This is a genomic window from Saccharopolyspora indica (assembly GCF_027853965.1).
GTDB lineage: Bacteria > Actinomycetota > Actinomycetes > Mycobacteriales > Pseudonocardiaceae > Saccharopolyspora > Saccharopolyspora indica.
The window spans coordinates 394,246-450,509 of record NZ_JAQGLB010000004.1; the positions used below are offsets into that span (position 1 = coordinate 394,246).

A 56,264-nucleotide genomic window follows, 5' to 3' on the forward strand; every position below is an offset into this window, starting at 1 on the left:
CGCACCGCGTTCTCGCAGGCCACCTTGATCCCGCCGTAGGACTCGGGGGTGCTGGTGTCGGCGGAGTCGGTGATCGGCGCCAGCAGCGGCGCGCCGGTGCTCTGGCCGGTCGCCGCGTTGTCCGCGTAGACGTTGATCGTGGACACGAACGTCCAGTGCCCGGCGTCCACGGCTGCCAGCGCCTCGCGCACCCACCGGTAGTTGCGCGCGACGTCGACGACCGCGTCGAACCGCTGCCCGGCCAGCGCGCCGAGCCCCTCCTCGCGGTCCACGACCACCAGTTCCGCGCCCTCGGGCACGTCGCCGCTCGTGCCGCGCGCCGCGCAGACGACGTCGTGCCCGCGCTCCAGCGCCGCCGCCGCGACCGCGTGCCCGACGAAGACCGTTCCACCCAGCACCAAGATCCGCATGCCCGGCACACTTCCGGAAAAACCGGGGCGGGGCGACGGATCTCGCTACCGGTGAACGTCGTGAGCGCTTCGGGGCGCCAGAACACCCCGAAACGCTCACGGCTCACGCTCAGCCGGTGACGGTGATGGTCATCGCCGGCCCGGCCCCGCCGCCGATGCGGGTGTGCACCGAGTACTCGCCGGGCGGCACGTCGGCGATGGTCGCCACCGCCTCGGCGACGCCGTCGCGGTCGGTGACCACCTCGGCCAGGCCCTCGTCGGCTCCCACCGGGTGCTCGCCGTTGCGCACGAAGGCGGCGGAGGAGATCCAGCTGACGCCCTCCAGCCCGTGGTCGAGCCGCATGACCAGCGTGTTCCCCGCCCGGACCTGGGACTTGTCGGCGGTGAACCGCGGCTGCTCGGCGACCCGGACCGCTTCGGTGCTCGGCGCCGCGGTGGCCGGGACGGTCGTGGTCAGGGCGAATCCGGCGAGCAGCGCCGCCCCCAGCAACGTCTTCACAGTGCGCATCGGAATGCGTTCCCCTCAGTGGCTTTCGATCAACACCGGGCACCTCCCCTCGGTGCCCTCCCTGATAGACGGCTTCGGAGGCCAAAGGTTTAAACAACGTGTGAAATTTGTGACGGAAGACACATCTCGGGTGGCATGTGGTGAGCCACACCGCACCCACCGCCCCTGCCCGGCGTGGCGAACTCCCAGCTCAGTTACGCTGCGCCAGTACTGCTGGCCATCCGCCGGGGTCCTGGCGGATCTGCACTGAAACCGGGAGCAGCACCCGTGGCCCGAGTCGTTGTCGACGTCATGCCGAAGCAGGAAATCCTCGACCCGCAGGGGCAGGCGGTGGCCAATGCGCTGCCGCGGCTCGGGTTCGAAGGGATCGCCGAAGTCCGCCAGGGGAAGCGTTTCGAGCTGGAGGTCGCCGACGACGTCGACGACGACACGCTCGCCAAGATCGCCGAAACGCTGCTGGCCAACCCGGTCATCGAGGACTGGACCGTCCGCCGGGTGGACGCATGAGCAGCTCTGCGCCAACTCCGGTTCTGCTCAACCGCACCTCAGGGGAACGTGACGCAAGCCAGCCACGGGAAACCGCGAAACGCGAGATCAAGCTGGTCGCAACCACCACTGTGAATCGCGGAGAGGCGGTACTGGCATGAAGATCGGCGTCATCACCTTCCCCGGCACCCTCGACGACGTCGACGCCGCCCGCGCGGTGCGCCGCGCCGGTGCCGAGTCCGTCGCCCTCTGGCACGCCGACCACGACCTCAAGGGCGTGGACGCGGTGGTCGTCCCCGGCGGCTTCTCCTACGGCGACTACCTGCGCTGCGGCGCGATCGCCAAGTTCGCCCCGGTGATGACCGAGGTGGTCGAAGCCGCCCGCAAGGGCATGCCGGTGCTCGGCGTGTGCAACGGCTTCCAGATCCTGTGCGAGTCCGGGCTGCTGCCCGGCGTGCTGACCCGCAACGCGGGCCTGCACTACGTCTGCCGCGACCAGTGGCTGAAGGTGGAGAACAACAGCAGCGCCTGGACCACCCGCTACGAGGCCGGTGCCGAGCTGCTGATCCCGATCAAGCACGGCGAGGGCAACTACATGGCCGACGAGGCCGTCCTCGACGAGCTGGAGGGCGAAGGCCGGGTGCTGTTCCGCTACGCGGGCGAGAACCCGAACGGTTCCCAGCGCGGCATCGCGGGCATCACCGACGCGCGCGGCCGGGTGGCGGGCATGATGCCGCACCCCGAGCACGCGATCGACCCGCTGACCGGCCCCACCGACGACGGCCTCGGCATGTTCCTGTCCGTTCTGGATGCACTGGTGGCAGCGTGACCAACATCGACACCGTCGAGCAGGCGAAAACCACTCCCGAGACCGACCAGCCGTACCGCGAGCTGGGGCTGAAGGACGACGAGTACGCCCGGATCCGCGAGATCCTGGGCCGCAGGCCCACCGACGCCGAGCTGGCCATGTACTCGGTGATGTGGAGCGAGCACTGCTCCTACAAGTCGTCGAAGGTGCACCTGAAGTACTTCGGCGAGACCACCACCGACGAGATGCGCGAGAAGATGCTCGCGGGCATCGGCGAGAACGCCGGCGTGGTGGACATCGGCGACGGCTGGGCGGTGACGTTCAAGCTGGAGAGCCACAACCACCCGTCCTACGTCGAGCCGCACCAGGGCGCGGCGACCGGTGTCGGCGGCATCGTCCGCGACATCATGGCGATGGGCGCCCGGCCGGTCGCGGTGGCCGACCCGCTGCGCTTCGGCCCGGCCGACGCGGAGGACACCAAGCGGGTGCTGCCCGGCGTGGTGTCCGGCGTCGGCAGCTACGGCAACTGCCTGGGCCTGCCGAACATCGGCGGCGAGGTCGTCTTCGACGAGTGCTACAGCGGCAACCCGCTGGTCAACGCCATGTGCGTGGGCGTGATGAAGGTCGAGGACCTGCACCTGGCGCACGCCAGCGGCACCGGCAACAAGATCATCCTGTTCGGTGCGCGCACCGGGCTGGACGGCATCGGCGGCGTGTCGGTGCTGGCCTCGGAGACCTTCGACAGCGACGAGTCCGGCGCGGGCCGCAAGAAGCTGCCGAGCGTCCAGGTCGGCGACCCGTTCGCCGAGAAGGTGCTCATCGAGTGCTGCCTGGACCTCTACCACGCCGGCCTGGTCGTGGGCATCCAGGACCTGGGCGGTGCGGGCCTGTCCTGCGCCACCTCGGAACTGGCCTCGGCCGGTGACGGCGGCATGCGCGTCGACCTGGACCAGGTCCCGCTGCGCGCCACCGGCATGACGCCCGCCGAGATCCTCTCCAGCGAGTCGCAGGAGCGGATGTGCGCCGTGGTGGAACCGTCCAACGTGGACGCGTTCCTGGAGGTCTGCCGGAAGTGGGACGTCACCGCCACCGTGATCGGTGAGGTCACCGACGGCGAGAACCTGGAGATCTTCTGGCACGGCGAGCTCGTGGTGGACGTGCCGCCGCGCACCGTCGCGCACGAGGGCCCGGTCTACGAGCGCCCGGTCGAGCGGCCCGCCGAGCAGGACCTGATCGCCGCGGACAGCGCGAGCACGCTGGCCCGTCCGTCCACGAAGGACGAACTGCGCGAGACGATCCTGCGGATGGCGGCCTCGCCGAACCTGTGCTCCCGCGCGTGGGTCACCGACCAGTACGACCGCTACGTCCGCGGCAACACCGTGCTGGCGCAGCCGTCGGACGGCGGTGTGCTGCGCATCGACGAGGAGACCGGTCGCGGCATCGCGATCTCCACCGACTGCAACTCCCGCTACACCCGGCTCGACCCGTACGCGGGAGCGCAGCTGGCGCTGGCGGAGGCCTACCGCAACGTGGCGACCACCGGTGCCACGCCGGTGGCGGTCACCAACTGCCTGAACTTCGGCTCGCCGGAGGACCCGGGCGTGATGTGGCAGTTCCAGCAGGCGGTGCGCGGCCTGGCCGACGCCTGCCAGGAGCTGGGCATCCCGGTGACCGGCGGCAACGTCAGCTTCTACAACCAGACCGGCTCGAAGGCGATCCTGCCGACGCCGGTGGTGGGCGTGCTGGGCACGATCGACGACGTGACCCGCCGCATCCCCATCGGCATCGGCGGCGAGGACGGCGAGACGCTGCTGCTGCTCGGCGAGACGCGCGAGGAGTTCGGCGGCTCGGAGTGGGCGCGCGTGGTGCACGACCACCTCGGCGGCGTGCCGCCGAAGGTCGACCTGGCGCGCGAGAAGCTGCTGGCGGAGATCCTGGTCGCGGGCTCCCGCGACGGCATGATCTCGGCGGCGCACGACCTCTCCGAGGGCGGCCTGGCGCAGGCGCTGGTGGAGACGGCGCTGGTCGGCGAGTGCGGTGCCCGCGTGGTCCTGCCCGAGGGCGCGGACCCGTTCGTCTGGCTGTTCTCCGAGTCGGCGGGCCGCGTGCTGGTGGCGGTCCCGCGCAGCGAGGAGACCCGCTTCACCGACATGTGCACGGCCCGCGGTCTCCCGTGGTCCAAGGTCGGTGTCGCCGACGCGGGCGAGAAGTCCCTGGACATCCAGGACGTCGCGAACATCCCGCTCCCGGAACTCCGAGAAGCCTGGGAAGGCACCCTCCCTGCCCTGTTCGGCTGATCTTTTCCAGGTGAAGGGCACCTTTCTCCAACTATGTTGGCGAAAGGTGCCCTTCACTCTTACCTGATCCGATGATCCACCCGACCAGGAGCACCGGCGGAACGCTCCGCAGGCGCCCGTCGCGCGCGGGATCTCCGCGGTGAAGGGCACCTTTAGGCAGGTTAGTTGCTAAAAGGTGCCCTTCACCGCGGTTCTCACAGGCGGGTGGGGTCGAAGGCTTCTGTGCGGGGGGTTCCGTCGTAGCCGCCGGGTGGGGCGGGGAGGTTGAAGAGGGTGCCCAGGGTCGGGGCCACGTCGATGGTGCGGGCTTCGGCCGCGGAGGTGCCGGTGCGGATCGCCGGGTGGCCGCCGGTGATGAAGAACGGGATCGGTTCGGTGGCCGGGTGGCCGTGGTTGCCCGGGATCGGGTTGGAGATGACCTCCGGGTCGGCGAAGCGCCAGCCCGGTTCGCAGTAGACGACCAGGTCGCCCGCTTCGGGGCCGAGGCGGAGTTCGGCCGGGGCGTGGGCGGAGAGGACGCCTTCGGTGGCCAGGGCCAGTTCCCGGAGCCGGGTCACCGCCGCTTCGCGTTCTGCTTCCGGGCCGGTGAAGTAGAGGAGTTCCGCGCCGCCGTTCTGGGCGACCTGCACGCGGCCGGTCAGCAGCGGGTCGTCGTCCACCGCTCTGCTCAGCGAGATCACCCGGTGCGCCCAGGACCAGTCCATCGAGTGGTCGGCGCAGATCAGCAGCACGCTGGAGGACCAGCGGTCGGTGCGGACGAGGTGGTCGACGAACCGGCCGACCTGCGCGTCGGCGGAGGCCAGCGCCGCGGCGCGGGCGGCTCGCAGGGTGGTGCCGGTCAGGTCGGCGTGGCCGAGCCGGTCCACGTCGCCGAAGTTGGCGAACACCAGGTCCGGATCGGAACTGTCCACCATGGACACCAGGGCGGTGGCGGTGAAGACGTCCGGGGCGTGCCCGCTGATCGGGACGATCGGCCGCGGCTCCCACCGAACGCTGGCCCTGGTGCCGAAGATCCCGTGCAGGTACTCCTTGCTCAGCACGCTGCCGGTGACCTTCCCGCGAGCGTGCAACCGGTCCAGCAGCGTGTCGAACCGCAGGTCCGATGCGCGGTCGAGGGTGCGGATCTCGCCCTGCGCCGCGTCGTATACCGAGTTCGCGGGCACGCCGGAGCGGTCCGGCCGCACGCCGCTCATCATCATCACGTGGTTCGGGATCGTCTCCATCACCGGCAGCGACCGGGCCTGCGGGAAGGACGTCCCGGCCTCGCGCAGCTCGTGCAGGCGCGGGGTCAGCCGCGGGGTGATCTCGTCGGGCGAGCAGCCGTCGACGACCAGCGCGTAGACGCGCAGCGGCTTGTCGCCCCCGGCCGCCCACGCGGTGGGGGCCGCCGCGGACAGCAGCACGCCGGTGCCTGCGACCTGGAGGAAACTGCGTCGGTCGAGCGAAGTCATCGCACGGGCTCCTGGTGGATCTGCTGGGCTCCGGTGGTCACTGCGCAGCTCACCCAAGAAACGTGACAGATTTTCGCCTTTTCCGCACCCCGTCCGGCACAACGTTGCGGATTCGTTCGGCGGACGGTGCCCGGACCGGAACGCGGAGTTCACCGCTGCGTCAACGTCTCGCGGAACGCCGGTTCAGCCGAGCCCGATGTGCATGTAGCGGAACTGCGGCCACAGATCGCGCCACAGCAGGTGGGGATCCTCGGCGAGCCAGATCGGAGTGCCCCGGTTGATCGCGCCGGGACCGTCCACGGTGGACACCTGCTCGACGTGGCCGAAGTGGCGGCGCAGCGTCTCCTCGTCGAACCCGACGAAGAGCGCGGTGCGCGTTCCTTCCGGCGGTGAGCCGAAGTACCAGTACCCGCGACTCCCGCTGTACACCTCCGGGATGCCCTCCTCCGGCCCGAGGTGCTGGATCGCGCTCGCCGACCAGTAGCTGCTGGCGACCACCGCGACCTGCTCCTCGGCGGGCAGGTCGTGCAGCGCGTCGGCGACGTCCCGGGTGAACTCGGGCCAACCGCTGCTGGCGATGTTGGGCAAGGTGCCGGGCAGCTCGGCCGACAGCGGCCGAGGGGTCAGCGCGGAGAGCGCGACCACGGCGGAAACCGCGCAGGCGGCCGAAGTCGCCCACCGGATCGCCCTGCGGTTCAGGTGCGGTCGCAGACCGACCGCGGAAGCCGCCCACACCACGGGGTAGAGCCCGGTCAGGTAGTAGCTGCGCGCGCCGACGACGATGAAGAGCACTGCCAGGCCCAGGAACGTCGCTGCCACGAACCGGAAGGGCCTCAGCCGCGGTGCGCGCAGCAGCCACCAGAGCCCGCAGCCGAGCAGCACCGCGCCGACCGGCCCCGCCCCGTACAGCGCCCCCGGCAGCAGGGTCGTCCCGGTCGCGGCGGACTCCCCGGCGACCACGTCCACCATGCCCAGCTGCGGCCACCCGTTGGCCGCCTGCCAGATCAGCGTGGGCACCGTCGCGGCCAGCGCGATGGCGGCCCCGCCCCAGAACCGCGGTCGCCGCAGCATCGAGCGCGGCCCGAGGACGAGCACCGCGACGATCGCGACCAGCCAGAACCCGGCGATCAGGAACTTCACCTGGATCAGCAGCGCCGTCGTGGCCCCGGCCCACAGCAGCAGCCGGTCGTCGCGCAACCGCACCCAGCGCACCAGCAGCCAGGTCAGCACCGCCCACAGGATCGGGTCGACGGCCGAGGTCGCCAGCAGCCGGCCCTCCGCGACCAGCTGCGGGCAGATCGCGAAGACCGCTGCGCTGAGCACCTGCGCGCGCTGATCGCCGCCGAACTCGCGCGCGATCAGCGCGGCGACCACGACACCCGCGGCGGTGAGCAGGATCGCGGGTAGGCGGAGGCCGAGCGGCGAGCCGGGGAACAGCGCGTCCATGGCCAGCGCCAGCAGCGGCAGCACCGGCTGCTGGTCGGCGTATCCCCAGGACAGGTGATCCCCGGCGGCCAGGAAGTACAGCTCGTCGCCGAAGTAGCCGTACCGCGAACCGGCGATCGCGAGCACCGCGGCGAGCACGCCGGAGATCAGCAGGACCGGCCTCGTCGCCAGCGGTGCGGGGGAGTGCGCGAGCGGCGGCCGGAGCCCGGTCGTCTGGAGTTGTCCGTGCATGATCGTCTATACGTCCGGCGGCCGTGGACGGTTTCCCCCGCGCGCGGGCTCGGTACCTTCAGGCCGTTCCGCTGCGCTGAAGGACACTTTCCGGCGAAGTTCCGGAGCCCGGCCCTCACCGGGTAGTGGCCTCCCAGTCCACCGGCAGGGTGACGTCGTGATCGGGGCTGGTGGTGATGCCGTCGTTGCGCACTTCGCCGTGGAAGGCCGTGCCGGACATGTCGACGTCGTGCTCGAAGCGGGCCCCGCGGAAGTCGGTCTCGCCGTGGAACTCGGCGCCGGCCATCGACAACGCGTTGCCGAAGCGGCTCTTGTCGAACTTGGTCGTGCCCGCGAACCGGGTGCGCCGGAAGGTCGCCCGGCCGCTGAACTCCGTGCCGGGGAACCAGGCCAGCTGGTGGAAGACCGCGTCGTCGCAGCGGAACCGCCCGTACAGCCTGCCGGGCCCGATGGTCGCGGCGGTGAACCACACCTTCCCGTGGAACTCGCAGCGGCTGAAGTTGTTGTCGCTGAACAGGCGTCCGTAGCGCAGCGTCAGCGTGCCGATCTTGCGGTCGGTGAGGTCGAAGTACTCCAGGGTCGCGCCGGTCAGGTCCAGGTCGTAGGCCGGGGCGTCGGCGTCGTCGACGCGGGGCACCAGCTCCTCGATCAGCCGCTGCGCCGTCAGCCGCACCTGGAGCATCCGCTCGGACTCGTCCTTCTCCTCCGCCGTGTCCAGATCGGCGCCGTAGCGGTCGTGCGCGAAAGGCCGCCGCAGGTAGGAGCAGAGCACGTCGAGCACGGTCTGGGTGTAGTCGGGGCGGTTGCGGGCGAGCCCGGCGAGCGCGTGCAGCGCGCCGACGCGGACCTGATCGGTCTCGTGCCCGAGCAGCTCGATCGCGCGGGCGAACCGCTCGTCGGCGATCCGGTCCCGGTCCAGCTCCACGCGCCGGTCTTCCAGCTCGTACCGATCGCGCTCGACCTGCTGCCGCTGCTCCTCGGTGCGCCGCCGCCGGTCGTTGAGCCACAGCGCGTAGAGCGCGACTACCGAGCCCGCGGCGAGCCCGCCGGTCCGGAGTGCGTCGGCGCCCGTGGTGCGCGGGTCGAAGGCCAGCAGCGCGATGCTCACGCCGAGCAGCACCACGACGGCGATGGCGATCGTCGCGACCAACCAGATCCTGCGCTCACCCATGCGCGTGATTCTCGCCGATCCGCTCGACCGAGATGCGCGCCCGATTCGATCTCGGGAGCGGGGTCAGGGTCCAGCCGTCCGGGAGGTCGTTGGCCGCAGCCGCGCCGACCTCGGTGCCGGATACCGAAAACGCTGGTAGAGGTGCCCTCGCCCGGAGGTCGAGCCCGTGGTCGAAGCTCGCCCCGTCGAGGTCGCAGAGGGCGGCGAAGAAGGCCTGCCCGAACGAGACCCGCTCGGCGAACCGGGAGTCTCGCAGGCTCACCTCGGCGTGGAACTCCGCGCCCGAGAAGAGGGCCGGTGCCCTGAGCACCACTCGCCGCGAGGCGAGGAGGCCGTGGAACACGGCGCCGGTGGCGTCGAAGGGGTCCAGGAAGGTGGAGTCCCGCAGGTCGACCTTGCCGTGGAAGACCGTGCCCGTGAAGTTCGTCCGGTGCCGGAACAGGCAGCCGTGCGCGTCGAGGCGGCCGACCACCCGGCCGGACAGGCTGAAGCGGTCCAGTCGCGCGTTCGCGACGTCCAGGTCGTACCGCGGCGGGTCCGGTTCGCCGTTCTGCGGCAGCAGCGACACCAGGAGTTTGATGGCGGTCTGCCGAACCGTCCGCTCGTGCTGCTCTTCGTGCGTGGGAGCCCGGTCCGGCTCGTCAGTCCACTTCGGATGGTCGAAGGGGCGGCGCAGGTACGAGCAGAGCACGTCGAGAACGGTCTGCGTGTAGTCCGGGTTGTTGCGCGCGAGCCCGGCGAGCGAGTGCAGCGCGCCTACGCGCACCTGGTCGGCCTCGTTGCCGAGCAGCTCCACCGCCCGCGCGAAGCGCTCGTCGGAGGCCCGGACGTGGTCCTGCGCGGTTCGCCGGTCCTCAAGTGCCTGTCGCTGCTGTTCGAGGGCGTAGCGCTCCCGGTCGAGCTCCTGGCGCTTGGTCTCCAGCTCCTGCCGCTTCTCCTCGGTGCGCCGCCTGCGGTCGTTGAGCCACAGCGCGTACAGCGCGACGACCGAGCCCGCGGCCAGTCCGCCGGTGCGCAGTGCGTCGGCGCCGGTGGTGCGCGGATCGAAGACCAGCAGGGCGATGCTGACGCCGACGAGCACCACCACCGCGATGCCGATCGTCGCGACCAAGCCGATCTTGCGCTCACCCATGCGCGTGATTCTGCCCGGCGCCGCCGCGGTTCTGGGCGCGCACGGGAGAACCCGCGGCGCCGTCGGGAGCGGCACCGCGGGTTCGCGGAGGTCAGCCGTTGGCCAAGGCCTGCAAGCGGTCGTAAGCGCCGTTGAAGGTGTTCTTGTCGATCGGCGAGGAGGTGTACTGCCAGATCGTCCAGACGCCCCAGTTGTACGGGAGCTGGCCGACCGTGCTCGCGTAGCGGGCGACCCACAGCGGGTTCGTCGAGCTGAAGTCACCGCTGACGCACTGGCTCCACCAGCTGGTGGAGGTGTAGATGACGGGCCAGCGCCCGGTGCGCGAGTGGTAGGTGTCGCTGAAGTCCTTGATCCAGGCCGTCATCTGGCTCTTGGTCTTGCCGTAGCAGGTCGAGCCGTAGGGGTTGTACTCCATGTCCAGCGCGCCCGGCAGGGTCTTGCCGTCCTTCGACCAGCCACCGCCGTTGTCCACGAAGTAGTTGGCCTGGGCCGCGCCGCTGGAGCGGTCCGGCAGGGCGAAGTGGTAGGCGCCGCGGATCATGCCCACGTTGTAGGAACCGTTGTACTGCTGGGCGAAGTACGGGTTCTTGTAGCCGGTGCTCTCGGTCGCCTTGACGTAGGCGAACCGCATGCCCTGGTTGTACCAGGACTTCCAGTCCACATTGCCCTGGTGGCTGCTGACGTCCATGCCCGCCACCGTGGCCAGCGGGTCGATGGCAGGCGCGGCCTGCTCCTCGCCGCCCTCGTGCTTGCGGATCTGCGAGCCCATCGGCGTGTCGGTGACCGGTTCGGTGCTGGTCTGGCCCATCGCGGAATCCCTTCCGGGAAGCGGGGTGCTGGCCAGCGCGGGCGCGCACAGGAAGACGGCACCTGCGCAGATCACCGATGTTAAGGAGAAGAGCCGTAATCGGCGACCACGTCCACTCGGTCGGTTCATCGGGGCCTCCATGGTGTTGGTTGCGCCGCGTCGTCGGGGGACTGCGCGGCTTGCCCCGGAAGTGTCGCGAATCGTTTTCGTAAGAAGTAGATCCTGTGTTAGTTTTTAACCGGATTGGCTCAATCCGGACAGCTGAGGGTGAACTGCCGGTCACCGACGGGTAGTTCAACGCCGAGCGCAACCTCTCGGCCGGGCTGAGCGTCAACACCAGCAGATCGATCATGACAAGCCGTACTCGAGCGATCACGTGGTTGCGGACGGTAATCGATCGTCGTGTGAACCACACGGATGGCCTGCTCGGATGAGGTTACGGCTTACCCCGGGTGCCGCACATGATGTTCGACCGCCGGACCGATCCGGTCGTATGCTCCGAACGAGAACGGGCGAGGCGAGTACGAGTGGAGGGCGCCCCAGGCATGACTGGCTGGACCGCGCCGGTGCCAAGCGCTCACGAGGTGACCGCCGAGGTGAACCGAGCCGACCGACGCCGCTTCGCGGCGGCCTGGGCGCACGTGCTCATGGGGACCAGTTACGTGCCCATGACCAGCGCCGAGATCGAAGGCCGCCTGTACGGCTACACGGACCGAATGGTCGATGCGCTGCTCAGCGACCCGTTCGACGCGGCGGCCGCGCGCGAGGTGGGCGTCGACCTGGTCGCCGTGCACTTCACCAGCGCCGAGTCGCTGGCCCGCACGGTGAACCTGATCGGCGACGAGATGCTCGACGCGCTAGGGCTGGACAGCAGCCCCAGCTGGCGCAACCGGGTCGCGGCGCTGCAAGGCGCCCTGTGCTCCGGGTTCGTGCAGGCCGCCCGCAAGCGCACGCTCGACGAGCAGGAAGCCATCCGGCAGGCCGTGCTCGACGCCCGCGACGCCGTCGAACAAGCGCTGCGCACCAGCGAGGCCCGGTTCCGCGCGATCTTCGCCGAGGCCGCCATCGGCATCGGGATCGGCGACATGGGCGGCCGCATCCTGGAGGTCAACGACTCGCTGATCCGGATCATGGGCCGCTCCGGCGAGGAGCTCCGCGCCATGCTGGTGTCGGACATGATGCACCCGGCCGACCCGGACAGCGTCTGGCGGATGTACCAGGAGCTGGTCCGCGGCGAGCGCGACCAGTTCCGGGTGGAGAAGCAGTTCATCCGCCCGGACGGCAACACGGTGTGGACCGAGATGATCGTGTCGCTGGTCCGCGGTGAGGACGGCCTGCCGCTCTACCAGGTGGCGCTGATCGAGGACGTCACCGACCGGCGGATGCTGCAGGAACGGCTGCGGCACCAGGCGATGCACGACCCGCTGACCCGGCTGCCCAACCGCGCGCTGTTCCTGGAGCGGCTCACCGACGTCCTGCGGCAGGACGAAACCGGCGCCCGGGTGGCGCTGTGCTACATGGACCTGGACGGCTTCAAGGTCATCAACGACAGCCTCGGCCACCACGTCGGCGACGACCTGCTGGTCGCCGTCGCCGACCGGCTCGCCGCCGTGGTGCACGGCGATGACCGGCTCGTCGCGCGGATGGGCGGCGACGAGTTCGTGATCCTGCTGCAGAACTCGCGGAGCATCGGCCAGGCCGTGGAAGTCGCCGACACGGTGCTGGACGCGCTGGAGGAGCCGTTCCGCGTCGGCGGCCACGAGCTGTCGGTGGGCGCGAGCATCGGCATCGTGGAGCGGCCGGTGCCCGGGCAGACCGCCGCCGAGCTGATGCGCGACGCCGACGTGACGCTGTACTGGGCGAAAGCCGAGGGCAAGGGCCAGTGGGCGCTGTTCGACCCGGAGCGCAACGCCACCGAGGTCGCGCAGTTCCACCTGTCGGCGACGATGCCCGCCGCGCTGGAGCGCGAGGAGTTCTACGTCGACTACCAGCCGCTGATCGGCCTGCGCGATCACAACGTGGTCGGCGTCGAGGCCCTGGTCCGCTGGCAGCACCCGGAGCTCGGCAGGCTCGGCCCGGACAAGTTCATCGGGCTGGCCGAGGAGACCGGGCTGATCGTGTCGCTGGGCCGGTGGGTGCTGCGGCAGGCCTGCCTGCAGGCCCGGCGCTGGCAGGACCGGTTCGGCTCGGCGGCGCCGTTCGTCAGCGTCAACCTGGCCGTCCGGCAGTCGCGCGATCCGGCCCTGGTCGACGACGTGGCGGCGATCCTGGCCGAGACCGGGCTGGAACCGTCCCGGCTGCAGCTGGAGCTCACCGAGAGCGCGATCATGGGCACCGCCGACGAACCGCTGGACGCGCTGCGCGCGCTGTCCCAGATGGGCGTGCGGATCGCCATCGACGACTTCGGCACCGGCTACTCGAACCTGGCCTACCTGCGCCACCTCCCGGTGCACGAGCTGAAGATCGCGGGCTCGTTCATGGAGGGCCTCCGCGACGCGGAGCGCGCGGACCCGGTGGACGCCCGCATCGTGGCGACCCTGGTCGACCTGGCGCACGCCCTCGGCCTGACGGTCACGGCGGAGGGCGTGGAGACGCTGGCCCAATCCCGCCGGATGGCCGACATCGGCTGCGAAACCGGCCAGGGCTACCTCTTCGCCAAACCCGGCTCCCCGGCCGACATCACCCGGTTCATCGCCGACAGCCTGGACTGACCTCGCCACCAATGGTTGGTGGTGGGGGCCAATGGTTGGTGGTGGGGGAGGTTTGGTTGTGGGTGGGCCGTGAGTGCTTTGGGGGGCTATGGCACCACAAAGCACTCACGGCAGTTGACCAGCGGAAACCGGTGCGTCAGGCGGGCTTTCCGTCCCGCCTGCTCCGCTGGGCCCTGGTGCGGCCGCCGTAGAGGACCGCCGCCGAGTTCACCAGGGCGAGGTGGCTGAAGGCCTGCGGGAAGTTGCCCGCGAAGGAACCGGTCGCGGCGTCGTACTCCTCCGCGTACAGCCCGACGTCGTTGGCCAGCGCCACCAGCTCGCCGAACAGCTTCTCCGCCTCACCGCGGCGGCCGATGCAGGCCAGCGCGTCGACCAGCCAGAACGAGCACGCCAGGAACGCGCCCTCGCGGCCGGACAGGCCGTCGACCTGGTTGCGGGCCTCGTCCGGCGTGTAGCGGTCGACCAGCACCCCGTCGTGCTGGAGCTCGCGCTGCACGGCCTCCACCGTGCGCACCACGCGCTCGTCGCCGCCGGGCAGGAAACCCACCGACGGCATCAGCAGCGTCGACGCGTCGAGCGCGCTCCCGCCGTAGTACTGGGTGAACGCGCCGCGCTCCGGATTCCACGCCTGCTCGAGGACTTCCGCGTGCACCGCGTCGCGGATCTCCCGCCAGCGGCGCACCGGCCCGGGCAGGCCGTCCTCCTCCGCGGCGCGCACCGCCCGGTCGAAGGCCACCCACACCATCACCCGGGAATGCGTGAAGAACCGGTCGGGGCCGCGCACCTCCCACATGCCGCGATCCGGCCGCCGCCAGATCTTCTCCAGGTGGCGCAGCATCCCGCGCTGCAGCGCCCAGGTCTCCTCGCGCTCCGGCAGCCCGCGCTCCCTGGCCAGGTGCAGGACGTCCATGACCTCGCCGTAGACGTCGAGCTGGAGCTGCCGGAAGGCGGCGTTGCCGAAGCGCACCGGCAGGCAGCGGCGGTATCCCGGCAGCCAGTCGGCCTCCCACTCCAGCAGGTGCCGCTCGCCGCCGATGCCGTACATGATCTGCAGGTCGGCCGGGTCGCCGGCGACCGCGCGCACCAGCCAGGCGCGCCAGGCCGCGGCCTCCGAGGAGCAGCCGAAGTCGTCCAGCGCCAGCAGCACCAGGGTGGCGTCGCGCAGCCAGCAGAAGCGGTAGTCCCAGTTCCGGTCGCCCGGCACGGCTTCCGGCAGCGAGCTGGTCGGCGCCGCGATGATCCCGCCGGTCGGCGCGTAGGTCAGCGCCTTGAGCGTGGCCAGCGAGCGGTACACGGCGGGCGCGTGCGGTCCGGAGTAGCAGATCTTCGTGGTCCACTCCCGCCAGAACTCCTCGGCGTCGCGGACCTCCTGCTCCGGGTCGACCGGCGCGGGCAGCTCGTCGGCGTCCGGCGACCACTGCATCACCCAGGACAGGCTCTCCCCGGCGCGAACCGTGCGGACCAGCTCGTGCGCTCGCTCGCCCTCGCAGCGCTGCGGCAGGACGTCGCCGCGCAGCACCGCGGTGTGCGGACCGGCGATGGCCAGGATGAACTCGTCGAGCACCGGATCGCTCTCGCGCACCCGGCGCACCCACGGCACCGCATCGCCGTAGGCGAACCGCACCACCCAGCGCACCTTGACGTCGACCTCGCCGGAGATGCCCTGCGCGATCCGCACCAGGCACGGCTGGGCGTGGTGGTCCCGCTCGTGCGGCGGCATGCAGTCGATCAGCCGCAGCACCCCGTCGTCGGTGTGGAAGTCGGTCTCCAGCACCAGCGAGTTCGCCCGGTACCGGCGGCGCACCTCGCGGACCGGGGAGCTCGGCGCGATCTGCCAGTGGCCGTCCCGATCGCTGCCGAGCAGCCGGCAGAAGCAGGACGGCGCGTCGAACCGGGGCAGGCAGAGCCAGTCGATCGAGCCGTCCTTGCCGACGAGGGCGGCGGTGCGCAGATCGGACAGCAGGGCGTAGTCCTCGATCGCCCCTGGCTGGCCGTGCCGATCCCGGTTCATCCAACCGAGACTAGGCACAACCCCGGGTGATCACAGTTCACGACCGTTCGGCGGTGGCCTGCTCCAGGACGCTGTGCGGGATGATCGCCTGGACCGCTTCGTGCAGGTTGAGGCCGAGCGCGAGGCCGTTGAGCAGCTCCGGCAGCGCGCTGCCCGGCACGCGGCGGAAACCCGGCCAGTCGTCCGGCACCCGGCCGGCCGAGGTGCACGCCGGGAGCAGCTGGCTGCCGTCGGACATCTCCGCGGTGTAGAGCATCTGGTCGTCCGCGCTCGGCGCGTAGAGCAGCAGCTCGGCGTCGAGGATCGCCGCGGGCAGCGCGGAATCCGACACCCGGCCCTCGGCGATCTCGACCAGCAGCCGCTCCAGGTCGTTGGTCGGCTCCGGCCGCTCGGTGACCATCGCGGAGGGCTGGTAGCGGTCGTTGATCTGGAAGTCCTCGTCGATCTCGCCGTCCGGGCCGATCCGGTAGGCGCCCACGATGCCCTCCGGCGGCACCTCGCCGCCGTCCGCGGCGTAGCCGGGATCGGTGATGTAGAGCCAGCTGTTGGGGTTCTGCTCGGCGTGCGCGCGCATCTCGTCGGTGATCGGCGGGACGGGCAGGGCGGGTTCGGACATCGCGGGCTCCGTGCTGTTGATCGTCGCGCCCAGCTGCTGCCGAGCACTCCCCGAGGGTGCCACCCGGCCCGGGGCCAGCCGTTGTCGAGGTGCCGTCGCGGCCGGTCCGGGTGGAGACTGGCGGAGGGGTTTCGGGGAGGGGAGGCGGCGATGATCGGTCAGCGGGAAGCGTTGCGGATGTTCGGGTGCGAGGTGTTCGACCCGGCCGGTCATCGGATGGGGATCGTCGGGCAGCTGTTCGTCGACGACGACACCGAGCAGCCCGCCTGGGTGACCGTCCAAACCGGACTCTTCGGCACCAACGAGAGCTTCGTGCCGCTGGCGGGCGCCGCCTTCGACGGCGACGCGCTCACGGTCGCGGTGGACCGGGAGGCGGTCCGGTCGGCGCCCCGCATCCTGCTCGACCAGGGCGACCTGCCGCCTGCGCAGGAACGTGAGCTCTGCCTGCACTACGGGCTGGCTCCGGACGGCTGCGCCGACGACCCCGAGACCGAGCACGCGGAGGCGGCCCGCCTCCGGGTGCGCCGCTGGGCCGCCGCCACCTGATCGGTGAGCCGCTGCTCACTCGATGAATACGACCTGAGTTCGCCCGGGGTGCTCAACATCTGGGAAACAAGGATGTAACGGTAATTTCACCGAGCCCGCCGTTGATCGCGGCGGGCTCGATTTTGCCTGCTCATTCCCGGTAAGCCAGGCAGAGATGGGAATTCGTTCACCCCTCCGTCCGATTGTTTGGCGATAAATCGCCAATGTCACCCGTTCGAGTGTTTTCCCTGGTTACGGTCCGCCGTGAAACCAGTCGCTCGGCCCCACCCGAGCGCACTCGACAGGAGGGCACACATGAGGAAGCTGCTCTACGGCACCGGGGCAGGCGTTGCCGCAGCGGCGCTCGTGTTCGCCGGAGCTCCCGCCGGCGCACAGCCGCAGATCGACCTCGCACCGCTGATCCTGCACCCGCAGGCCAAGGTGGCGAGCGCCGACGACGCGGACGTCTACATCGTCAACCTCAAGAACGACATCGCGGCCCAGGGTGTCGCCGAGGAGCTCGGCGTTCAGGCCCGCAACGTCTACGACTCGGCCCTCAACGGGTTCTCGGCCAAGCTGAGCCCCGAGCAGCTGGAGAAGGTCCGCGCCAGCGCCAAGGTCGAGAACGTCTCGCAGAGCTACCGCATCCAGGTCGAGCCGGCCAAGAAGCAGGCCGTCGAGTCCTGGGGCCTGGACCGGATCGACCAGCCGGACCTCCCGCTGGACGGCAACTACGCCCCGGCCGGCTCCGGTGAGGGCGTCACCGCCTACATCATCGACACCGGCATCGACCCGTCGCACCCCGACTTCGGCGGTCGTGCCGAGGTCGGCTTCGACGCCCACGGCGGTGACGGCACCGACAAGCAGGGTCACGGCACCCACGTCGCCGGCACCATCGGCAGCACCACCTACGGCGTTGCCCCGGGCGCGAAGCTGGTCGGCGTCAAGGTGCTCGGCGACGACGGCAGCGGCACCACCGAGCAGGTCGTGTCCGGCATCGAGTGGGTCGCCGAGAACGCCAGCGGCCCGTCGGTGGCGAACATGTCGCTGGGTGGCCCGAAGGACCCGGCGCTGGACGAGGCCGCGACCAACCTGGTCAACAAGGGCGTCTTCCTCGCGGTGGCCGCCGGTAATGAGAGCCAGGACGCCGAGAACGTGTCCCCGGCCAGCGCCGAGGGCGTGTTCACCACGGCCGCCTCGGACGAGAACGACGGCTCCGCCGAGTTCACCAACTTCGGCGCCAGCGTCGAGGGCTACGCCCCCGGCGTGGACATCGTCTCCACCGTCCCGGGTGGTGGCACCGAGGCCCTGAGCGGCACCTCGATGGCCAGCCCGCACGTGGCCGGCGTCGCCGCGCTGTTCCTGCAGGCCAACCCGGACGCGGCTCCCGCCGACGTGATCTCCGGGCTGCAGGGTCAGGCCGCCACCGGCAAGATCCAGAACGCGCCGTCGGGCACGATCACCGACCTGCTGCAGATCGGCGAGCTGTGATCCGGTAGCACGATGCGAACCGCGGGCCCTTCCTGACGCTGATCGGGAAGGGCCCGCGTCGCGTCCGCTGCTGCATTCGGGGGACGCCGGGGTGCGGCCGAACGGGGTCAATCCAAGGTCGCTGCGCATCATCCGGCGAAAGTCGGTTCCAGCGATCGTTCCCGGTGGATACGTTGCCATCAACGGGGGTGTTCAGTGTCCATCGCGGTGCCGGTGCTGATCGGTGCTGCCGGGGCACACGAGGAGGGGTGTGCCGTGCTTCCCGGATACACCGAGGACCTGGCCCATGCGTCGACCGCGGTCGACGAGCCGACGAGGGAGACAGCGGCCACCGAGCCGCTCACCGAACGGGCCGTGCAGGCGCAGGTCGCGTCGGTCGCCCGCGCCGCCCGGGCGCAGTCCGGCAACGGCGGTGTGCTGCAGGTGGTGCACGGAGCCAAGCGGGTCGGTTGGGCTGCTTACGAGCTGCAGCGCAACGCCGCACACCTGGTCCAGGGCGTGGCCAAGCCGCCGTACGTGACGACCGGGCCGCTGGACTCCCTGGAGTCCCGCAAGCTCGCCGAAGGCGTGCAGTACCAGGTGCTCTACGACCGCTCGGCGCTGGCGCTGCCGCCGCAGCTGGACATCACCACCAAGCTGGTCGCGCAGGGCGAGCAGGCGCGCGTGATCCACGTCGCGCCGACGAAGCTGATCATGGTGGACAACGAGATCGCGCTGATGCCGCTGACGGTGAGCGAGAACACCGTGGAGAGCGCGGTCGTGGTGCGCAGCTCGGCGATGCTGGCCGCGCTCGGCCGGATCTTCGAGGACATGTGGCGCTTCGCGGCGCCGCTCACCGCCGCTCAGGACCTGTCCGGTCAGGAGATGCAGCCCACCGAGGAAGAGCGGTGGATCCTGTCCCTGCTGGCCTCGGGCGCGACGGACGACACGATCGGCCGGCTGATGGGCTTCAGCGCCCGGACCGCGCACCGCAGGGTCCGCGAGCTGATCGCCCGCTTGGGCGTCGAGACCCGCTTCCAGGCGGGGATGCAGGCGGTCAAGCTCGGCTGGCTGTAGTTTCCGCTGGTCAACTGCCGTGAGTGTTTTGGGGTGTCATAGCACCCCAAAACACTCACGGTCTTTGACCAGCCCGGACGGAGCTCCACGAGGGGCCGTCGGACTGCTTTCGTAGGCTGGGCGCATGGCCAATCGTGGTGCCGTTGATCCCGGTGAGATGCGCGAAGCCGTCGTGGCGGTGCGGTCCTGGCTGGACGACGACGCGCAGCGCCCCGCCCGGCCCGAGCTGGCCGCAGCGGTGCGCCTGAGCCTGCGGACGCTGGAGCAGATCGCGCCGGGCAACAGCGTCGAGGTCCGCGTGCCGCCGTTCGCCGCGGTGCAGTGCGTCGCAGGCCCCCGCCACACCCGAGGCACCCCGCCCAACGTCGTCGAGACCGACGCCCGCACCTGGCTCCAGCTCGCCACCGGCCGCCTGACCTGGCCCGAAGCGCTCGACCGAGGAGCCCTCACCGCCTCCGGAACCCGAGCCGACATCTCCCAGTGGCTCCCGCTGGTCCGCATCGACGACTAGCCGCCGACACCGGGTCACCTCGGCGCGACCCGGTGCGATGAGACGGCCGCCACCACCAGGTGGGGGTTCGGCGGGTTTCCTGCTGTTTACACTGAGGTGCAACTCCGGCTTCGTCCTTCAGGGAGTTCTCGGTGGTCACCGACCGGCCCGAACCGGCCAACGCAAGCGTCCGCGCGGACCTCTCCGGTCCCGCCGGCGATCCGATCGAACGAGACGTCCCCCGCGAGGAGTGCGGCGTCTTCGGCGTGTGGGCTCCCGGCGAGGAAGTCGCCAAGCTCAGCTTCTACGGGCTCTACGCCCTCCAGCACCGCGGCCAGGAAGCCGCCGGCATCGCCGTCGGCGACGGCTCGCAGGTGCTGGTCTACAAGGACACCGGGCTGGTCAGCCAGGTGTTCACCGAGCAGACCCTGGCGTCGCTGCGCGGCCACGTCGCGGTCGGTCACGCCCGGTACTCCACGACCGGCGGCGGTACCTGGGAGAACGCCCAGCCCACCTTCCGCACCACGGTCACCGGCAGCGGGCTGGCGCTCGGCCACAACGGCAACCTGGTCAACACCGGTGAGCTGCGCGACCGCATCCTCGCCGAGGGCGTGGACACGGTGTCGGCCAACAGCTCCTCCCCGGCCAACGCCTGCGACCGCGCCACCACCGACTCCGACCTGGTCACCGGGCTGCTCGCGGCGCGCGCCGCGGACCTCGGCGTCGAGCAGGCGGCGATGGAGCTGTTCCCGACGCTGCGCGGCGCGTTCTCGATGGTCTTCTGCGACGAGGAGACCCTCTACGCCGCGCGCGACCCGCACGGCGTGCGCCCGCTGGTCCTCGGCCGCCTCGAGCGCGGCTGGGTGGTGGCCAGCGAGACGGCCGCCCTGGACATCGTGGGCGCCTCGTTCGTCCGCGAGGTCGAGCCCGGCGAGATGCTGGCCATCGACGGCGACGGGCTGCGCTCCCAGCACTTCGCGAACCCGAAGCCCAAGGGCTGCATCTTCGAGTACGTCTACCTGGCCCGCCCGGACACCACCATCGCGGGCCGCTCGGTCAACGGCGCTCGCGTGGAGATCGGCCGCCGCCTGGCCAAGGAGCACCCGGTCGAGGCCGACCTGGTGATCCCGGTGCCGGAGTCGGGCACGCCCGCGGCGATCGGCTACGCGCAGGCCTCCGGCATCCCCTACGGCCAGGGCCTGGTGAAGAACTCCTACGTGGGCCGCACCTTCATCCAGCCCTCGCAGACCATCCGCCAGCTCGGCATCCGGCTCAAGCTCAACCCGCTGCGCGAGGTGATCCGCGGCAAGCGGCTCGTCGTGGTGGACGACTCGGTGGTGCGCGGCAACACCCAGCGCGCCCTGGTGCGGATGCTGCGCGAGGCCGGGGCCATCGAGGTGCACGTGCGGATCGCCTCGCCGCCGGTGAAGTGGCCGTGCTTCTACGGCATCGACTTCGCCTCCCGCGCCGAGCTGATCGCCAACGGCCTGGACATGGACGGGGTGCGGCGCTCCATCGGCGCGGACAGCCTCGGCCACGTGTCGCTGGACAACCTGGTCTCGGCCACCGAGCAGCCCCGCAACCGGTTGTGCGCGGCCTGCTTCGACGGCCAGTACCCGATCGAGCTGCCGGACGACGCCAAGCTCGGCAAGTACGTGCTGGAGGGCCAGTCCGAACGGGGCGTGGCGGGCCCCGCCGAACCGGTCCTGCCGGTCGGCTACGGCGCCGCCGAAGCACTGCAACGGCCCTGATCCGCCCGCAACAGCCCCCGAGGTTCACCGTCGACGCGTAGCGTTGTCCGTGCTACACATGCGCGTCCGGCGAATCTCAAATCGCACCAGAATGTGGAGCCAGTCGTGTCCGAAGACCTGCTCGCAGGGTCTGCCCAGCCCGAGAGCCCGAAAGCCACCTACGCCGCTGCGGGGGTGAGCATCGAGGCCGGTGACGAAGCGGTCGAGAAGATGCGCCCGTGGGCGCAGCGCGCGACCCGGCCCGAGGTGCTCGGTTCGCTCGGCGGCTTCGCCGGCCTGTTCCAGCTCAAGCTCGACCGCTGGAAGGAGCCGGTGCTGGCCTCCTCCACCGACGGCGTGGGCACCAAGCTCGCCGTCGCGCAGGCCGTCGACAAGCACGACACGGTCGGCATCGACCTGGTCGCGATGGTGGTCGACGACCTGGTCGTCTGCGGTGCGGAGCCGCTGTTCCTGCAGGACTACATCGCCGTCGGCAAGGTCGTGCCGGACCGGATCGCCGAGCTGGTCAAGGGCATCTCCGAGGGCTGCGTGCAGGCCGGCTGCGCGCTGCTGGGCGGCGAGACCGCCGAGCACCCCGGGATGATGGCGCCCGGCGAGTACGACATCTCCGCGACCGGCGTCGGCGTGGTCGACGCGGACTCGATGCTGGGCGCGGACAAGGTGCGCCCCGGCGACGTGGTGATCGCGATGGGCTCGTCCGGGCTGCACTCCAACGGCTACTCGCTGGCCCGGCACGTGCTGCTGGACATCGCCCGGATGCCGCTGGACGGCCAGGTCGAGGAGTTCGGCCGCACCCTCGGCGAGGAGCTGCTGGAGCCGACCCGGATCTACGCCAAGGACTGCCTGGCGCTGGCCGCCGAAGCGGGCGTGCGGACGTTCGCGCACGTCACCGGCGGTGGCCTGGCGGAGAACCTGGCGCGGGTGATCCCGGGCGGCCTGACCGCGGTGCTGGACCGCGGCAGCTGGACGCCGGCGCCGGTGTTCCGGATGATCGCCCAGCGCGGCCGCGTCGAGGCCGAGGAGATGGAGCGCACCTTCAACATGGGCATCGGCATGGTCGCGGTGGTGACCGCCGAGGACGTGGACCGCGCCCTGGCGGTGCTCACGGCCCGCCACGTCCCGGCCTGGGTGCTCGGCGAGATCGCCAAGCAGCCCGCGGTCGAGGACGCCCGCGAGGAGGACCGCGTGATCCTGCGGGGCAACCACCCGCGGTTCTGACCCCGAACGCCGACGCGGCTCCCGGACACCGTCCGGGAGCCGCGTTCGCATTTCACCCGGCCGGTCGGGAATCCCCGGAGCGGCCGGTTCGTTGTACGGGGAGCTGGCGTGCGCGCGTGCCCCCGGGCCCCAACCAGAGCCTGCGAGGAATACCGTCCGGCTGGAGCCTCCCAGCGCCATCCGCCGAGAGGCGGCCCGCGCACGCCGGCGTCTTCTTCTGCGTCCCAGGTGGCTGTTTTGCGCGGCGGAACCCGTGGTGGAACCTCAGCGCCCGTCCACGCGCACGGCCGCTGGGACCTGGTCAACGCAACGAGCCGAGCGGTGCTTCACCGCTCGGCTGTTGACGTGCCCGAGGAGGTGGACGCACGCGAGTGGCGCCACCGGTTTCCCGGCGACGCCACTCCCGTGAGCTCCTCCTATGTGGGACTCCGCGAGTTCGTCAATTCCCGTCTTTTCGGCAAGACGAACGACTTGCGACGCATCCGTCCACCGAGCGCGCAGCGTTCAGCTGCCGTCCTCGGTGGAGATGTGCTTCAGCGTCGGCCGTAGTCGTAGTCGTCATACCCGTCATCGTGCGAGTCATCGCGGTCCTCGTTGGACCACTCGCCGGACTCCGGGACGGACAGCTCTCGCTGCAACGCCTCGATGTCCATGGACGGGGAACTGTACTTCAGCTCGCGGGCCACCTTCGTCTGCTTGGCCTTAGCCCGGCCGCGCCCCATGGCTCGACCCCCTCGCACAGGGTGTGCGGGGCGGACAGGGGAAAGTCGGCCCCGCATGATCTCGACAACTTTTCCTGTAACTACCGTACCGTGTCGAGGCGGTTGAACGCGACGTGGTGCCGGGTCTGAGTGGCCGTGTCTTGGGTGACGTCGCCCTCCCCCCTGTTTTCCGACGTCCGCGAGTCGCCGGAGGACCCGCTCGGGCGGTCTGGCACGATGCAGCTGTGCCTGAGCCGTTCGTCGCCTACCTGAGGGTGTACGAGCCCTTGTCGTCCTTCGACGCGCCGCTGCACGAGGAGTTGGCGGCGGTGGTCGAGCGGGGGCCGGTCGACCCGTTCGACGCCGGTCTGCGGGAGCAGGACGTCTGGCTGCGCAGCCAGCTCGCCGCCCCACCGCGCCTGCTGCCCGGGGAGACCGCCGACGGCGATGTGCAGGGCGTCGGCGACGTGCTGGTGCTCGATCCGAAGGAAGTCCCGAGCGGGCCCGCGGCCACGGTCGGCCCGGGGCCGCTGGTGTGCCCGCTGGACCTTCGCGGCCGTGCCGCGGCGGCGCTGGTCGGGTTCCTGGGCGATTCGGAGCTGCCGCTGCGCACGGCGGCGCTGACCGTGCCGGTGGAGCAGGCCAAGGTGCGCGCCAGCGCGGTGGTCAGCGAGCTGGCCGGTGGCGCGGTGCACGTGCTGTCGTCGACCTGGACCGTGCCGCTGCCCTGGTTCGTGCTGGTGGATCCGGAGGAGCGGTGCGTGTTCACCGAGCCGGACCGGCGCCGGGTGTGCTGGCGGGTGGCGATGGCCGACGCCCGCCGCCGGGTGGCCAGGGCGCACTCGATCGCCCGCCAGTCGATCGGCGACGACGGGCCCACGCGGATCCTGCGCGAGACGGGCCGCTGGCTGGAGCGCTTCCACCCGCACTCGGCGGTGGAGCTGGACTACGGCGGCCTGGTGCAGCTGATGTCCACCAGCGACCTGGACGCCGACACCTCGGCCGAGGACGTGCACGCGATCGTCGATGCGATGGAAGCCGACGACGCGGAGGAAGTGGCGACCCGCTACGAAGCCCTCCGGGACTTCTGGGCCGAGTTCGCCTCCCGGGAACGCCACAACTGACCTCCTGGGTTTCCAGGCTCGTTTTGCGTGGCGGTGCGGGTGGCGGAACCTCAGACGCCGCCTGGTCTGCGGGAGCCCGTTCTCATGTATGTCCAATACACGGCGAACGGGCTGTCCTCGCCAGACGACGTCTGAGAACCCGCGGCGGTGCGAGCTGCGTAGGTGGGTTATGCGCCTGCGGCGCATGCGACACCTTCTGCGGTGCGGCGCGTTGGTCGTCGCGGTCGCTGTTCAGGCGGTCAGGGGCGGCAGGTGATCTCGCCGTTGAGGACCGCGAACCAGCCGTCCTCCGCGTCGATCCAGGCGTGCCAGGCCGTCGCCAGCTCTTCCAGCTCGGTCCGGGTCGTCAGGCCGTGGCCCAGGGCCTGCTCGGCGAAGGACGAGCGGCGGATGCGGTCCGCCCACAGGTTGCCCCACCAGGCGCGCTCCTCGGGCGTGGCGAAGCACCACGCCGACGCCGTGCAGGTGACCTCGCGGAAGCCCGCCTCCCGCGCCCAGGCCTTCAAGTGCGTGCCGCCGTCCGGGTAGGCGTCGTTGTGGCGGGCGACGTCGCGGTAGAGCTCCAGCCAGCGGTCCAGGCCGGGGTTGTCCGGGAACCACCGCATGCCGCCGTAGTCCGCGTCGCGGGCCGCGACCACGCCGTCCGGCCGGCACACGCGCCGCATCTCGCGCAGCGCGGCGACCGGGTCGGTCAGGTGCTGCAGGACCTGGTGCGCGTGCACGACGTCGAAGGAGGCGTCGGCGTGCGGCAGGTCGTAGACGTCGGCGTTGGCGAAGGTGATGTTGTCCAGGCCGCGCTCGGCCGCCCCGGCGCGGGCGAGCTCCAGCGGTTCGTCGACGTTGTCCACGCCCAGCACCCGGCCGGGGGCGACCAGCGCGGCGAAGTCGTGCGTGATGGTGCCCGGCCCGCACCCGATGTCGAGCACCTCGCTGCCCGGCCGCAGGTGCGGGACGAGGTACGCGGCGGAGTTCTCGGCGGTCCGCCAGCGGTGCGATCGCAGCACGCTCTCGTGGTGCCCGTGGGTGTAGGTGTCCGACATGACATCCGTCTCAGATAGTGGGAGATTTGTTTCAGTATCTGAGCGTAGCGCGAACGAGGCCGGGTGGGAAGGCGTGCGTATCCGCGAGTGCGATCGTTCTGCGGGCATGCGAGATCGGCCGCGCTTTCGGCTGCGGCATCTGTCCGGGGTGGACGATTTCGCGCGAAATCGCCGTTCCTGCCGGAAAATATCGCCGATTTCGCGCGAAATCGGCGCAGGCGGCACCACCGGCATCCACTTCGGACACCGGTGGTGCGGTGCGGTCAGTGCCGGTCCCGCTCCTCCGCCAGGCGGTCGTCCACCGAGGCGACGCCTTCCCGGTAGCGGCGGGCGATCTCGGCGTTGAGCTGGTCCACCACCTGCTGCACCTCGCGGCGGCGTTGGGACACCGAGTCCTCTTCGGCGGTGTAGGCGTTGAGGGCCTGGTCCAGCTTCACCTCGGACAGCGACGTCACGTTGGAGAGGTCGACGTCGGAGACGAGCGCCTCGACGTGCCTGCGGTGCGCTTCCGCGCGCGAGGGCTCGGTGGTCTGGTAGCGGCCGGAACCGGTCGCCGGACCGACGGCGTTGTCCGACAGGATGTTCACCAACTGCTCGACCACCGAGGTCGAGCCGCCCTCCGCCCGCCGCCGCTGCTCGGCGCGCACGATGTCGATCCGGACGTGCAGCACGCGGCGCAGGTACGAGAGGTCGGTCTCCTCCTGCGCCGCCTCGTCCCGCAGCGCCCGCACCTCGCCCAGCGCGAGGTCTTCGATTCCACTGGTGTAGTCCGGGGACAGAACCCTGTCGATGCGGCGCCGTCCACCCGGGCGGACTTCGATCACGTGGCCATCCTCCGGCAATTCGGTGGAACTCGCCAACAATTCGCTGATGTCGTTGCGAAAGCGCTGCGCAAAGGTCCGGCTACCGGCCGCGCAACCGCTCCGCGGCGACGCGCCCCGGCGGCTCGCCGCTGTCCGGCGGCACCGAATCCGGGTCCACCGCGGCGGCGACCGACCGGCCCTCCTCCGGGTCGCCGGCGACGAGCTCGGCGTCCACCGGGGTCGAGCGCTTGAGCAGCGCCAGCGCCACCGGGCCGAGCTCGTGGTGCTGCACGACGCTGCCGATCCGGCCGACCTTGCGGTCGCCGTGCCACACCGGGTCGCCGGTCTCCGGCAGCACGTCCACCGAGCCGTCCAGGTGCAGCAGCACCATCCGCCGCGGCGGCTTGCCGACGTTGTGCACCTTGGCCACGGTCTCCTGACCGCGGTAGCAGCCCTTCGCCACGTGCGCGGCCACGTGCACCCAGCCCAGCTCGTGCGGGATCGCGCGGTCGTCGGTGTCCAGCCCGACGCGCGGGCGCAGCGCCTCCACCCGCAGCGCCTCGAAGGCGAGCGTGCCGGAGGGACGGATGCCCGCGTCGGTCAGCTTCGTCCACCACTCGACCAGCGATTCGCGCGGCACCACCAGGTCGATCGTCGGCAGCGCGCGGTAGGGCACGTTGCGCGCGAACCCGCCGCCGGGCAGCGCTTCCACCTGGTACGGCTTGGACGGCACCGCCGTGAACTGGGCGAGGATGCCGCCCGCGTCCGGGCCGATCGCGGTGAGCACCGCGAACTCCGCGGTGGCGTCCCGGGGCTCCACTTTGGACCAGAAGCGCATCGCTTCCAGGTACTCCGCCACCGGCTGCCTGCCATCGACGCCCATCGTCGGCAGCGCGCTGCTGGCCTGCGCACCGGCGTCGGTGTCCAGGTAGACCACGCCCTCGTGGTGGGCGACCAACAGGTGGCAGTCCACCCGGCCGTGGCTGTCCAGGATCAGCGCCTCGGTGCCCTGCCCCTCCGGCAGCTCGGTCAGGTGCTGCGAGAGCACCAGGTGCAGCCAGCTCAACCGCTCCTCACCGGGCACCGCGAGCACCTGCCGGTGCGACCGGTCGACCAGCACCGCGGAGCGGCTGGCCGAGCGCTGCTCGGCGAACGGGTCGCCGAAGTGCCATGGCACGCCCACGTCCACCGCGTCCTCCGGTGCGGGGATCGCACCCGGCAGGTCCAACAGGGGTGAACTCATCAGCGCTCCTCGATGTGTTGCGGGATGTCCGGCCGGCCGGGCGGGGCCGATCGGGACGTGCGTGCCATCAACCCACCTCGGTCGCGCGGCAGTTCCGGCACACGCCGGACAGCGCGAGGTGGGTCGCGTCCAGTTCGAAGCCGCGCTCGCGGCGCAGCTGCTCGGCCAGCGCGTCGAGCGTCTCGGTCGGCACCTCGTCGATCTCCCCGCAGCGGTGGCAGGCGAGGTGGACGTGCTCGTGCTCCTCGACGGAGTAGGTGGGGGCGCCGTGCCCGAGGTGCGTGTGCCGCACCAGCCCGAGCTCCTCCAGCAGGTCCAGCGCGCGGTAGACGGTGGTGATGTTGACGGTGGAGGCGGTGCCCTGCACTTCGCGGCAGACCTGCTCAGGCGTCGCGTGGCCGAGCTCGCGCACCGCGTCCAGCACCAGCTGGCGCTGCGGCGTCATCCGCATGCCACGTTGGTGCAAGGTGCTGCGCAGCGATCCCTGGTCGCTCAATGCCCGCTCCTGTGCTCGGCGCGCTCCGGTCGGCACTTCCGATCGTAACTCCGCTGCGCCGAGCACCGGAGGCGCGCGCGACCCGGCCCGGATCACGACACCGGAGGCTCTACGCTTCCGGCATGCGCGTACTGGCACTTTTGGACGGGTCGGTCGTCGACCCGGAGGCTCCGCTGTTCCGCGCCGACGACCTGGGGGTGATGCGCGGCGACGGGATCTTCGAGACGATCCTCGTCGCCGATCGGCAGCCGCGGGAGATCGGCCCCCACCTGGACCGGCTGGAGCGGTCCGCCCGGCTGATGCAGATGCAGCTGCCCGAGCGCGCCGCGTGGGAGCGGGCGGCGCAGGCGGTGATCGACAGCTGGCCGTGGGACACCGACCCGGAGATGGCGCTGAAGCTGGTGTGCACCCGCGGCCTCGACGAGGGCGACGGCACGCCGCACGGCTTCGCGATGGGCATGCAGATCGGCGAGGACACCCGGCGCAAGCGCCGTGACGGCGTCGCGGCGGTGATGCTGGAGCGCGGCTTCGCACCGGACCTGATGGACCGCGCGCCGTGGCTGCTGCTGTCGGCGAAGACCCTGTCGTACGCGGTGAACATGGCCGCCCTGCGGGAGGCGCAGTCGCGCGGCGCGGAGGAGGTCATCTTCACCGCCACCGACGACTCGGTGCTGGAAGGCCCGACCTCCACGGTGGTGATCGCCCGGGGCCGCACCCTGCTGACCACCCCGCCGAGCTCCGGCATCCTGCAGGGCACCACGCAGGGTGCGCTGTTCCGCGCCGCCGAGCAGGCGGGCTGGCGGACCGAGGTGACGGAGTTCCCGTCCTCGGCGCTGTTCGAGGCGGACGGCGTCTGGATGTGCTCCAGCGTCCGCCTGGTGACCCAGGTGCACACGATCGACGGTACGGCGATCAAGGCCGACCCGGACCTGCACGCCGAGATCACCCGGCTCTACGAGTCCAACTACTGATCTCCGACGCGATTTCAATGGAGATCGGGCACCCGGCTTCCATTGAAATCGCGACAGGTGCCGGCGTGTCAGCGCCCCGACGCGCCGACACCTGCGCGGACCAGGTCAGCCCATGGTCTTCTGGCCGTCGATGGTCTCGCGGATGATGTCCGCGTGGCCCGCGTGCTGGGCGGTCTCGGCGGCGATGTGCAGCAGCACCCGGCGCACCGTCCAGCGCTTGCCCTTCTCCTCGTCCCACGGCGCTTCCGGGAGCTGGTGGGCGAGGTCCAGGTCGGGGACCGTCTCGACGATCTCGTCGGTGTTCCGCGCGACCTCTTCGTAGTCGGCCAGCAGCGCGTCCAGCGTGTCCTCGTCGGTCACCTGGAACGTCGCCGCCTGCTCGGCGAAGGCCGCCTCGTCGTAGGCGTCGAACTTGCGGCCGTTGCGGATGAAGTCGGCCCAGTTCCGCTCCACCGCCGTGACGTGCTTGATCAGCCCGCCGAGGCAGAGCTCGCTCTGGGTCGGCCGCGAGCGGGCCTGCTCCTCGGTCAGGTTCTGCACCGTGTGCCGGAGGAAACCGCGGTGCGCCCGCAGCAGTTCCAGGATGTCCGCGCGCTCGCCGGTGGTGGTCATCGTGCCTCTTTCGTCGTCGTTGCCGAAGAAACTAGTGGCGGGGTCCGACAACGACAGCGCTTTCGTGCAACCGGATCCGTTTCCGGTGCGTCCCTGTAACCGGGGCCCGGAGGAGGTGTCGGAATTGCGCGGAACTGCGCGCCGGTGGATCGTCGGCGGCCCGGTCGTGGCCGGACTGCTGTGGGTGAGCGCGGCCTGGGTGCGGCAGCTGGTCCTGCTGCTGACCGGCTGCGGCGGGGGTCTCGGCAACCCGGGAATGACGGGCCGGCTGACCGGGGAGTCCTGCGTCATCTCCGATGAGCGCCCGCTGGTCGAGCTGCCCTGGCACCAGGACGCGTGGATAGCCGGGTTGGCGGTGCTCAGCCTCGGATGCGTGGTGGCCGCGCTGCTGACGCGGAGGTGGTCACCCCGGCTGGCCGTCGCCGCGGTGCCCGCGCTGGTCTTCGCCGGGGCGGAGATGGGCGTGCGCGGCGTGCGGCGCGCCACCGGATCGGAGCTGATCCACTACGCGGTTCCGGTGACGGAGAACGTGGCCTCGGAGGCGGGGCGCGAGGGCTGGAAGCTGTTCGTGTCCGAACAGGAGGTGTTCATCCCGGACGTCGGCACGACGCCGCTGGTCGTGGGATTCCTCGCCGGGCTCGGACTGCTCGGGCTCGTCGTGGGGGGGCTCCCCGCCCCCCCCCCCCACGCCCGTGCCTCGTGAGGGCACTGTCGGCGTAGCCGTCCGCGCCTTATAAGCGGCGTCAGCCGCTTGGAGCAGGCACGCAGCTCGCACCGCCGCGGGTTCTGAGTGGTTTCCTGGCGAGGACGGCCCCTCCGCCGTTGGTCATACATAAGGAGGGGCACCCGCAGTCCAGGGAAGCGCTCAGGTTCCGCCACCCGCACCGCCACGCGGAACAACCACGAAGAGGTCCTGAAGTCAGCCGACGATGCGGTCGAGCTTGGCCGACAGGCGGGGCTGGAGCTCGTGCTCGGAGGTCGCGCGCTCCTCGACGTAGGCCAGCGAGCCGTCGACCACGCCGTAGAGCCTGCTGGCCGCCGTGACGTCCTCGCTGGACGGCGTGCGCAGGACCGCGTCGGTGCCGAACTGCCAGGTGGTCTGGGCCGTCGGCTGGCCGAAGAACATCTCGGCGACGCCCGTCTCGTGCAGGATCAGCAGCTCGATGGTGTCGTCCGGCTGCGGGCGGAAGAACCCGGTCTCACGGAACGCGGGGCCGACGACCTCGCCGCCCTCCCCGTCGAGCCGCCACGCGCGGCTCTCGTAGATCAGGAACGGCCGGCCGTCGTGCGAGATCGTGACCTGCTGGACGAACCGGTAGGTCTCCTCCAGCGACGGGTGCGCGGCCTCGCCCTCACCGCGCCACACGCCGACCATCGGCAGCAGCGCCAGGCACGCGTCGTTCAGCGACGGTCCGAGGCGCAGGTTGGCGGTGTCACCAGGGCCGGGCAGGTCCTCGAACTCCGGCACGTTGCGGTGCGCGGTGAGCTTGGCGCGCTCGGCAGCTGCGGCGACTGCGGCGTCACCGCTGCCGCGCTGCGGTTCGTTGGGCGTTGCAGTCACGGTGGGAAGGCTACCGGTAGCCCCGGCTCAGTCGCTGTACAGGCGGTACACCACGTAGGCGCCGAACCAGATGGTCGCGACCGCGGCGAGGCCGACGAGGGTGACGAGGCCGTAGTGCAGGAAGTCGATAAGTTCCACGGGCAAAGAATAACCACCAAGCGAGCCCGGCGGGGTGTGGCGTCGGGCATGATCTGGCGGGCACCCACGGCCTGGACGGGAATCACATGGACTTCGAGACGTTGCGCGAGCGGGCGCTGGCCTTCCGCGAGGACCTGCTGGCGCGCAAGGACGAGATCGCGCCCAGCGACTTCGGCTGGTACCCGTACGACACGATGGCCAACATCTTCCACCTGGACGCGCTGCTCAGCGGGCCGCAGCGGCAGGTGTTCGACCGGATCGCGGGCACCAGGATCGCCGACATCGGTGCCGCCGACGGCGACTTCGGGTTCTTCCTGGAGGCGGAGCTGGGCTGCCAGGTGGACGTGATCGACAACGCGCCGACCAACTTCAACGGCCTGCGCGGCGCGCGGCGGCTGGTGGCGGAGCTGGACTCGAAGGTCCAGGTGCACGAGATCGACCTGGACGCGCAGTTCGAGCTGCCCGCCGAGCACTACGGCGCGGTGTTCTTCCTCGGGCTGCTCTACCACCTGAAGAACCCGTTCTTCGTGCTGGAGCAGCTGGCCGAGCGCGCGGACCTCTGCTTCGTCTCGACCCGGATCGCGCAGCTCACCCCGGACGGCACCCGCATCCAGCAGCAGCCGGTGGCCTACCTGCTGGACCCGACCGAGGCGAACAACGACGCGACCAACTTCTGGATCTTCAGCGAAGCGGGCCTGCGCCGCCTCTTCGACCGCACCGGCTGGGAGGTGGTCGACTTCACCACGGTCGGCTGCACGCAGGACTCCAACCCGAGCGCCCAGGACCGCGACGAACGCGCCTTCGCCCTCCTCCGCTCCAAGCGCACCCGCTGATCACGCGACCGCGTGAACGGTGAAGGGCACCTTTCACCAAGTGTGTTGGCGAAAGGTGCCCTTCACTCCGCACCTCTTGGTGCTGGGTTGAGGCTGCGGTGGACGAGGTGAAGGGCACCCTTCGCCGAGTAAGCGGGCGAAAGGTGCCCTTCACCTCGAAAGATCGCTCCGTCAGGCGACCGCGATGTCCACCGGGTGGACGCCGGGGCCTGCCGTGGTGACGGTGGACTGGCCCTTGCCGTCGCGGTGCAGGGCCCGGACCGTCCAGTCGCCGGGGGCGGCGTAGAAGCGGAAGTCGCCCTCCGGGGAGGAGACCACCTCCGCGGTGAACTCACCGGAGGAGTCCAGCAGGCGGACGAAGGCCCCGCCGACCGGCTCGTCCCCGGCCCGCACCTTCCCGGTCACCACGACCTGGTCGGTGTCCTCGGCCACCGCCGTCGCCGACTGCTGCGGCGCTCCGCATCCGCTGCTCATGCTCATCTCCTCCAGTCCGGGGATCTGCTTCAGCTCTGTCCTTGGCCTTGTCTTGAAACGCCGGAGGCGTTTAGCGCCCGCCCTCGGCGCTTGCACCGCTACCGGCACCGCCGCGCAAAACGAGTCCGTCAGACAGAAGTTCAGTTCTTGGCGGCTTCGGTGGGGTTCTCGATCGGGACGCCGACCAGCGAGCCGTACTCGGTCCAGGAGCCGTCGTAGTTCTTGACGTTGGTGTTGCCCAGGAGCTCGCGGAGGACGAACCAGGTGTGCGAGGAGCGCTCGCCGATGCGGCAGTAGGCGATGGTGTCCTTCGCGGTGTCCAGCCCGGCCTCGGCGTAGATGTCCTTCAGCTCCTCGTCGGACTTGAAGGTGCCGTCCTCGTTCGCGGCCTTGCTCCACGGGACGTTGATCGCCGACGGGATGTGCCCGGCGCGCTGCGCCGACTCCTGCGGCAGGTGGGCGGGCGCGAGCAGCTTGCCCGCGAACTCGTCGGGGGAGCGCACGTCGACCAGGTTCTTGTTGCCGATCGCGTCCACCACCTCGTCGCGGAACGCGCGGATCGAGGTGTCCGGCTCCTGCGCCTGGTAGGTGGTGGCGGCCTTGTTCGGCTCCTCCTTGGTGAGCTCGCGACCGTCGAGCTCCCACTTCTTGCGGCCGCCGTCGAGCAGCTTGACGTCGCCGTGGCCGTAGAGCTTGAAGTACCAGTAGGCGTAGGCGGCGAACCAGTTGTTGTTGCCGCCGTAGAGGATCACCGTGTCGTCGTTGCTGATGCCCTTGGCGGACAGCAGCTTCTGGAAGCCCTCGCGGTCGACGAAGTCACGGCGCACGTGGTCCTGGAGCTCGTTCTTCCAGTCCAGCTTGATGGCACCCGGGATGTGGCCGCCGTCGTAGGCGGTGGTGTCCTCGTCGACCTCGGCGAAGACGATCCCAGCGGTGTTCAGGTTCTGTTCGGCCCACTCGGTGGAAACCAGGACCTCTGCGCGGCTCATCGAGCGACTCCTTCGTTGATCTTCGGTGGTTCAGCGGGGATCGGAAGCGGTCGCCCCGGCGGGTGCCAAACGCCGGAGCACCAGGTACAGCTGGCAGCCGAGGCAGTAGCCGAACACCGCGTTGAGCAACGCGGCGACCAGCGCTAACGCGTTCGCGACGAGCCCGAGGGTGGTCCACCCGGCCGCGTACCCGACGGTCGCCACCAGGGCGAACGCGAACCCGATGCCCTGCGAGAACCGGACGGGTGCCGGATCTTCGCGATCGGCCTGGTCGATCGGGGAGAGGCGCGGTTGCACCGCCTGCCGGTACACGAAGCCCCACGGGTTGAGCCGCATGCCGATGAACGCGCACATGCCGAACAGCACCATCTGGGCGGCCAGCACGCGCCAACTGGCGGTGATCAGCCCGAGGGCGAGGATCGCGCTGGTCATCGCGGCGGTGAAGCGGACGCCGCGCGGGTCGAGCGTGCCGGCAGACATGGGGCCTCCTGACTGTGGACTTCGGCTGCCGAGTCCGTCAGGCGGTGTGGACGAGCACCTGCGTCACGACACGGCCGTGCGAGGTGCAAGACGTACTACCGCCCGGTCAGTGCCCGCAACACAGGCTGCTACCCACGCGGCAGAGATCGACCGCGCGCCTTCGGGTCAGCAGTACATGCACGGGTCGGAGGTTACCGGCTGGACCGATCGGCGGGAAGGACGTTCACAGGGTGGGACGCGAGCTCGCCCGTCACCCGGGTCCTGGTCAATTTCGTACGAAATTGACGCGGGGCCCGTCAGGCGAGGTGGGGTTGGAGGGCGGTGGCGAGGTTGTCGCGGTGGGGGACGCCCTTGATGCGGAACAGCTCGTCGCCCGCGGCGTTCAGGACGAGGGTCGTCGGCGTCGTGTGCACGCGCAGCGGCGTGGACCACTCCGGGTGGTCGGTGAGGTCGACCTCCACGTGCCGGACCCCGTCGGTGCGCTGGGCGAAGTCGGCCAGCAGGACGCGGGTGTGGCGGCACGGCGCGCAGAAGGTCGTCGACAGCTGCAGCAGCGTGACCTTCGCGTCGGGGCCGTCGGCGAGGCGCTGCTTGAGCACGTCGGGGAGTAGCTCGGTCATGTTCTGCCCACCGTTCCGCTCGCGGGCCTTGCCCTGCCCGGCCTTCCACACCGCGCCGCCCAGCAGCGCCGCGGCCACGGCGATCAGCAACGCCCAGACGCCTGCGCTCACCCGGTGGTCACCCCGTCCGCGCTGACCGTGACGTTCTCCGCGACGCCCTCGACGACCAGCGCGCCGCGCTCGGCGCGCACCGCGGTGGGCTTGACCTCGAACGGCAGCATGCCGGGGTCGAGCGTGGTGCTGAACTGCTTGAGCACCGACTTCTCGAAGATCGACGGGAGCTCGATGGCGCCGAAGGTGCTGTTGTTCAGGTCCAGCTTCCGCGGTTCGATCTGCATCTTGCTGTTGACCAGCGACAGCACCGCGATCACCCGCACCTTGTTGTCCGAGCCCGCGATGTTCACGGTCCCGTCGAGCTGCACCACCGCCTTGGTGCGGTCGGTGCCAGCCGAGAGCTGCTCGTCGGCCTCGCTGATGTTGCCGTCGTCATCGGCCAGCGCGTCCTTGGCGGCCGGGTTGACGGTGAGGTCCTGGATGCCGATCAGCCGCGCCACGTCGGAGGCCCGCAGCTTCACCCGGGCCACGAGCTGGTCCACGACGAGCCGGTCGGCGGTGCCCGCGATCAGCTCGGAGGTGGACACCTGCGCGCCGTGCAGGTCGGCCTCGATGCCGACCTCGTTGAACGGGCCCACCTGCACCGCGTTGGCCGCCATCTGCACGTCCCGGTAGTTCCCGGCGATCACCTGGGTGAGGAACGGGAAGCCGTTGATCCGCACCTCGGGGTTCTCGCGCAGCTGCAGCTGCTCGGCGACCTTCTTGGACACCTGGTACTCGGCGAAGGCGGCGCCGCCGAAGTCGGCGCCCACGAGCAGGCCCGCGACGATGACGAGGGCGATGACGAGCTTCTTCACCGAGCGGTCCGTTTCTGTCGGGGCAGCAGGCGGTTCAGCGACCGCCACGATCGGGTGGTGCCACTGTATCCGCCGCCCACCGCGCGATGCGGTCCACCAAGTCCGGCGTGGCCGCGCTCTCGGCGTGCCGCATGCCCGCTTCCAGCCACAACTCGCCGCCGCCCGCCTCGCTGAGGGCGACCGCGTCGGCGACCGGGAAGTAGTGGTCGTCCGCGCCGTGCACGATCAGCTGCGGCACCGGGATGCGCCGGACGAGCTCGATCGGCGAGACCGGCACCTCGCTCCACGGCGGGGCGAGGCGGACGCCGAGCAGCCGCGCGCTCAGCCGGCCGTGCGGCTGCTCCAGCAGCCAGTGCAACCTGCGCATCGCGGGCGTGTCGCGCACCCACCAGCGCGCGGGGCTGCTGACCGCGACCACCGCGTCCGGTGGCGTGCCCAGAGCGGCTTGGCGCAGCACCACCGCGCCGCCCAGCGAGAAGCCGATCGTGACGATCCGGCGGCAGCCGAGCTCGCGCAGGTGCGCGACGGCGGCGTCGATGTCCAGCGCTTCGGCCGGGCCGACGGTGGTGCGGCCGCCGGAGCGCCCGTGGCCGCGGAAGTCGGTCGCGAGCACCGGGCCGCGCCGGGCCAGGCGGTGCAGGACCCGCTGCACGGCGGGTTTGCGGATGTGGTTGGTGAAGCCGTGCCCGACGACGAACCCGAGGTCGGCGGGCAGCCCGGGACCGGGCAGCAGCAGACCGCGCAGCGCGGTACCGTCGGCGGCCGACAGCGCCACCGCGCGAGGGCGAAACATCCGCGCAACACGGGTGCGGTTGCTGTTCACAAATGTGATGCGACCCGTTGGACCTGGGAATTTCCGCTGCATGTCGGTTATTCTCCTTGCCATCCACAGGCAACGACGCCGAGTCATCCGCCGCGTGCGGTTGGCCACTCCAGGCCCGGACGTCGGGTTCTGCCTCGGGGACGGAGGCCCTCCAGATGAGCTCCGAACTGCTGCTGCTGACCAGTGAAGAAGAGTGCGAAGCGGTGCTGCCCGCGCTCGCCCTGCTGCCGCACCGGGTGCGGGTGCTGCCCGCCGACCCGGGCTCGGTCCTGTCCGGCGGCGCGCACGAGGCGATCGTGGTGGACGCCCGCACCGACCTGGTCGGCGCCCGCGATCTGTGCCGCCTGCTGTCAGCGGGCGACGTACCGGTGATCGCCCTGGTCAACGAGGGCGGACTGGTCACCATCAGCTCCGAGTGGGGCGTGGACGAGATCCTGCTGCCGACCACCGGGCCCGCCGAGATCGACGCCCGGCTGCGCCTGCTGATCTCGCGGCACGGCTCCGCGGGCAGCGCTGACGACGGCATGCTGAGCGTCGGCGACCTGGTGATCGAGGAAGCGACCTACACGGCGCGGCTGAAGGGCCGGGCGCTGGAGCTCACCTACAAGGAGTTCGAGCTGCTCAAGTACCTCGCCCAGCACGCGGGCCGGGTGTTCACCCGCGCCCAGCTGCTGCAGGAGGTGTGGGGCTACGACTTCTTCGGCGGCACCCGCACGGTCGACGTCCACGTCCGCCGCCTGCGCGCGAAGCTCGGCCCGGAGCACGACTCGATGATCGGCACGGTCCGCAACGTGGGCTACAAGTTCGTCCGCCCGAACCGCGGCAACAACCCGATCGCGGCGGAGGCCCGCGAGTCCGTCGAGACACCGTCCCGCGAGACCACCTTCGCCCGCTGACCGGCGATCGGATCGACCGGCGACCGGACGTCGCGTCGTGATCGGACGCGATTTCAATGGAAATCAGACGTCTGATTTCCATTGAAATCGCGTGAGTTCTCCACAGTGGCGGCGGAACTGTCCACAGGTGTCGGCGTGCCGTGCCCGCCTAGGCCTCGCGGTGCTGGCGCCAGGCCCAGATCGCGGCGCCGATCGCGAAGCAGATCAGACCGGCCAGGACCGATGTCCAGGGCAGCGCGAAGGCGAGGACCGCGCAGCCCGCGAGGCCGAGCGCCGGGAGAGCGCGGGGGAACCAGCGCTGCTCGCGAGGCAGGGTGAGCGCCGAGGCGTTGGCGATCGCGTAGTAGCCCAGCACCCCGAACGACGAGAAGCCGATCGCGCCGCGCAGGTCGGTGACCAGCACCAGCACCACCACCGCAGCCGTGATCAGCAGCTCCGCGCGGAGCGGGGTGGCGAAGCGCGGGTGGATCGCGGCGAGCGGAGCGGGCAGATCGCGTCCCCGCGCCATCGCCAGCGTCGTCCGGCCGACTCCGGCGAGCAGCGCGAGCAGGGCGCCCAGCGCCGCCAGCCCGGCACCGATCACGGCGAACGGCGCGAGCTGCGGCAGACCGCCCGCGCGCACCGCGTCGGCCAGCGGTGCCGACGACGTCGCGAGATCAGGGCCGAGCGCGACCAGCAGCGTGCTCCCCACCGCGAAGTACAGGCACACCACGATCCCGAGCGCGATCGGGATCGCGCGGGGGATCGTGCGCTGCGGATCGCGGACCTCCTCGCCGAGAGTCGCGATGCGGGCGTAGCCCGCGAAAGCGAAGAAGAGCAGGCCAGCGGCCTGCAGCACGCCCAGCGGCGCAGGCGGCAGCGCCGAGGCGGCAGCCGAGGCGCCGCCGAGCCACACCGCGAGCAGCGAAGCTGCGAGCGCGGCGAGCGTGAGCGCGAGCAGGATGCGAGCGAGCTTCGCGGTGCGGGTGATGCCGACGCAGTTCACCGCGCCCAGAGCCGCGGCGAACGCCGCGGCGGCGGGCTTGGCGTGCGCGGGGAGGAGGTACTCGGCTGCGGTCAGCGCCATCGCCGCGCAGGAGGCCGTCTTGCCGATCACGAAGCCCCAGCCGGCGAGGAAGCCCCAGAACGGTCCGAGGCGCTCCCGGCCGTACACGTAGGTCCCGCCCGCGGCCGGGTACTGGGCGGCCAGCGCGGCCGAGCTGCTCGCGTTGCAGAACGCGATGATCGCGGCCAGCAGCAGGCTGATCAGCAGCGCCGAGCCGGCCGCTGCCGCGGCCGGGGCGAACGCGCTGAACAGGCCCGCGCCGATCATCGAGCCGAGCCCGATCACCACGGCGTCGGTGGTGGTCAGGCGGCGGTGGAGCTGGGTCACGCGGCACTCCTGGCGATCCGTTTCCGCAGTTCAGCGTCCGTGAGTGCTTTGTGGTGCCATAGCCCCTCAAAACACTCACGGGACGCTACCTGGAAAAACCACCTCCGGAGCCCCTCTTCACGCGTTGTTCGCCGAGAAGCTGGGTAACGTCGGGGCGTGCAGCTGACATGGCGTAATGGACTGGACAGCAGTGAAGCGGCCGAGGTCATGGGCCTGCTCGACAAGACAGCGGCCGCCGACGGGGTCGCTCCCGTCGGCGAGCACGTGATCCTGCGGTTGAAGGCGCACCGCGACGTCGTCCACCAGATCGAGCCGGTGCAGGCCGACGTGCGCTCCGAGCACTTCGTGCTGCGCGACGCGGGCGGCAGCCTCATCGGGTACGCGCACCTGGACACCGAGCACGAGAAGACCACCGGCCAGCTGGTCGCCGAGCTGGCGGTGGATCCCGACCACCGGCGCAGGGGTGCCGGTGCGCGCCTGGTCGAGGCGCTGCTGGACCGCGCGGAGCTCTCCGCCGAACCCGCCCCGGACACGGCGCGGCTGCGGATCTGGTCGCACGGCGAGCTCCCGGGCGCGGTGCGGCTGGCCGAGCGGTACGGCTTCGACCGGCCCCGCGAGCTGTGGCGGATGGGCCGCGAGCTCGCCGAGCCGGAGCTGCCGGAGGTCGAGCTGCGCGAGGGCGCGCGGCTGCGCACCTTCCGGCCGGACCACGACGAGGCCGCCGTGGTGGCGGTCAACCACCGGGCGTTCTCCTGGCACCCGGAGCAGGGCGCCATGACCGAGCAGGACCTGCGGGCGAAGGAGCGCGAGGACTGGTTCGACCCGAACGGGTTCTTCCTCGCCGTCGACGACCGCGATGAGCTGCTCGGATTCCACTGGACGAAGGTGCATCCCGACGGGATGGGTGAGGTCTACGTCGTCGGGGTGGACCCGGACGCGCAAGGCGGCGGGCTGGGACGGTCACTCACAGTGGCCGGACTACGACACCTGAGCGACACTGGTTGCCGCCAGGTGATGCTCTACGTCGAAGCGGACAACGCACCGGCGGTGAAGGTGTACCAGCGATTGGGGTTCGGTAAATGGGATGTGGACGTGCAATTCGGGCGATGATCGTCCCGTGCTGTGCGTCACCGTTACTCCCCGGTTTCGCGCCTTTGTTCCCCCGAAGGTATGTGCGTCTCCTTACTAAGCGTGCCTTGTTCACCTCCCGTTCACCTGGATGGTGAGGGGTGTCCACCCCGGCTCCTTAACGTCCCCGGTGCGCGGCGACAGAGCACGGGCCGACCAGGGCTCGACCGCGCAACCGCAGGTTTTTCCGAGTGGAGGAACGAAGTGAAGATCAAGCGGCACAGCGCTGCGTTCGCCGTTCTCGCCGCGGGCGCGCTCGTGCTCGCCGGCTGCGGCTCCGACCAGAACGCTCAGGGGGGCGGCAACCCGGCTCTGGACGCACTGCAGGTCGAGTGCGGCACCAAGCCGGTTTCGGGTGAGGGCTCCTCGGCGCAGAAGAACGCGGTCGACGTCTTCGCTCGCGACTACGGCATGAAGTGCCAGGGGCAGAACGTCAACTACACCAAGTCCGGTTCCGGCAAGGGCGTGGCCGCCTTCACCGCGGGCCAGGTCGACTTCGGCGGCTCCGACTCGCCGCTGAACGAGGAGAAGGGCGAGGTCGCCGCGGCCGCTCAGCGCTGCCAGGGCAACCCGGCCTGGAACCTCCCGATGGTGTTCGGCCCGGTCGCCATCGCCTACAACCTGGACGGCGTCCAGGACCTCACCCTGAACGCCGACGTGATCGGCAAGATCTACCAGGGTCAGATCAAGACGTGGGACGACCCGGCGATCAAGGCGCTGAACCCGAACGCGCAGCTGCCGTCCACCGCCATCGTGCCGTTCTTCCGCTCGGACGAGTCGGGCACCACCGACAACTTCCAGAAGTACCTGAGCACCGCCACCGGCGGCGCCTGGACCGGCAAGGGCAAGACCTTCCAGGGCGGCCAGGGCGTCGGCCAGGGCCGCGAGGGCAGCGACCAGGTCGCGCAGTCGGTGAAGGCCACCCCGGGTGCCATCACCTACGTCGAGTGGTCGTTCGCCAAGAACCTCCAGCTGGGCCAGGCCAAGATCGACAGCGGTGCCGGCCCGGTCGAGCTGACCACCGAGAACGTCGGCAAGGCCATCGACGGCGCCCAGATCGAGGGCGAGGGCCACGACCTGCGCGTCAACCTCGACTCGATCTACGGCAACAAGGCCGCCGGGGTCTACCCGATCGTCCTCAACACCTACGAGATCGTCTGCTCCAAGGGCTACGACGCGGAGACCGCGAAGGCGGTCAAGGCGTTCCTGACGGTCGCCGCCAACGCCGACGCCCAGCAGCTGCAGGACGCCGGCTACGTGCCGCTGCCGGAGGGCTTCAAGGCCAAGGTCACCGAGGCCGTCAACGCCATCTCCTGATGAGTAACCCGGGTCGCACCGAACCTGGGCGAACAACGGGTCGAATCTACGAAGTGAGAGGCTGCAAGCAGCAGTGACCGACTCGACCAGAGCCGATCAGCGCCCCGCGGACACCGACCCCGGTGCCCCGCGGGGCGCTTCGGCGCCTAGTTCCGGACCGGAGGCTCCCATTTCCGCTCCCGACACCTCCGCGGGCAAGACGCACCGACTCGGCGACCGGGTGTTCTCCTCGATCGCCACCGCCTCCGGTGCCTTCGTGGTCGCCCTGATCGCGGCGATCGGCATCTTCCTGCTGATCCGCGCGATCCCCTCGTTGCAGGTCAACGAGGTCAACTTCCTGTTCAGCCGGGAATGGGACACCCGCGATCCGAACAACCTCAAGTTCGGCATCCTCGACCTGGCCTGGGTGACCGTGGCCAGCTCGCTGGTCGCGCTGGTCATCGCGATGCCGCTGTCCTGCGGGATCGCGCTGTTCCTCACCCGCTACGCCCCGCGCAGCCTGGCGCGGCCCTTCGCCTACATCGTCGACCTGCTGGCCGCGGTGCCGTCGGTCGTCTACGGCCTGTGGGGCTTCCTGGTCCTGGGCCCGGTGCTGCGGCCGGTCGCCCTGTGGCTCAACGAGTACCTCGGCTGGATCCCGCTCTTCGCCCAGGGCAACGTGACCCCGATGGGCCTGGGCACGGACATCTTCACCGCCGGGATCGTGCTCGCCGTGATGATCATCCCGACGATCACCGGCGTCACCCGCGAGGTCTTCTCGCGGACGCCGAACCAGCAGATCGAGGGCGCGCTCGCGCTCGGCGCCACCCAGTGGGAGGTCGTGCGGACCACGGTGTGGCCGTTCGGCCGCAACGGTTTCATGGGCGGTTCGATGCTCGGCCTGGGCCGCGCCCTGGGCGAGACGATGGCGCTGACCATCATCCTCAGCTCCACCACCGCCCCGCCCGGCTACAGCATCTTCGACGCCGGTGCCACCTTCGCCTCCAAGATCGCGCTCGGCTCCGCCGAGTTCAACAACAACATGCAGGTGGGCGCCTACATCGCGGCCGGGTTGGTGCTGTTCATCATCACCTTCGCCGTCAACGCCGTCGCGCGTTGGATCGAGAGCGCCAGCGGTAAGGGGAAAGCATGAGGACCGACACCGCTGACGTGGAGCAGCTGGCCACGCCACCGGCGTTCCAGCGGATCAGCTTCGCGCGCAAGTTCAAGAACAACCTGGCCACCACGCTGTTCGCCGCGGCGTTCGTGATCGCCGTGGTCCCGCTGCTCTGGGTGCTGTGGACGCTGCTGGAGCGCGGCCTCAAGCCGGTGCTCAGCGCGACCTGGTGGTCGCACTCGTTCAACGGCCTGCTGCCCAACGACTTCGGCGGCGGCATCTACCACGCGCTGGTCGGCACCCTGCTCGAAGGCCTGGTCTGCCTGGTCATCTCGGTGCCGCTGGGCATCATGGTCGGCGTCTACCTGGTCGAGTACGGGCGGGAGTCGCGGTTCGCGAAGGTCGCCACGTTCATGGTGGACATCCTCAGCGGTCTGCCGTCGATCGTGGCCGGCCTGTTCATCTACGCGCTGTGGATCACCACCTTCGGCTTCACCCGCAGCGGCTTCGCGGTGGCGCTGGCGCTGCTGCTGCTGATGATCCCGGTGGTCGTCCGGGTCACCGAGACGATGCTGCTGATCGTGCCGGACGAGCTGCGCGAGGCGGCCTACGCGCTCGGCCTGCCGAAGTGGAAGACGATCATGAAGATCGTGCTGCCCACGGCGCTGTCGGGCATCCTGACCGGTGTGATGCTCGGTCTGGCCCGCGTGCTGGGCGAGACGGCACCGCTGCTGATCCTGGTCGGCTACTCCAGCTCGATCAACTTCAACCTGTTCCAGGGCGAACTGGCGTCGCTGCCGCTGGCCATCTACATGGAGCGCAGCACCGGTACGCCGGCCGGTGACTACCGCATGTGGGGCGCCGCGCTGACCCTCGTGGTCGTCATCATGCTGATCAACCTCGTCGCGTCGCTGCTGTCGAAGCTGTTCGCGATCAAGACGAAGTAGGGACCTCAAACATGGCCAAGCGTCTCGACATCAAGGACCTGAACCTGTTCTACGGCAAGTTCCACGCCGTGCAGGACGTGACGCTGCAGGTGCCCGCCCGCAGCGTCACCGCGTTCATCGGCCCGTCCGGTTGCGGCAAGTCGACCGTGCTGCGGTCGCTGAACCGGATGCACGAGGTCATCCCCGGCACCCGCGTCGAGGGCAAGGTGCTGCTCGACGGCGAGGACATCTACGCCAACGACGTGGACCCGGTGCAGGTGCGCAAGACCATCGGCATGGTGTTCCAGCGCGCGAACCCGTTCCCGACGATGTCCATCCGGGACAACGTGGTGGCCGGGCTGAAGCTGGCCGGGGAGAAGAACAAGAAGAAGCTCGACGAGGTCGCCGAGCGCGCGCTGCGCGGCGCGAACCTGTGGGAAGAGGTCAAGGACCGGCTGAACAAGCCGGGCGGCGGCCTCTCCGGTGGTCAGCAGCAGCGCCTGTGCATCGCGCGAGCCATCGCGGTGCGCCCGGACGTGCTGCTGATGGACGAGCCCTGCTCGGCGCTGGACCCGATCTCCACGCTGGCGATCGAGGACCTGATCTCCAACCTCAAGCAGGACTACACGATCGTCATCGTCACCCACAACATGCAGCAGGCGGCGCGGGTGAGCGACCAGACCGCGTTCTTCAACCTGCGCGCGGTGGGCGAGCCGGGCCAGCTGGTGGAGATCGACGAGACGGGCAAGATCTTCTCCAACCCGACCCAGAAGGCCACCGAGGACTACATCTCCGGCCGCTTCGGCTGATCGGTTCCGGTGCGGGGGCGGCGATTTCTCGCGAAATCGCCGCCCCTTCGCACGTTCAGGGCCGGTTTCGCGAGAAATCGCCTTCCCGCGCCCCGTTGCGGCTGGTGGGGGCCCGTGAGTGTTTTGTGGTGCTATAACCCCCCAAAACACTCACGGGCACTGACCAGGTGAAACGGAGCCGATGGCGGTGCCGGCCACCTCGCATGCTCGGCGGGGCGCTGGTCAGCGGGCGTCGAGCAGGGAGGCCGCCAGGGCTTGGACTGCCGTGGTGAAGGACTTGCCCTCGTGCTGCATGTGGCGGATCAGGTCCGCGTCGAAGGTGGCCAGGAGCGCGTGGCTGAGGAAGTCCGCGTCCAGGTCCGGGCGCTCCGCGGCGATCAGGGTCGCGATGTGCTGGGCCCAGAAGCGGTAGCTGGGGTCTTCGTGCTTGTGGTCGCCGCAGGAGGCTTCGTGCGCTGAGAGCAGCGCGGCGTTCTGCTCGCCGATCGTCGTCAGATCGGCCAGGAACGCCAGCAGCCGCTCGCGCGGCGGAGCTCCGGGGCCCAGCGGTGGCGGGCCGTCGGTGACGTTCTCGCGCAGCGTCCGGGAGCGTTCTTCCAGGAGCTCCTTGATCAGGCCCGCGCGGCTGCCGAAGCGGCGGAACACCGTTCCCTTTCCGACGCCGGCTTCGGCCGCCACCGCGTCCAGCGACACGTGGTCGCCGCCGCGTTCGGTCAGGAGCCGTTCGGCCGCCGCCAGCACCGCCTGGCGGTTGCGCGCGGCGTCGGCTCGTTCCTGCCTGGGCACGTCTCCTCCGATCAACCGGACTGTCGGTCCGCCTATGCTACCGTCATCTAACCGGACCGGTAGTCCGGTTGTTGAGGAGGAAGCGTGAGAGCACTGGTAGTCGACCCGGCGGCGCCCGCCGGGCTGCGCATCGGCGAGGTCCCGGATCCCGAACCGGGGCCGGGCGAGGTGCTGCTCGACGTCGGCCACATCTCGCTCAACCACGGCGAGATCGCGTTCGCCACCCGCCGCGAGCCGGGCACCGTGCACGGCTACGACGCGGCCGGTGTCGTGCTCCGGGCGGCAGCCGGGAGTCCACCGGTCGGAGCGCGGGTGATCGCTTTCGGTGCCGGTGCCTGGGCCGAGCGCATGGTCGTCGGGGCGGACGCGGTCGCCGAGGTGCCGGACTCGGTCGACCTCGCCGACGCCGCCGCGCTGCCGATGGCGGGCCTGACCGCGCTCCGGACGCTGCGGACCGCGCCGATCCTCGGCAAGCGGGTGCTGATCACCGGGGCGTCCGGCGGGGTCGGGCGGTACGCCGTGCAGCTGGCGGCGATCGGCGGTGCGCACGTCGTCGCGCAGGCCAACCGGCCGGAGGGGCTGGCCGAGCTGGGGGCGCACGAGGTCGTGTCCGAGCTGTCCGGCGTGGCACCGGTCGACCTGGTGCTGGACAACGTGGGCGGGCGGCTGCTGGTCGACGCCTGGGACCTGGTGAAGCTCGGCGGCAGCGTGCAGAACATCGGCTGGACCTCCGGCGAACCCGCCGTCTTCGAGCCCTACTCGATCTTCGCCGTCGGCCCGTCGAAGTCCTTGAACACCTTCGGCGACGTCAGCGCACCGGCCGAAGATCTGGCCGCATTGGCCGGTCTGCTGGCGTCGGGGCGGCTTTCCCCGGAAGTCGGTCATCGCGGTTCCTGGGAGGACGTCGAAGCGGCGGCGAGCGCCTTGCTGCGCCGCGACGTCCGCGGCAAGGCAGTGCTGGAGCTGACGTGAAGATCGGGCTCTGCATCGAGGAGCACGGGCGCACCTGGAGCGAGTTGCTGAGCGATGTTCGCGCGGCGGCCGCGGCCGGGTTCAGGTCGATCTGGCTGGGGCAGCGCGATTCCTGGGACGCGTTGACCGCGCTGGCCGTGCTGGGCGCGGAGGTGCCCGGCATCCGGCTCGGCACCGCGATCGTGCCGACCTACCCGCGGCATCCGCTGGCGCTGGCCGCGCAAGCGCTGACCGTGCAGGGCGTGACCGGAGGCCGCCTGGATCTCGGCATCGGGCCGAGCCACCGGGTGATCGTCGAGGAGCGGTTCGGCTGCTCCTACGACAAACCGGCCAGGCACGTCCGGGAGTACCTGACCGCGCTCCGGCCGCTGCTGCGCGGCGAATCCGTGGACCACCGCGGCGCGGCTCTGCGCGCCACCGGTCGCGTCGACGTTCCGGCAGCGCCGCCTGGTCTGCTGGTGTCGGCGCTCGGGCCGGTGATGCTGCGGATCGCCGGTGAGCTCGCCGACGGGACGATCGCGCTGTGGGCCGGGCCGCGGGCGCTCGACGAGCACATCGTGCCGACGATCAGCGCCGTTGCCGAGCGTCCCCGGGTGGTCGCGGTGGTCTCGGTGTGCGTGACGTCCGAAGTGGACGATGCGCGTGCCCGGTTCGCCGAGCAGCTGGCCGCGGCCGGGGAGCTGCCCGCCTACCGCGCGATGCTGGACCGGCAGGGCCTCGCCGGGCCGGAGGACGTCGCGGTGATCGGGGACGAGGTGGAGCGGTCGTTGCGCCGGTACGCCGAGGCCGGGGCCACCGAACTCGTCGCGGTTCCGTTCGGGACCGCCGCCGAGCAGCAGCGGACCCGAGAGGTGCTGGCAGCGCTGACCGAGCGCTGATCACCTGCTCCCGGGATCGGCTGCCGCCTGCTGGCCGGTGGGCAGTTCCGGTTGGCAGGACATCGGGTTCTCCAGATCAGCGCACGCGCGGTGGCCCTGGGAGCGCACGATGTCCTTGCCCACCTGGTTGGTCAGGTAGCGCAGGAAGCTGGCGGCGACCGAATCCGGTTTCGGCTCGCTGTAGGTGTACCCGTACACCGTTTCCCAGAACGGGTAGGTGCCCTGGTCGGCGCCCTCCAGCGTCGCGGGCTGACCGCCGATCCGGAGCCGGACCAGGTCGTCGCGGCCGACCGTGGCCTGCGCTTCGGCGTAGCCGAGCGCTCCGGGCGTGGTCGCCACCTTCGCCAGCAGGGCGGCGGTGGAATCCCGTTCGCACCGCGCGGGGGCCACGCCCGGGTCGAACACCAGGCAGTCGTCGGAGGTGATGCGCGGTTCGCGGCCCGGCACCTCGTCGGAGGGGTCGGGGTCGAGCACGTGCTTCTCGAAGGCCTTCCTGGTCCCGGAGTTGGAATCGCGGCTCACCAGCCTGATCGGCAGGCCGGGCTTGCCGCCGACCTCGCCCCACTCGGTGATCTCCCCGGCGTAGATCCGCCGGATCTGATCGCCGGAGAGGTCCTGCACCGCGGCTTCCGGGTTGGCCACCACGCTGAACAGCGAGAACGCCACCGGCTGCGGCAGCAGCAGCGGGTAGTCCCCGCTCTTCGGCCCGTCGGAGAAGGCGATGACCTCCGGGCTGGCGAAATCTCCCTCGCCGGCCTCGAACTTGGCCCTGTTCAGCTGGTTGCCCTCGTCGTTGAGCACCGACAGGCCCGCGCCGCTGCCGGTCGTGTTGACGTCGATGGTGGCGCCCGGGCAGGTCTTCTCGTACAGCGCTTCGGCATCCGCGAGCGCGGGTGCGAAAGCCGTCGAACCGACGACCTCCAGGTGGCCCGTCGCGCAGTCCAGCGGAGCGGTCGACCGGTACTGCGAGACCACGTACTGCACGAGGATGATCGACACGAGGAAGGTGCTGAGCACCACCACGAGCCGGGTGGACAGCCGCTCGCTGCGGGTCTCCTTGATGATCCCGAACGTGCCGACGTTCTTGGCCTTGCGGCCCAGCAGGCCGTTGTGGAAGAGCCGCCGCGCCACGCCGCCCTTGATGCCGCCGATGACCTCCGGCTCCTTGATCAGCTCCGGCGAGTTGAGCGTCTCGGGCAGCCGGTCCAGCACCGCCAGGACCTTGTAGTGCTGGTAGGGGTTCAGCGACACGCGGGGCAGCTCGATGACGTCGTCCACCACGCGGAGGCCGTTCTCCCGCGTGAAGTTGGGCGCCAGGCCCTCGTCGCTGAGCTCGGTGATCACCATCCCGGCGACCCGCCGGCCGGGGAACTTCACCCGGATCCCGACGGGATCGTTGTTGGGAACTGCGTAGTCCTCCGGCGTGATGTTGGTGGTGCCGTAGTTCTCGACGCGCAGCAGCATGAAGGACGGCGCCTTCAGCGGTTCGGCGTTCTCCCCGTGCACCAGCCGCTCCAGCGCCCCGGCGTCCGGGGAGGAGAGGCTGGCCCCGCTGCCGCCGATGGTGTCCATCTGGATCCGGTAGCCGAGCCGCTTGCGCCCGGCGATGGCGAACTCGTACAGCCCGAGGAAGATCGGGACGAGCACGCCGAGCGCCGCCAGGACCAGGTTCCAGGAATCCATGTCCGCCATGACCCGCTCCCCCTGAGCTGCAGATCAACTGGGAACGTCAATCTAATGATCCTGAAGGGGTTTCGGGTTGCCCGGCGGTGAGCCGTCAGCTGCTGTTCACCCAATGTTGGCACCACTCGAACAGGTGGCAGGTGAAGGGCACCTTTCACCAGCTAACTTGGCGAAAGGTGCCCTTCACCCCTCCACGAACGGGTGGACGTCACCGGTGAAGGGCACCTTTAGGCAACTTACTTGCTGAAAGGTGCCCTTCACCGGGGCTCGATCAGGTGGTGGGGATCTTGTCGAGGAAGCCGTGGACGTGCTGGATCTGGCCGTTGGGGTCGAGCACTGCTACGTCGAAGCCGATCACCACCGCTTCACCGCCCACCGGGCCCAGCTCCCAGGTGAAGCGGGCGATGTCGTGGTGGGCGTCGAAGAGCGCGCCGGGGCGGAAGGCGAAGTCCGGGAACTGGGCCTGCACCGCCGCGATCGTCGCGTCGATCGCCTCGCGGCCGCGGACCTCGGCCAGCGGGTCGGTGTAGGTGCCCTCCGGTGCCCAGAGCGCGTCGACCGCGGCCCGGCGCTTGTCCGCGTCGCGCTCGTTCCAGGCGGCGATGTAGCGGTCGAGCAGTTCGGTGTTCATCGGGTTTCCCTCTCGTTGCACGGGCTTTCGACGTGCACCAGCTTGCTGCGCCGAGGTCATCGCGTCGATTACCCCGGAGGTAATGGCGGCGGTGGCTACTGTCGTGGTGTGACGACGGTGGAACCGCGCCCGGTGGGCGCGCTGCTGCGGGAATGGCGCGAGCGCAGGCGGCTGAGCCAGCTCCAGCTGTCGCTGGACGCCGACATCTCCGCCCGGCACCTCAGCTTCGTGGAGACCGGCCGCTCCAAGCCGACCAAGGAGATGATCCTGCGGCTCAGCGAGCAGCTCGACGTCCCGCTGCGCGAGCGCAACGGTCTGCTGCTGGCCGGCGGCTACGCGCCCGCCTACCCGAACGGCTCGCTGGACGCGCCCGAGCTCGCCGCGGTGCTCGCGGCGCTGCGGCAGGTGCTGGCCGGGCACGAGCCGAACCCGGCGCTGGTGGTCGACCGGCACTGGCACCTCATCGACGGCAACGACAGCGCCGGGCTCTTCCTGGACGGCGCGGCGGCGGAGCTGCTGGCCCCACCGGTGAACGTGCTGCGGCTGAGCCTGCACCCGGCGGGCCTGGCCCCGAACATCGTCAACCTGGGCGAATGGCGCGCGCACGTCCTCGGCAGGCTGCACCGCCAGGCCGCCGCGACGGGTGACCCGGTGCTGCGCGACCTCCACGCGGAACTCCGCGACTACCCGTGCGACCAGCCGGAACCCGAAGTGGAACTGCCCGGCGCCGGAGACGTCGTGGTGCCGCTGCGCTTCCGCCGCGGCGGAGCGGAGCTGTCGTTCTTCAGCACCACAACGGTTTTCGGCACGCCGCTCGACGTCACGGTCGCCGAGCTGGCGATCGAGTCCTTCTTCCCCGCCGACCGGTCCACGATGGACTTCCTGCGGAACCGCTGAACTCAGGCCGCCGCGGATTCGTCGGCGATCGCGGAGATGAAGGCGCTGGAGTCCTTCGGGTTGAGGGCCCGGGCGCAGACCTGCTCGAACGCCTTGAGGTAGTCCGCCGTGTCCGCGGCCTTGTCCAGGAAGCGCGAGTTCGCCGAGTCGCCCAGGTGCACCACCTGCGGGTCGGCCTCGTCGGGGAAGGAGAACACCGCGATGCGGTCGGCCATCAGCGGGTGGCCGCCCACCCGGAACGGCAGCACCTGGAGCGTGACGTTGCGCCGGTAGCCGAGCAGCACGAGGTGCTCCAGCTGCTGGCGCATCACCCCGGGGCCGCCGACCGCGCGCCGCAGCGCCGACTCGTCGAGCACCGCCCACAGCTCCAGCGGCTGCTCCCCGAGCAACCGCTGCTGGCGCGTCGAGATCACCGTGAGCTGCTCCTGCAGCTCCTCCGGGGTGTGCTCGCGCGCGTCCGCGGCCAGCAGCGCGCGGCTGTAGTCCGCGGTCTGCAGCAGCTCCGGCAGCGGGTCCGCGCCGTAGCAGCTCACCGCCTTGGCCGAGGTCTCCAGCCCGAGGTAGGTCTGCAGCCCCGGCCGCTGCGCGGTGCTCGGGAACTTCTGCCACCAGCCGCGCTGCTTGGAGTCCTGGGCGAGGTCGACCAGCGCCGCGAGCTGCTCGGTGGTAGCCCCGTAGAACTCGGCCATCAGCCGCACGTCGGAGGTGCGGACCGGGACCCGGCCGAGTTCGATCTGGCTGATCTTGCCCTGGGAGCAGTCCAGGTGGGCGGCGACCTCGCGATGGGTGCGGCCCGCCGTTTCGCGCAGCCGCCGAAGCTCGCTGCCCAGCCGTCGTCTGTGCACGGTCGGACTCTTACGCACCGCGCACCTCATCGACCGCGGTTCGGTACGTTCTCACCCGAACGAGGATCGCACATGGCGATCACAGCATCGAGTGCTGAGACCGACTATTAATACTTCCCGGGTCACAGCGGCGGTGACCAGCGGGAACCGCTCAGCTGTTCGGCATCTTTCCGGTCACGATGAACACCACCCGGCGAGCCACCGACACCGCGTGGTCGGCGAAGCGCTCGTAGAACCGGCCGAGCAGCGTGACGTCCACGGCAGCGGCCACGCCGTGCGACCAGTCCGGGCTCATCATCACCGTGAACAGGTGGCGGTGGAGGTCGTCCATCTCGTCGTCGTCCTCCTCCAGCCCGCGCGCGGCCTCCACGTCCTGGGACTGGATGACGCTGCCCGCGCGACCGGCGAGCTTGACCGCGACCCGGCCCATCTCGGCGAAGTACGGCTGCACGTCGGCGGGGAGCACCGCGTTCGGGTGGCGGCGGCGCGCGGTCTTGGCCACGTGCAGCGCCAAGTCGCCCATCCGCTCCAGGTCCTCGGCGGTGTGGATGGTGGAGATGACCGTCCGCAGATCGCCGGCCACCGGGGCCTGCAGGGCGAGCAGCCCGAAGGCGTGCTCCTCGGCCCGGGCCCGCGCCTCGTCGATCTGCGCGTCGTCCTCGATGACCTGCTCCGCCAACTCCAGGTCGGCCTCCAGGAGTGCCTTGGTGGCGCGCTCCATGGCGGTGCCGACCTTGGTCGACATCGAGGCGAGTTCTTCGGCGAGCTCGCCGAGCTGTTCCTGGTAGACCTCACGCATGCTACCCAGGGTACTTCCACCGGTAATCGGACAGAATGACCCGTGGTGAACCAAGGGTTAACACGCCATGAGAAAACCCGTCCGGTTGCGGTTCCGGGCCTGCTCTCAGCCGCAGATGTCGGTACCGGCGTTGACCGTGGACAGGCCGGTCGGGGCCTGCGGTTCCTCCGACGGGTCCGCGGGCTGCTGGCGGAAGGACGCTCCGCCGCCGCTGGGCTGGTTGGTGCTCGGGTCGGCGATGATCGGCTTGTCGTCGAGGATCGCCTGGAACAGCGCCTGGGTGTCCGCCTCGCGCAGCTCCTCCATGCCCTCGTCGTTGGCGTAGCCCGTGGTGGGCACCGTGATGAAGGTGACGCGGCTCGGGTCCAGACCCTGCAGCTGCTGGCCCAGGTCCATCAGCCGGTCGGCGCCGACGTTCTCGCCGAAGGTGTTCGCGCTGACGGCCTTGACGAAGCCGCTCAGCTTGCCCGGGTCGAGCAGCACCTGGCCGGAGGTGGTCTTGCGCAGCAGCGCCGACAGGAACAGCTGCTGGCGCTGCATGCGGCCGTAGTCCGAGGTCGGGTCGCCCTCGACGTGCCGGGCGCGCACGTAGTTCAGCGCCTGGTCACCGCTGATGGTGTGCTTGCCCGCGGTGGGGATCACGGTGCCCAGGGTGCTGTCCACGATGGGCTTCTCGGTGCAGATCTCGACGCCCTGCACCGCGTCCACCATCGACTTGAAGCCGTTGAAGTCGATGCCCAGGAAGCTGTCCACCCGCAGACCGGAGATCTGCTGGATGACCTTGGTGGTGCACAGCGGACCGCCCACCGCGTAGGCCTCGTTGAGCCGGACGTCCTGCTGCGCGGGCGCCTGCTGGCCGGTGTACTGGCCGGTCTTGGCGTCCCAGCGCTCGCACGAGGGCAGGTCGACCTGCAGGTCGCGCGGGAAGGACACCAGGACCACGCGGCTCCGGTCGGCCGGGATGTGCGCGATCATCGTGGTGTCCGAACGGGCGCCGACGGTCTCGTCCTCGGAACCGACGCCGTCCTCCGGCTTGGCCCCGGCGCGGGTGTCCGAACCGACCAGCAGGAAGTTCTGGTCGCCGGTCTGCTTGGCGACCTCCTTGATGGAGTCCGACTCCGGGTCCAGCGCCGCGATGGACGACGGGCCCCAGAACGTGGTGGCGCCCCAGGCGAAGCCCAGCGTCAGGAACACCGACAGCGAGGCCGCCACCGCGACCGCCGCCACGATCAGCTGGGTGCGGCGCTTGCGCTGCTTCTTCTTCCACTCCATCCGGGACGATCCGTCCCGGCCTTCGGTGAAGTCGAACGGCATGTCGGTGCCGAGCTCGGGCTCCTTGCGCTTGCCGAGCAGCCAGGAGAACTTCTTGCGGCGGGCCTCCTCCTCGGCGGCGATCTCGTCGTGCACCGCGGAGAACCGGGCGAGCGTGGCGTCGATCTGCTTGATGTCGGCCTCGCGCTCCTCGTCCTCCTCCTCGTCGGAGTCGAGGTCGTCGTCCAGTTCGTCGAACTCGTCCAGCTCGGAGAGGTCGTCCGGGGCCGCGACGATCGCGGTCTCCTCGGCGGCGCTCGCCGGCGCGACGGGCTTGGGGGGCGCGACGGGCTTGGCGATGGTGGTCTGCTGGTCTTCCGGGTTCAGCCGGGAGACGACCGAGGTGGCCTCGGCGCGCGAGGGCTCGGGCTGCGGTGGCGCGGCGGGAACCGGCGCGTGCTGGGTGGTGGCTTCCAGGTCCTCGTTGACCGGGGGCGGCACCGGGCGGCTCGGAGCCGGTCGGCGCATCCGGCGCGGCGGGCTGGCAGGAGCATCGCCGCCCAGGGCCTGGTTGATCCGGGTGGCCTCGGCGCCGGGAGCGCCGTTGCGCGGCGGTTCGACGGGCGCCTCGGGGCGTGCGCTGCTGCGCGGGGGTTCGGCAGGTGCGCCGTTGCGGGGGACCTCGATGGGTCCGCTGCCGCGCGGGGCCTCGACGGGGACGCCGTTGCGGGGGGCGCCGTTGATCGGCGGCTCGACGGGGGCGTCCGGGCGTCCGCCGCGGGCGGCTGCGCCACCGGCGAAGGCGGCCGCAGCGCCGCCCGCTGCCGGTCGGCGGCTGGGCGGAGGCGGGGTGTCCTGGCGGCGGCGAGGCTCGCCCGCGGGCGCCTGCGGGGGGCGCGCAGCGGCGGGCGGCGTCCAGCCGGGAGGAGCGCTGGGGCGGTTCTGGGGGGCCGGGCGGCGGCGTGGTGCCGCTTCCGAGGGGCGCGCTGCCGGTTCCTGGCGCGCTGCCGGTTCCTGAGGCGCGGGCGGGGCGGGCTGCGGCGGACGGGCGCGGCGGGGCTGCTGGGCCTGCGGCGGCTCCGGTTCGGCCGCGCGCCGGTGGTTGGAGCCACCGGGGGCCTTGCCGTGCTTCGAGAGCAGGTCTATGACTCGGGTACCGCCCGTGCCGTCCTCGCTCAGCGCGCGGCGACGTCGACCGGTTCCGGCGGAGCCGTCTTCCGGATCGGGTTCCGGGCGGGCGGAACGCCGGCGCCCGACTTCGCCATGCCGGGGGTCTTGCGGCACGCGTTTTCCCTCCCACCAGTGAAATCCAACGGTCTGCTCGATGCCGACGCGCTCGATACCCCCCGACGTGTATCGGACGGCGCCTCCGAGATAGTACGGCCGATCGCCCGAACTGACGATAGGACCGACAATTTCTTCACAATCAGTGCACGATCACTCGTGGCGTCTCGTCATATACCGCCAACCGTGCTATGCCGTTGACCGGCGCAAACACTCTCGATTACACCGAGAGACGCCGATCGGGTGCGATCAGTAACCGGCCACCTTTCGCGGGTGTGTTCCTCGTCGCTCGGCGGCAATCCCGGCCAAACGGACATCGGAACCGGTGCGGTGGGCGACCGCGTTGCGGCCAGACTGCTTCGCGGCGTAGAGCAGCGCGTCCGCGCTGATCAACTGCTGCTCGGCGGAGACCGGCGCGGGCCCGCTGGCGGTGTGCTCGTGCGCGACGCCGATGCTGACCGTCACCCGCAGCCCCGGGGCCATCTGCGACCACGGGAACGTCTCCACCAGGGAGCGGGCGGTCTCGCACACCGCGACCGCGCCCGCCGGCTCGATGTCCGGCAGCACGAGCACGAACTCCTCCCCGCCGTAGCGCGCGCAGAACGCGCCGCTGGGCAGGGCCTTCTGCAGCAGGTCGACCACCCGTTGCAGCACCCGGTCGCCGAGCAGGTGCCCGTAGTTGTCGTTGACCTGCTTGAACCAGTCCAGGTCGACCAGCGCGATGGCGAGCCCGGCACCGGTGCCCGCGTGCTCGGTGAGCAGGTCGGCCAGCCGCTCGTCCAGGTAGCGGCGGTTGTAGCTGGCGGTGAGGCTGTCGCGCAGGCTCTGCTCGCGGGCTTCGGCGTGCTCTCGGCGCAGCCGGTTGACCTCGTGGCGCAGCTGCTCCGGCACCCGCGGCACGTCCGCGCTGGAGCGCAGGTCCAGCGCCGAGCGCAGGTGGTGGTAGGCCTGGCGCCACTGGCCCCGCGAGGCCAGCAGGTTCGCGATCGATTCGTGCAGATCCGCCATCCCGGTCCCGTTGGCCAGGTCCTGGCGGGTGCGCGGGCCGGGAGGGAGCACAGGCGCTTCGCCATCGCGCAGGGGTTCTGGTCCGGCGAAACCGTTGCGCAGTCCGGTCATCGCACTCACCTCCCGTCCGTGGTGTCGTCGGGTGTGACGCATCGCTTGAGCTGGTCTGACTCGGCTCTCGCCCAATTCGCTCAACCGGCTGACCCCCTAGCCCAGCCCGAATTGACGAGCATCGTTCGAATCCCCAGCTGCCTAGGATGTGTACCGGGCGCGCGGTGGATGCGGAAGCGAAACGGAACGGACCCACCCGCACGGACGAGCAGAGCAACACGTAAGTATCGCCATCGCATTGCTGGTTCATCGGTGCCGACCCGCCGCGGTGTTACCGGCATTTGATCACGCAATCAGTCATCCGTTCGGGCAAGGGGCGAATCCGCGGAGCCGCCCGTCGAGCACGACGAGGTGCTGCGAACCGATCTGGTGGCCGGTGACGGTGCCCGCCGTCCGGGTCGTCACCTCCACGCCGACCACCCAGATCTCACCGCGCGGCGGCAGCCCGTCCGGGGCGTAGCCGGGATCGGGGCGCAGGGTGGACATCGCCGCGTCCAGCTGCACCGTGATGTCGCCGAGGTCGCAGTTCAGGTCGGTGAAGTCGGGGTGCTGCGTGCGGCGGAAGAACTCCTGCTGCGCGGCGGGCCCGGACCGCGCGGCGGCGTTGTTCTCCGCGAAGTACCGCTCGACCAGCCCGACCGCGGCGGGCTCCTCCGGCGGTGCCGCGCACGCCGTCGCGAGCACCGACGCTCCGATCAGGACGATCGGCCGGAAGCGGCCGCGCGCAACGGTTCTCGGCATCGGGAGGGTCAGCCTCCGCTGTGGTCGATCTCCGCCGCGGTGGGCACGGTGATGTCGTCCGGGTCGTCGAGCCAGCCCTCCGGCAGCACGACCTTGCCCGCCGAGCCCTGGCGGCCGCGCGGCCCCTCGGCGTCGGTCGGGAACGGCACGTCCGGGTCGAGACCGGCCAGCAGATCCTCCAGCTGCCCGAGGCTGGACACCAGGCCGAACTGGTGCCGCAGGTCCGAGCCGACCGGGAAGCCGCGCAGGTACTGCGACATGTGCTTGCGCAGGTCGCGCAGGCCCTTCTCCTCGCCCATGTGGTCGGCCAGCAGCTCGGCGTGCCGCTTGAGCACCCCGGCGACCTCGCCGAGCTTCGGCCCCTCCGGGATCGGCTCGCCCGCGAAGGCGGCCTGCAG

56 protein-coding genes (2 of these 56 only partly in view) are annotated in these 56,264 nt (G+C 70.7%); 23 read left to right on the top strand and 33 right to left on the bottom strand.

What is annotated here, in order from left to right; translation table 11 throughout:
- Together OU416_RS12500 and OU416_RS12505 are read right to left on the bottom strand one after the other, a co-directional pair.
- A protein-coding gene (locus tag OU416_RS12500) for an NAD-dependent epimerase/dehydratase family protein (protein WP_270927058.1) crosses the window boundary here: on the bottom strand, positions 1 to 410 show its 5' end (the start). Its footprint begins 577 nt before the window's first position; only the first 410 of its 987 coding nucleotides appear in the window; it begins with the start codon at positions 408 to 410; its stop codon lies beyond the left edge, outside the window.
- 109 nt (positions 411 to 519) lie between these two features.
- Positions 520 to 918 (bottom strand): hypothetical protein, encoded by a 399-nt coding sequence (locus tag OU416_RS12505; protein WP_270927059.1) that lies wholly within the window; start codon positions 916 to 918, stop codon positions 520 to 522.
- A gap of 267 nt (positions 919 to 1,185) precedes the next feature.
- On the opposite strand from OU416_RS12505, the gene purS reads away from it, so the two are divergent.
- From purS to purL, 3 genes are all read left to right on the top strand, one after another.
- Complete coding sequence (gene purS, locus OU416_RS12510) at positions 1,186 to 1,425, top strand: phosphoribosylformylglycinamidine synthase subunit PurS (protein WP_093159179.1); 240 nt, start codon at positions 1,186 to 1,188, stop codon at positions 1,423 to 1,425.
- Positions 1,426 to 1,561: 136 nt separating this feature from the next.
- Positions 1,562 to 2,233 (top strand): phosphoribosylformylglycinamidine synthase subunit PurQ, encoded by a 672-nt coding sequence (purQ, locus tag OU416_RS12515; protein WP_270927060.1) that lies wholly within the window; start codon positions 1,562 to 1,564, stop codon positions 2,231 to 2,233.
- Positions 2,230 to 4,509 (top strand): phosphoribosylformylglycinamidine synthase subunit PurL, encoded by a 2,280-nt coding sequence (gene purL / locus OU416_RS12520; RefSeq protein WP_270927061.1) that lies wholly within the window; start codon positions 2,230 to 2,232, stop codon positions 4,507 to 4,509. Before purQ ends, purL begins: the two co-directional genes overlap by 4 nt.
- 194 nt (positions 4,510 to 4,703) lie before the next feature.
- Here the strand turns inward: purL and OU416_RS12525 are convergent, their stop codons facing one another.
- From OU416_RS12525 to OU416_RS12545, 5 genes are all read right to left on the bottom strand, one after another.
- Positions 4,704 to 5,960 (bottom strand): alkaline phosphatase family protein, encoded by a 1,257-nt coding sequence (locus OU416_RS12525; protein WP_270927062.1) that lies wholly within the window; start codon positions 5,958 to 5,960, stop codon positions 4,704 to 4,706.
- A 183-nt stretch (positions 5,961 to 6,143) separates the two neighbouring features.
- Entirely contained in the window at positions 6,144 to 7,637 is a 1,494-nt protein-coding gene (locus OU416_RS12530; protein ID WP_270927063.1) for a glycosyltransferase family 39 protein, read from the bottom strand.
- A gap of 115 nt (positions 7,638 to 7,752) precedes the next feature.
- Positions 7,753 to 8,808: a pentapeptide repeat-containing protein gene (locus tag OU416_RS12535; protein WP_270927064.1), complete on the bottom strand. Its 1,056-nt coding sequence runs from the start codon at positions 8,806 to 8,808 to the stop codon at positions 7,753 to 7,755.
- Positions 8,801 to 9,940 carry a pentapeptide repeat-containing protein gene (locus tag OU416_RS12540; RefSeq protein ID WP_270927065.1) on the bottom strand — a complete coding sequence of 380 codons (1,140 nt, stop codon included), beginning with the start codon at positions 9,938 to 9,940 and terminating at the stop codon, positions 8,801 to 8,803. The genes OU416_RS12535 and OU416_RS12540 overlap by 8 nt, the downstream gene beginning before the upstream one ends.
- A gap of 91 nt (positions 9,941 to 10,031) precedes the next feature.
- Entirely contained in the window at positions 10,032 to 10,748 is a 717-nt protein-coding gene (locus tag OU416_RS12545) for a lysozyme (protein WP_372907174.1), read from the bottom strand.
- A gap of 596 nt (positions 10,749 to 11,344) precedes the next feature.
- On the opposite strand from OU416_RS12545, the gene OU416_RS12550 reads away from it, so the two are divergent.
- Positions 11,345 to 13,459 carry a putative bifunctional diguanylate cyclase/phosphodiesterase gene (locus OU416_RS12550; RefSeq protein ID WP_270927066.1) on the top strand — a complete coding sequence of 705 codons (2,115 nt, stop codon included), beginning with the start codon at positions 11,345 to 11,347 and terminating at the stop codon, positions 13,457 to 13,459.
- Positions 13,460 to 13,595: 136 nt separating this feature from the next.
- Here OU416_RS12550 and OU416_RS12555 read toward each other — a convergent pair whose 3' ends face one another.
- Positions 13,596 to 15,470: a glycoside hydrolase family 15 protein gene (locus tag OU416_RS12555; protein WP_270927067.1), complete on the bottom strand. Its 1,875-nt coding sequence runs from the start codon at positions 15,468 to 15,470 to the stop codon at positions 13,596 to 13,598.
- Positions 15,471 to 15,507: 37 nt separating this feature from the next.
- Complete coding sequence (locus tag OU416_RS12560) at positions 15,508 to 16,086, bottom strand: type VII secretion system-associated protein (RefSeq protein ID WP_270927068.1); 579 nt, start codon at positions 16,084 to 16,086, stop codon at positions 15,508 to 15,510.
- A gap of 150 nt (positions 16,087 to 16,236) precedes the next feature.
- On the opposite strand from OU416_RS12560, the gene OU416_RS12565 reads away from it, so the two are divergent.
- From OU416_RS12565 to purM, 6 genes are all read left to right on the top strand, one after another.
- Entirely contained in the window at positions 16,237 to 16,632 is a 396-nt protein-coding gene (locus OU416_RS12565; protein ID WP_270927069.1) for a PRC-barrel domain-containing protein, read from the top strand.
- Between the two features lie 294 nt (positions 16,633 to 16,926).
- A complete protein-coding gene (locus OU416_RS12570) occupies positions 16,927 to 18,102 on the top strand; it encodes a S8 family peptidase (RefSeq protein ID WP_270927070.1) in 1,176 nt (391 codons plus the stop codon).
- 255 nt (positions 18,103 to 18,357) lie between these two features.
- A complete protein-coding gene (locus OU416_RS12575; RefSeq protein WP_270927071.1) occupies positions 18,358 to 19,158 on the top strand; it encodes a helix-turn-helix domain-containing protein in 801 nt (266 codons plus the stop codon).
- A gap of 124 nt (positions 19,159 to 19,282) precedes the next feature.
- Positions 19,283 to 19,669: a sterol carrier family protein gene (locus OU416_RS12580; protein ID WP_270927072.1), complete on the top strand. Its 387-nt coding sequence runs from the start codon at positions 19,283 to 19,285 to the stop codon at positions 19,667 to 19,669.
- A gap of 203 nt (positions 19,670 to 19,872) precedes the next feature.
- Complete coding sequence (gene purF, locus OU416_RS12585) at positions 19,873 to 21,399, top strand: amidophosphoribosyltransferase (protein WP_270927185.1); 1,527 nt, start codon at positions 19,873 to 19,875, stop codon at positions 21,397 to 21,399.
- Positions 21,400 to 21,504: 105 nt separating this feature from the next.
- Positions 21,505 to 22,617, top strand: a complete 1,113-nt coding sequence (gene purM / locus OU416_RS12590; RefSeq protein ID WP_270927073.1) for a phosphoribosylformylglycinamidine cyclo-ligase — start codon at positions 21,505 to 21,507, stop codon at positions 22,615 to 22,617.
- 533 nt (positions 22,618 to 23,150) lie between these two features.
- On the opposite strand, the gene OU416_RS12595 is transcribed toward purM, so the two are convergent.
- Positions 23,151 to 23,339 (bottom strand): DUF3073 domain-containing protein, encoded by a 189-nt coding sequence (locus OU416_RS12595; RefSeq protein WP_093159217.1) that lies wholly within the window; start codon positions 23,337 to 23,339, stop codon positions 23,151 to 23,153.
- A gap of 224 nt (positions 23,340 to 23,563) precedes the next feature.
- On the opposite strand from OU416_RS12595, the gene OU416_RS12600 reads away from it, so the two are divergent.
- The gene (locus tag OU416_RS12600; RefSeq protein ID WP_270927074.1) at positions 23,564 to 24,442 is read left to right on the top strand and encodes a hypothetical protein; all 879 of its coding nucleotides are present in this window, start codon (positions 23,564 to 23,566) and stop codon (positions 24,440 to 24,442) included.
- Positions 24,443 to 24,681: 239 nt separating this feature from the next.
- On the opposite strand, the gene OU416_RS12605 is transcribed toward OU416_RS12600, so the two are convergent.
- The 4 genes from OU416_RS12605 to OU416_RS12620 all read right to left on the bottom strand — a co-directional run bounded on the left by OU416_RS12605 (position 24,682) and on the right by OU416_RS12620 (position 28,024).
- On the bottom strand, positions 24,682 to 25,482 hold the full coding sequence (locus OU416_RS12605) for a methyltransferase domain-containing protein (RefSeq protein WP_270927075.1): 801 nt from the start codon (positions 25,480 to 25,482) through the stop codon (positions 24,682 to 24,684).
- 263 nt (positions 25,483 to 25,745) lie between these two features.
- Positions 25,746 to 26,306 carry an RsiG family protein gene (locus tag OU416_RS12610; protein ID WP_270927076.1) on the bottom strand — a complete coding sequence of 187 codons (561 nt, stop codon included), beginning with the start codon at positions 26,304 to 26,306 and terminating at the stop codon, positions 25,746 to 25,748.
- Between the two features lie 79 nt (positions 26,307 to 26,385).
- Positions 26,386 to 27,528: a CAF17-like 4Fe-4S cluster assembly/insertion protein YgfZ gene (ygfZ, locus tag OU416_RS12615; protein WP_270927077.1), complete on the bottom strand. Its 1,143-nt coding sequence runs from the start codon at positions 27,526 to 27,528 to the stop codon at positions 26,386 to 26,388.
- A 67-nt stretch (positions 27,529 to 27,595) separates the two neighbouring features.
- Positions 27,596 to 28,024: a Fur family transcriptional regulator gene (locus tag OU416_RS12620; RefSeq protein ID WP_270927078.1), complete on the bottom strand. Its 429-nt coding sequence runs from the start codon at positions 28,022 to 28,024 to the stop codon at positions 27,596 to 27,598.
- A gap of 122 nt (positions 28,025 to 28,146) precedes the next feature.
- Here OU416_RS12620 and OU416_RS12625 point away from each other — a divergent pair, with 122 nt between their 5' ends.
- On the top strand, positions 28,147 to 28,995 hold the full coding sequence (locus OU416_RS12625) for an aminodeoxychorismate lyase (protein ID WP_270927079.1): 849 nt from the start codon (positions 28,147 to 28,149) through the stop codon (positions 28,993 to 28,995).
- A gap of 105 nt (positions 28,996 to 29,100) precedes the next feature.
- On the opposite strand, the gene OU416_RS12630 is transcribed toward OU416_RS12625, so the two are convergent.
- Positions 29,101 to 29,607: a DinB family protein gene (locus OU416_RS12630; protein ID WP_270927080.1), complete on the bottom strand. Its 507-nt coding sequence runs from the start codon at positions 29,605 to 29,607 to the stop codon at positions 29,101 to 29,103.
- Positions 29,608 to 29,731: 124 nt separating this feature from the next.
- Between OU416_RS12630 and OU416_RS12635 the strand changes: the two genes are divergently transcribed.
- Positions 29,732 to 30,310: a hypothetical protein gene (locus OU416_RS12635; protein ID WP_270927081.1), complete on the top strand. Its 579-nt coding sequence runs from the start codon at positions 29,732 to 29,734 to the stop codon at positions 30,308 to 30,310.
- Positions 30,311 to 30,526: 216 nt separating this feature from the next.
- Here OU416_RS12635 and OU416_RS12640 read toward each other — a convergent pair whose 3' ends face one another.
- Entirely contained in the window at positions 30,527 to 31,168 is a 642-nt protein-coding gene (locus tag OU416_RS12640) for an FABP family protein (protein ID WP_270927082.1), read from the bottom strand.
- Positions 31,169 to 31,392: 224 nt separating this feature from the next.
- Between OU416_RS12640 and OU416_RS12645 the strand changes: the two genes are divergently transcribed.
- Positions 31,393 to 32,139 carry a class I SAM-dependent methyltransferase gene (locus OU416_RS12645; protein ID WP_270927083.1) on the top strand — a complete coding sequence of 249 codons (747 nt, stop codon included), beginning with the start codon at positions 31,393 to 31,395 and terminating at the stop codon, positions 32,137 to 32,139.
- A 171-nt stretch (positions 32,140 to 32,310) separates the two neighbouring features.
- On the opposite strand, the gene OU416_RS12650 is transcribed toward OU416_RS12645, so the two are convergent.
- The 7 genes from OU416_RS12650 to OU416_RS12675 form a co-directional block, all read right to left on the bottom strand.
- Entirely contained in the window at positions 32,311 to 32,613 is a 303-nt protein-coding gene (locus OU416_RS12650) for a DUF1416 domain-containing protein (RefSeq protein WP_270927084.1), read from the bottom strand.
- 140 nt (positions 32,614 to 32,753) lie between these two features.
- A complete protein-coding gene (locus OU416_RS12655) occupies positions 32,754 to 33,602 on the bottom strand; it encodes a sulfurtransferase (RefSeq protein ID WP_270927085.1) in 849 nt (282 codons plus the stop codon).
- Between the two features lie 30 nt (positions 33,603 to 33,632).
- Positions 33,633 to 34,082: a DUF4395 domain-containing protein gene (locus OU416_RS12660; RefSeq protein WP_270927086.1), complete on the bottom strand. Its 450-nt coding sequence runs from the start codon at positions 34,080 to 34,082 to the stop codon at positions 33,633 to 33,635.
- A 106-nt stretch (positions 34,083 to 34,188) separates the two neighbouring features.
- On the bottom strand, positions 34,189 to 34,263 hold the full coding sequence (locus tag OU416_RS40300; protein WP_350945149.1) for a putative leader peptide: 75 nt from the start codon (positions 34,261 to 34,263) through the stop codon (positions 34,189 to 34,191).
- Between the two features lie 115 nt (positions 34,264 to 34,378).
- Positions 34,379 to 34,813 (bottom strand): TlpA family protein disulfide reductase, encoded by a 435-nt coding sequence (locus OU416_RS12665; protein ID WP_270927087.1) that lies wholly within the window; start codon positions 34,811 to 34,813, stop codon positions 34,379 to 34,381.
- Positions 34,810 to 35,613 (bottom strand): LmeA family phospholipid-binding protein, encoded by an 804-nt coding sequence (locus OU416_RS12670; RefSeq protein WP_270927088.1) that lies wholly within the window; start codon positions 35,611 to 35,613, stop codon positions 34,810 to 34,812. Before OU416_RS12670 ends, OU416_RS12665 begins: the two co-directional genes overlap by 4 nt.
- Positions 35,614 to 35,647: 34 nt before the next feature.
- Positions 35,648 to 36,406, bottom strand: a complete 759-nt coding sequence (locus tag OU416_RS12675) for an alpha/beta hydrolase (protein ID WP_270927089.1) — start codon at positions 36,404 to 36,406, stop codon at positions 35,648 to 35,650.
- Between the two features lie 185 nt (positions 36,407 to 36,591).
- Between OU416_RS12675 and OU416_RS12680 the strand changes: the two genes are divergently transcribed.
- Positions 36,592 to 37,332: a response regulator transcription factor gene (locus OU416_RS12680; RefSeq protein WP_270927090.1), complete on the top strand. Its 741-nt coding sequence runs from the start codon at positions 36,592 to 36,594 to the stop codon at positions 37,330 to 37,332.
- Between the two features lie 148 nt (positions 37,333 to 37,480).
- Here OU416_RS12680 and OU416_RS12685 read toward each other — a convergent pair whose 3' ends face one another.
- Positions 37,481 to 38,704: an APC family permease gene (locus tag OU416_RS12685; protein WP_270927091.1), complete on the bottom strand. Its 1,224-nt coding sequence runs from the start codon at positions 38,702 to 38,704 to the stop codon at positions 37,481 to 37,483.
- A gap of 162 nt (positions 38,705 to 38,866) precedes the next feature.
- Between OU416_RS12685 and mshD the strand changes: the two genes are divergently transcribed.
- The 5 genes from mshD to pstB all read left to right on the top strand — a co-directional run bounded on the left by mshD (position 38,867) and on the right by pstB (position 43,980).
- Positions 38,867 to 39,814, top strand: coding sequence for a mycothiol synthase (gene mshD, locus OU416_RS12690; RefSeq protein ID WP_270927186.1), 948 nt, complete (start codon positions 38,867 to 38,869; stop codon positions 39,812 to 39,814).
- A gap of 222 nt (positions 39,815 to 40,036) precedes the next feature.
- Entirely contained in the window at positions 40,037 to 41,149 is a 1,113-nt protein-coding gene (pstS, locus tag OU416_RS12695) for a phosphate ABC transporter substrate-binding protein PstS (protein ID WP_270927092.1), read from the top strand.
- Between the two features lie 169 nt (positions 41,150 to 41,318).
- Positions 41,319 to 42,281 (top strand): phosphate ABC transporter permease subunit PstC, encoded by a 963-nt coding sequence (gene pstC / locus OU416_RS12700; RefSeq protein ID WP_270927187.1) that lies wholly within the window; start codon positions 41,319 to 41,321, stop codon positions 42,279 to 42,281.
- A complete protein-coding gene (pstA, locus tag OU416_RS12705) occupies positions 42,278 to 43,192 on the top strand; it encodes a phosphate ABC transporter permease PstA (protein WP_270927093.1) in 915 nt (304 codons plus the stop codon). Before pstC ends, pstA begins: the two co-directional genes overlap by 4 nt.
- Positions 43,193 to 43,203: 11 nt before the next feature.
- Entirely contained in the window at positions 43,204 to 43,980 is a 777-nt protein-coding gene (pstB, locus tag OU416_RS12710; protein ID WP_270927094.1) for a phosphate ABC transporter ATP-binding protein PstB, read from the top strand.
- A gap of 222 nt (positions 43,981 to 44,202) precedes the next feature.
- Here the strand turns inward: pstB and OU416_RS12715 are convergent, their stop codons facing one another.
- The gene (locus OU416_RS12715) at positions 44,203 to 44,766 is read right to left on the bottom strand and encodes a TetR/AcrR family transcriptional regulator (protein WP_270927095.1); all 564 of its coding nucleotides are present in this window, start codon (positions 44,764 to 44,766) and stop codon (positions 44,203 to 44,205) included.
- Between the two features lie 84 nt (positions 44,767 to 44,850).
- On the opposite strand from OU416_RS12715, the gene OU416_RS12720 reads away from it, so the two are divergent.
- Entirely contained in the window at positions 44,851 to 45,738 is an 888-nt protein-coding gene (locus tag OU416_RS12720) for a zinc-binding dehydrogenase (protein WP_270927096.1), read from the top strand.
- Positions 45,735 to 46,616: a TIGR03564 family F420-dependent LLM class oxidoreductase gene (locus OU416_RS12725; RefSeq protein ID WP_270927097.1), complete on the top strand. Its 882-nt coding sequence runs from the start codon at positions 45,735 to 45,737 to the stop codon at positions 46,614 to 46,616. The genes OU416_RS12720 and OU416_RS12725 overlap by 4 nt, the downstream gene beginning before the upstream one ends.
- Here OU416_RS12725 and OU416_RS12730 read toward each other — a convergent pair whose 3' ends face one another.
- A complete protein-coding gene (locus OU416_RS12730; RefSeq protein ID WP_270927098.1) occupies positions 46,617 to 48,308 on the bottom strand; it encodes a PstS family phosphate ABC transporter substrate-binding protein in 1,692 nt (563 codons plus the stop codon).
- 262 nt (positions 48,309 to 48,570) lie between these two features.
- Entirely contained in the window at positions 48,571 to 48,930 is a 360-nt protein-coding gene (locus tag OU416_RS12735; protein WP_270927099.1) for a nuclear transport factor 2 family protein, read from the bottom strand.
- Between the two features lie 108 nt (positions 48,931 to 49,038).
- Between OU416_RS12735 and OU416_RS12740 the strand changes: the two genes are divergently transcribed.
- On the top strand, positions 49,039 to 49,827 hold the full coding sequence (locus OU416_RS12740) for a helix-turn-helix domain-containing protein (RefSeq protein WP_270927100.1): 789 nt from the start codon (positions 49,039 to 49,041) through the stop codon (positions 49,825 to 49,827).
- A gap of 2 nt (positions 49,828 to 49,829) precedes the next feature.
- Here OU416_RS12740 and OU416_RS12745 read toward each other — a convergent pair whose 3' ends face one another.
- The 6 genes from OU416_RS12745 to dusB form a co-directional block, all read right to left on the bottom strand.
- Entirely contained in the window at positions 49,830 to 50,672 is an 843-nt protein-coding gene (locus tag OU416_RS12745) for a helix-turn-helix domain-containing protein (RefSeq protein WP_270927101.1), read from the bottom strand.
- A 151-nt stretch (positions 50,673 to 50,823) separates the two neighbouring features.
- Positions 50,824 to 51,471 (bottom strand): phosphate signaling complex protein PhoU, encoded by a 648-nt coding sequence (gene phoU, locus OU416_RS12750; protein ID WP_270927102.1) that lies wholly within the window; start codon positions 51,469 to 51,471, stop codon positions 50,824 to 50,826.
- A gap of 105 nt (positions 51,472 to 51,576) precedes the next feature.
- Positions 51,577 to 54,006 (bottom strand): LCP family protein, encoded by a 2,430-nt coding sequence (locus tag OU416_RS12755; RefSeq protein WP_270927103.1) that lies wholly within the window; start codon positions 54,004 to 54,006, stop codon positions 51,577 to 51,579.
- A 249-nt stretch (positions 54,007 to 54,255) separates the two neighbouring features.
- Complete coding sequence (locus OU416_RS12760) at positions 54,256 to 55,125, bottom strand: GGDEF domain-containing protein (RefSeq protein WP_270927104.1); 870 nt, start codon at positions 55,123 to 55,125, stop codon at positions 54,256 to 54,258.
- 297 nt (positions 55,126 to 55,422) lie between these two features.
- Entirely contained in the window at positions 55,423 to 55,866 is a 444-nt protein-coding gene (locus OU416_RS12765; protein WP_270927105.1) for a hypothetical protein, read from the bottom strand.
- Positions 55,867 to 55,874: 8 nt separating this feature from the next.
- Positions 55,875 to 56,264, bottom strand: the end of a protein-coding gene (dusB, locus tag OU416_RS12770; protein WP_270927106.1) for a tRNA dihydrouridine synthase DusB. Its footprint extends 759 nt past the window's final position; the window shows 390 of its 1,149 coding nt (coding positions 760-1,149); its start codon lies beyond the right edge, outside the window; the stop codon is at positions 55,875 to 55,877.

What these genes read in the sequence shown, in the direction of transcription:
- OU416_RS12505 (WP_270927059.1), bottom strand. Translation starts at nt 918, where the DNA reads ATGCGCACTGTGAAGACGTTGCTGGGGGCGGCGCTGCTCGCCGGATTC.
- purQ (WP_270927060.1), top strand. Translation starts at nt 1,562, where the DNA reads ATGAAGATCGGCGTCATCACCTTCCCCGGCACCCTCGACGACGTCGAC.
- OU416_RS12525 (WP_270927062.1), bottom strand. Translation starts at nt 5,960, where the DNA reads ATGACTTCGCTCGACCGACGCAGTTTCCTCCAGGTCGCAGGCACCGGC.
- OU416_RS12530 (WP_270927063.1), bottom strand. Translation starts at nt 7,637, where the DNA reads ATGCACGGACAACTCCAGACGACCGGGCTCCGGCCGCCGCTCGCGCAC.
- OU416_RS12535 (WP_270927064.1), bottom strand. Translation starts at nt 8,808, where the DNA reads ATGGGTGAGCGCAGGATCTGGTTGGTCGCGACGATCGCCATCGCCGTC.
- OU416_RS12540 (WP_270927065.1), bottom strand. Translation starts at nt 9,940, where the DNA reads ATGGGTGAGCGCAAGATCGGCTTGGTCGCGACGATCGGCATCGCGGTG.
- OU416_RS12545 (WP_372907174.1), bottom strand. Translation starts at nt 10,748, where the DNA reads ATGGGCCAGACCAGCACCGAACCGGTCACCGACACGCCGATGGGCTCG.
- OU416_RS12555 (WP_270927067.1), bottom strand. Translation starts at nt 15,470, where the DNA reads ATGAACCGGGATCGGCACGGCCAGCCAGGGGCGATCGAGGACTACGCC.
- OU416_RS12560 (WP_270927068.1), bottom strand. Translation starts at nt 16,086, where the DNA reads ATGTCCGAACCCGCCCTGCCCGTCCCGCCGATCACCGACGAGATGCGC.
- OU416_RS12565 (WP_270927069.1), top strand. Translation starts at nt 16,237, where the DNA reads ATGATCGGTCAGCGGGAAGCGTTGCGGATGTTCGGGTGCGAGGTGTTC.
- OU416_RS12570 (WP_270927070.1), top strand. Translation starts at nt 16,927, where the DNA reads ATGAGGAAGCTGCTCTACGGCACCGGGGCAGGCGTTGCCGCAGCGGCG.
- OU416_RS12580 (WP_270927072.1), top strand. Translation starts at nt 19,283, where the DNA reads ATGGCCAATCGTGGTGCCGTTGATCCCGGTGAGATGCGCGAAGCCGTC.
- OU416_RS12595 (WP_093159217.1), bottom strand. Translation starts at nt 23,339, where the DNA reads ATGGGGCGCGGCCGGGCTAAGGCCAAGCAGACGAAGGTGGCCCGCGAG.
- OU416_RS12605 (WP_270927075.1), bottom strand. Translation starts at nt 25,482, where the DNA reads ATGTCGGACACCTACACCCACGGGCACCACGAGAGCGTGCTGCGATCG.
- ygfZ (WP_270927077.1), bottom strand. Translation starts at nt 27,528, where the DNA reads ATGAGTTCACCCCTGTTGGACCTGCCGGGTGCGATCCCCGCACCGGAG.
- OU416_RS12625 (WP_270927079.1), top strand. Translation starts at nt 28,147, where the DNA reads ATGCGCGTACTGGCACTTTTGGACGGGTCGGTCGTCGACCCGGAGGCT.
- OU416_RS12630 (WP_270927080.1), bottom strand. Translation starts at nt 29,607, where the DNA reads ATGACCACCACCGGCGAGCGCGCGGACATCCTGGAACTGCTGCGGGCG.
- OU416_RS12645 (WP_270927083.1), top strand. Translation starts at nt 31,393, where the DNA reads ATGGACTTCGAGACGTTGCGCGAGCGGGCGCTGGCCTTCCGCGAGGAC.
- OU416_RS12650 (WP_270927084.1), bottom strand. Translation starts at nt 32,613, where the DNA reads ATGAGCAGCGGATGCGGAGCGCCGCAGCAGTCGGCGACGGCGGTGGCC.
- OU416_RS12655 (WP_270927085.1), bottom strand. Translation starts at nt 33,602, where the DNA reads ATGAGCCGCGCAGAGGTCCTGGTTTCCACCGAGTGGGCCGAACAGAAC.
- OU416_RS12660 (WP_270927086.1), bottom strand. Translation starts at nt 34,082, where the DNA reads ATGTCTGCCGGCACGCTCGACCCGCGCGGCGTCCGCTTCACCGCCGCG.
- OU416_RS12675 (WP_270927089.1), bottom strand. Translation starts at nt 36,406, where the DNA reads ATGTTTCGCCCTCGCGCGGTGGCGCTGTCGGCCGCCGACGGTACCGCG.
- OU416_RS12680 (WP_270927090.1), top strand. Translation starts at nt 36,592, where the DNA reads ATGAGCTCCGAACTGCTGCTGCTGACCAGTGAAGAAGAGTGCGAAGCG.
- pstA (WP_270927093.1), top strand. Translation starts at nt 42,278, where the DNA reads ATGAGGACCGACACCGCTGACGTGGAGCAGCTGGCCACGCCACCGGCG.
- pstB (WP_270927094.1), top strand. Translation starts at nt 43,204, where the DNA reads ATGGCCAAGCGTCTCGACATCAAGGACCTGAACCTGTTCTACGGCAAG.
- OU416_RS12730 (WP_270927098.1), bottom strand. Translation starts at nt 48,308, where the DNA reads ATGGCGGACATGGATTCCTGGAACCTGGTCCTGGCGGCGCTCGGCGTG.
- OU416_RS12735 (WP_270927099.1), bottom strand. Translation starts at nt 48,930, where the DNA reads ATGAACACCGAACTGCTCGACCGCTACATCGCCGCCTGGAACGAGCGC.
- phoU (WP_270927102.1), bottom strand. Translation starts at nt 51,471, where the DNA reads ATGCGTGAGGTCTACCAGGAACAGCTCGGCGAGCTCGCCGAAGAACTC.
- OU416_RS12760 (WP_270927104.1), bottom strand. Translation starts at nt 55,125, where the DNA reads ATGACCGGACTGCGCAACGGTTTCGCCGGACCAGAACCCCTGCGCGAT.
- OU416_RS12765 (WP_270927105.1), bottom strand. Translation starts at nt 55,866, where the DNA reads ATGCCGAGAACCGTTGCGCGCGGCCGCTTCCGGCCGATCGTCCTGATC.